Annotated in this window: 45 protein-coding genes and 1 pseudogene (1 of these 46 cut by a window edge); 17 read left to right on the top strand and 29 right to left on the bottom strand. The window is 54.3% G+C overall.

Annotated features, from left to right (window positions below):
- Window positions 1-125: pseudogene (gene yfaE, locus FDX01_RS23755) on the top strand (ferredoxin-like diferric-tyrosyl radical cofactor maintenance protein YfaE); the annotation flags it as partial.
- A 3-nt stretch (window positions 126-128) separates the two neighbouring features.
- Here yfaE and FDX01_RS11715 read toward each other — a convergent pair.
- Complete coding sequence (locus tag FDX01_RS11715; RefSeq protein WP_117343430.1) at window positions 129-1,319, bottom strand: MFS transporter; 1,191 nt, start codon at window positions 1,317-1,319, stop codon at window positions 129-131.
- Window positions 1,320-1,536: 217 nt separating this feature from the next.
- Between FDX01_RS11715 and FDX01_RS11710 the strand changes: the two genes are divergently transcribed.
- A complete protein-coding gene (locus tag FDX01_RS11710) occupies window positions 1,537-2,415 on the top strand; it encodes a LysR family transcriptional regulator (protein WP_096756404.1) in 879 nt (292 codons plus the stop codon).
- 60 nt (window positions 2,416-2,475) lie between these two features.
- Here FDX01_RS11710 and glpQ read toward each other — a convergent pair whose 3' ends face one another.
- Together glpQ and glpT are read right to left on the bottom strand one after the other, a co-directional pair.
- Window positions 2,476-3,543 (bottom strand): glycerophosphodiester phosphodiesterase, encoded by a 1,068-nt coding sequence (glpQ, locus tag FDX01_RS11705; RefSeq protein WP_137399813.1) that lies wholly within the window; start codon window positions 3,541-3,543, stop codon window positions 2,476-2,478.
- A gap of 3 nt (window positions 3,544-3,546) precedes the next feature.
- The gene (glpT, locus tag FDX01_RS11700; protein WP_137399812.1) at window positions 3,547-4,905 is read right to left on the bottom strand and encodes a glycerol-3-phosphate transporter; all 1,359 of its coding nucleotides are present in this window, start codon (window positions 4,903-4,905) and stop codon (window positions 3,547-3,549) included.
- A 274-nt stretch (window positions 4,906-5,179) separates the two neighbouring features.
- Here glpT and glpA point away from each other — a divergent pair, with 274 nt between their 5' ends.
- Genes glpA through glpC form a run of 3 tightly spaced genes read left to right on the top strand, consistent with a single transcriptional unit; the run spans window position 5,180 to window position 9,244 of the window.
- Window positions 5,180-6,808 (top strand): anaerobic glycerol-3-phosphate dehydrogenase subunit A, encoded by a 1,629-nt coding sequence (gene glpA / locus FDX01_RS11695; protein ID WP_137399811.1) that lies wholly within the window; start codon window positions 5,180-5,182, stop codon window positions 6,806-6,808.
- Window positions 6,798-8,057 (top strand): glycerol-3-phosphate dehydrogenase subunit GlpB, encoded by a 1,260-nt coding sequence (glpB, locus tag FDX01_RS11690; protein WP_137399810.1) that lies wholly within the window; start codon window positions 6,798-6,800, stop codon window positions 8,055-8,057. Before glpA ends, glpB begins: the two co-directional genes overlap by 11 nt.
- Window positions 8,054-9,244: an anaerobic glycerol-3-phosphate dehydrogenase subunit GlpC gene (glpC, locus tag FDX01_RS11685; protein WP_096756399.1), complete on the top strand. Its 1,191-nt coding sequence runs from the start codon at window positions 8,054-8,056 to the stop codon at window positions 9,242-9,244. The genes glpB and glpC overlap by 4 nt, the downstream gene beginning before the upstream one ends.
- Window positions 9,245-9,369: 125 nt before the next feature.
- Here the strand turns inward: glpC and FDX01_RS11680 are convergent, their stop codons facing one another.
- Window positions 9,370-10,566, bottom strand: coding sequence for a nicotinamide mononucleotide deamidase-related protein YfaY (locus FDX01_RS11680; protein WP_117343426.1), 1,197 nt, complete (start codon window positions 10,564-10,566; stop codon window positions 9,370-9,372).
- A 124-nt stretch (window positions 10,567-10,690) separates the two neighbouring features.
- Window positions 10,691-11,233 (bottom strand): YfaZ family protein, encoded by a 543-nt coding sequence (locus FDX01_RS11675; protein ID WP_115257927.1) that lies wholly within the window; start codon window positions 11,231-11,233, stop codon window positions 10,691-10,693.
- Between the two features lie 316 nt (window positions 11,234-11,549).
- On the opposite strand from FDX01_RS11675, the gene nudI reads away from it, so the two are divergent.
- The 8 genes from nudI (at window position 11,550) to arnF (ending at window position 19,634) form a co-directional block, all read left to right on the top strand.
- Entirely contained in the window at window positions 11,550-11,975 is a 426-nt protein-coding gene (gene nudI / locus FDX01_RS11670; protein ID WP_115257926.1) for a nucleoside triphosphatase NudI, read from the top strand.
- Window positions 11,976-12,263: 288 nt separating this feature from the next.
- Window positions 12,264-13,403 carry a UDP-4-amino-4-deoxy-L-arabinose aminotransferase gene (gene arnB / locus FDX01_RS11665; RefSeq protein ID WP_137399809.1) on the top strand — a complete coding sequence of 380 codons (1,140 nt, stop codon included), beginning with the start codon at window positions 12,264-12,266 and terminating at the stop codon, window positions 13,401-13,403.
- A gap of 2 nt (window positions 13,404-13,405) precedes the next feature.
- Window positions 13,406-14,389: an undecaprenyl-phosphate 4-deoxy-4-formamido-L-arabinose transferase gene (arnC, locus tag FDX01_RS11660; RefSeq protein ID WP_137399808.1), complete on the top strand. Its 984-nt coding sequence runs from the start codon at window positions 13,406-13,408 to the stop codon at window positions 14,387-14,389.
- Window positions 14,386-16,368 (top strand): bifunctional UDP-4-amino-4-deoxy-L-arabinose formyltransferase/UDP-glucuronic acid oxidase ArnA, encoded by a 1,983-nt coding sequence (arnA, locus tag FDX01_RS11655; protein WP_137399807.1) that lies wholly within the window; start codon window positions 14,386-14,388, stop codon window positions 16,366-16,368. The genes arnC and arnA overlap by 4 nt, the downstream gene beginning before the upstream one ends.
- Window positions 16,365-17,267, top strand: coding sequence for a 4-deoxy-4-formamido-L-arabinose-phosphoundecaprenol deformylase (arnD, locus tag FDX01_RS11650; protein WP_137399806.1), 903 nt, complete (start codon window positions 16,365-16,367; stop codon window positions 17,265-17,267). The genes arnA and arnD overlap by 4 nt, the downstream gene beginning before the upstream one ends.
- Window positions 17,264-18,919, top strand: coding sequence for a lipid IV(A) 4-amino-4-deoxy-L-arabinosyltransferase (gene arnT, locus FDX01_RS11645; RefSeq protein WP_137399805.1), 1,656 nt, complete (start codon window positions 17,264-17,266; stop codon window positions 18,917-18,919). Before arnD ends, arnT begins: the two co-directional genes overlap by 4 nt.
- Window positions 18,916-19,236, top strand: a complete 321-nt coding sequence (gene arnE, locus FDX01_RS11640; protein ID WP_137399804.1) for a 4-amino-4-deoxy-L-arabinose-phosphoundecaprenol flippase subunit ArnE — start codon at window positions 18,916-18,918, stop codon at window positions 19,234-19,236. The genes arnT and arnE overlap by 4 nt, the downstream gene beginning before the upstream one ends.
- The gene (arnF, locus tag FDX01_RS11635; RefSeq protein ID WP_135911689.1) at window positions 19,236-19,634 is read left to right on the top strand and encodes a 4-amino-4-deoxy-L-arabinose-phosphoundecaprenol flippase subunit ArnF; all 399 of its coding nucleotides are present in this window, start codon (window positions 19,236-19,238) and stop codon (window positions 19,632-19,634) included. Before arnE ends, arnF begins: the two co-directional genes overlap by 1 nt.
- On the opposite strand, the gene menE is transcribed toward arnF, so the two are convergent.
- The 8 genes from menE to FDX01_RS11595 form a co-directional block, all read right to left on the bottom strand.
- The gene (menE, locus tag FDX01_RS11630; RefSeq protein ID WP_137399803.1) at window positions 19,582-20,994 is read right to left on the bottom strand and encodes an o-succinylbenzoate--CoA ligase; all 1,413 of its coding nucleotides are present in this window, start codon (window positions 20,992-20,994) and stop codon (window positions 19,582-19,584) included. The two genes, arnF and menE, sit on opposite strands and share 53 nt — an antisense overlap.
- On the bottom strand, window positions 20,991-21,953 hold the full coding sequence (gene menC, locus FDX01_RS11625) for an o-succinylbenzoate synthase (RefSeq protein ID WP_137399802.1): 963 nt from the start codon (window positions 21,951-21,953) through the stop codon (window positions 20,991-20,993). Before menC ends, menE begins: the two co-directional genes overlap by 4 nt.
- Window positions 21,953-22,810 carry a 1,4-dihydroxy-2-naphthoyl-CoA synthase gene (gene menB, locus FDX01_RS11620; RefSeq protein ID WP_096756386.1) on the bottom strand — a complete coding sequence of 286 codons (858 nt, stop codon included), beginning with the start codon at window positions 22,808-22,810 and terminating at the stop codon, window positions 21,953-21,955. Before menB ends, menC begins: the two co-directional genes overlap by 1 nt.
- A gap of 14 nt (window positions 22,811-22,824) precedes the next feature.
- On the bottom strand, window positions 22,825-23,583 hold the full coding sequence (menH, locus tag FDX01_RS11615; protein WP_137399801.1) for a 2-succinyl-6-hydroxy-2,4-cyclohexadiene-1-carboxylate synthase: 759 nt from the start codon (window positions 23,581-23,583) through the stop codon (window positions 22,825-22,827).
- Entirely contained in the window at window positions 23,580-25,250 is a 1,671-nt protein-coding gene (gene menD, locus FDX01_RS11610; protein ID WP_137399800.1) for a 2-succinyl-5-enolpyruvyl-6-hydroxy-3-cyclohexene-1-carboxylic-acid synthase, read from the bottom strand. The genes menH and menD overlap by 4 nt, the downstream gene beginning before the upstream one ends.
- An 84-nt stretch (window positions 25,251-25,334) precedes the next feature.
- Entirely contained in the window at window positions 25,335-26,633 is a 1,299-nt protein-coding gene (menF, locus tag FDX01_RS11605; protein WP_117343413.1) for an isochorismate synthase MenF, read from the bottom strand.
- A 104-nt stretch (window positions 26,634-26,737) separates the two neighbouring features.
- Window positions 26,738-27,043: a stress response protein ElaB gene (elaB, locus tag FDX01_RS11600; protein WP_096756382.1), complete on the bottom strand. Its 306-nt coding sequence runs from the start codon at window positions 27,041-27,043 to the stop codon at window positions 26,738-26,740.
- Window positions 27,044-27,096: 53 nt separating this feature from the next.
- Window positions 27,097-27,558, bottom strand: coding sequence for a GNAT family N-acetyltransferase (locus FDX01_RS11595; RefSeq protein WP_137399799.1), 462 nt, complete (start codon window positions 27,556-27,558; stop codon window positions 27,097-27,099).
- A gap of 67 nt (window positions 27,559-27,625) precedes the next feature.
- Here FDX01_RS11595 and rbn point away from each other — a divergent pair, with 67 nt between their 5' ends.
- A complete protein-coding gene (rbn, locus tag FDX01_RS11590; RefSeq protein ID WP_137399798.1) occupies window positions 27,626-28,543 on the top strand; it encodes a ribonuclease BN in 918 nt (305 codons plus the stop codon).
- Between the two features lie 64 nt (window positions 28,544-28,607).
- Window positions 28,608-29,612, top strand: coding sequence for a chemotaxis protein (locus tag FDX01_RS11585; protein ID WP_137399797.1), 1,005 nt, complete (start codon window positions 28,608-28,610; stop codon window positions 29,610-29,612).
- Between the two features lie 57 nt (window positions 29,613-29,669).
- Here FDX01_RS11585 and nuoN read toward each other — a convergent pair whose 3' ends face one another.
- From nuoN to lrhA, 14 genes are all read right to left on the bottom strand, one after another.
- Window positions 29,670-31,127, bottom strand: a complete 1,458-nt coding sequence (gene nuoN / locus FDX01_RS11580) for an NADH-quinone oxidoreductase subunit NuoN (protein ID WP_115257911.1) — start codon at window positions 31,125-31,127, stop codon at window positions 29,670-29,672.
- A 6-nt stretch (window positions 31,128-31,133) separates the two neighbouring features.
- A complete protein-coding gene (gene nuoM, locus FDX01_RS11575; protein WP_117343410.1) occupies window positions 31,134-32,663 on the bottom strand; it encodes an NADH-quinone oxidoreductase subunit M in 1,530 nt (509 codons plus the stop codon).
- Between the two features lie 251 nt (window positions 32,664-32,914).
- Window positions 32,915-34,756 carry an NADH-quinone oxidoreductase subunit L gene (nuoL, locus tag FDX01_RS11570; protein ID WP_137399796.1) on the bottom strand — a complete coding sequence of 614 codons (1,842 nt, stop codon included), beginning with the start codon at window positions 34,754-34,756 and terminating at the stop codon, window positions 32,915-32,917.
- Complete coding sequence (gene nuoK, locus FDX01_RS11565) at window positions 34,753-35,055, bottom strand: NADH-quinone oxidoreductase subunit NuoK (protein WP_006683663.1); 303 nt, start codon at window positions 35,053-35,055, stop codon at window positions 34,753-34,755. Before nuoK ends, nuoL begins: the two co-directional genes overlap by 4 nt.
- Complete coding sequence (nuoJ, locus tag FDX01_RS11560) at window positions 35,052-35,606, bottom strand: NADH-quinone oxidoreductase subunit J (RefSeq protein WP_096756375.1); 555 nt, start codon at window positions 35,604-35,606, stop codon at window positions 35,052-35,054. Before nuoJ ends, nuoK begins: the two co-directional genes overlap by 4 nt.
- An 11-nt stretch (window positions 35,607-35,617) precedes the next feature.
- Complete coding sequence (nuoI, locus tag FDX01_RS11555; RefSeq protein ID WP_135321187.1) at window positions 35,618-36,160, bottom strand: NADH-quinone oxidoreductase subunit NuoI; 543 nt, start codon at window positions 36,158-36,160, stop codon at window positions 35,618-35,620.
- Between the two features lie 14 nt (window positions 36,161-36,174).
- Window positions 36,175-37,152 carry an NADH-quinone oxidoreductase subunit NuoH gene (gene nuoH, locus FDX01_RS11550; protein ID WP_003028063.1) on the bottom strand — a complete coding sequence of 326 codons (978 nt, stop codon included), beginning with the start codon at window positions 37,150-37,152 and terminating at the stop codon, window positions 36,175-36,177.
- Window positions 37,149-39,875 (bottom strand): NADH-quinone oxidoreductase subunit NuoG, encoded by a 2,727-nt coding sequence (nuoG, locus tag FDX01_RS11545; RefSeq protein WP_137399795.1) that lies wholly within the window; start codon window positions 39,873-39,875, stop codon window positions 37,149-37,151. The genes nuoH and nuoG overlap by 4 nt, the downstream gene beginning before the upstream one ends.
- Before the next feature lie 183 nt (window positions 39,876-40,058).
- Window positions 40,059-41,396 carry an NADH-quinone oxidoreductase subunit NuoF gene (gene nuoF, locus FDX01_RS11540; RefSeq protein WP_096756373.1) on the bottom strand — a complete coding sequence of 446 codons (1,338 nt, stop codon included), beginning with the start codon at window positions 41,394-41,396 and terminating at the stop codon, window positions 40,059-40,061.
- Window positions 41,393-41,893: an NADH-quinone oxidoreductase subunit NuoE gene (gene nuoE / locus FDX01_RS11535; RefSeq protein ID WP_003028069.1), complete on the bottom strand. Its 501-nt coding sequence runs from the start codon at window positions 41,891-41,893 to the stop codon at window positions 41,393-41,395. The genes nuoF and nuoE overlap by 4 nt, the downstream gene beginning before the upstream one ends.
- Before the next feature lie 2 nt (window positions 41,894-41,895).
- Window positions 41,896-43,698, bottom strand: coding sequence for an NADH-quinone oxidoreductase subunit C/D (gene nuoC / locus FDX01_RS11530; RefSeq protein WP_096756372.1), 1,803 nt, complete (start codon window positions 43,696-43,698; stop codon window positions 41,896-41,898).
- A gap of 89 nt (window positions 43,699-43,787) precedes the next feature.
- On the bottom strand, window positions 43,788-44,450 hold the full coding sequence (gene nuoB, locus FDX01_RS11525; protein WP_003028075.1) for an NADH-quinone oxidoreductase subunit NuoB: 663 nt from the start codon (window positions 44,448-44,450) through the stop codon (window positions 43,788-43,790).
- A gap of 15 nt (window positions 44,451-44,465) precedes the next feature.
- Window positions 44,466-44,909: an NADH-quinone oxidoreductase subunit NuoA gene (gene nuoA, locus FDX01_RS11520; RefSeq protein ID WP_003028077.1), complete on the bottom strand. Its 444-nt coding sequence runs from the start codon at window positions 44,907-44,909 to the stop codon at window positions 44,466-44,468.
- Between the two features lie 626 nt (window positions 44,910-45,535).
- Window positions 45,536-46,474 (bottom strand): transcriptional regulator LrhA, encoded by a 939-nt coding sequence (lrhA, locus tag FDX01_RS11515; protein WP_117343408.1) that lies wholly within the window; start codon window positions 46,472-46,474, stop codon window positions 45,536-45,538.
- A 924-nt stretch (window positions 46,475-47,398) separates the two neighbouring features.
- Between lrhA and alaA the strand changes: the two genes are divergently transcribed.
- Together alaA and yfbR are read left to right on the top strand one after the other, a co-directional pair.
- Window positions 47,399-48,616: an alanine transaminase AlaA gene (gene alaA, locus FDX01_RS11510; RefSeq protein ID WP_096756369.1), complete on the top strand. Its 1,218-nt coding sequence runs from the start codon at window positions 47,399-47,401 to the stop codon at window positions 48,614-48,616.
- A 207-nt stretch (window positions 48,617-48,823) separates the two neighbouring features.
- A complete protein-coding gene (gene yfbR / locus FDX01_RS11505; protein WP_137399794.1) occupies window positions 48,824-49,423 on the top strand; it encodes a 5'-deoxynucleotidase in 600 nt (199 codons plus the stop codon).
- Between the two features lie 88 nt (window positions 49,424-49,511).
- Here yfbR and FDX01_RS11500 read toward each other — a convergent pair whose 3' ends face one another.
- Window positions 49,512-51,344: an SLC13 family permease gene (locus FDX01_RS11500; RefSeq protein ID WP_135911680.1), complete on the bottom strand. Its 1,833-nt coding sequence runs from the start codon at window positions 51,342-51,344 to the stop codon at window positions 49,512-49,514.
- A gap of 77 nt (window positions 51,345-51,421) precedes the next feature.
- A protein-coding gene (locus FDX01_RS11495) for a sugar phosphatase (protein ID WP_117343406.1) crosses the window boundary here: on the bottom strand, window positions 51,422-51,449 show its 3' end. Its footprint extends 650 nt past the window's final position; only the last 28 of its 678 coding nucleotides appear in the window; its start codon lies off the right edge, out of view; it ends in the stop codon at window positions 51,422-51,424.

Raw genomic sequence — 51,449 nt, 5'->3', positions numbered from 1 at the left:
CCTGCCGTACCCGCCTGGTAGCGGGTCAGGTTGACTGGATTGCAGAGCCTTTGGCCTTTATTCAGCCGGGTGAGATACTGCCCTGCTGTTGCCGGGCAAAGGGTGATATTGAGATTGAGATGTAACGCCTAGTGAACTTCATGCGCGGAGACCAGCACCACGTCTCCGCGTTTTTTCATCTGCATGATGTACAGCGCTCCGGCAAGAACCACCAGCACGGCACCGACCAGATAAATCGCCCGATACCCCACGCCTTCTACCATCATCCCCATAATAAATGCCCCAATCGCCATTCCCGCATCCATTGCGTTGAAAAAAAGCGAATTGGCGATGCCAATTTTATGCGGCTCTACCGCGCTAATAATTTGCGTCTGGAACACCGGTGTCACCGAGCCGTAGCCAATGCCAATCAGCCCTCCGGCAATAATCATCATGATGCTGCCGTGGGTATATCCGAGCACCACAAGCCCTACGGTAAAGGCGACCAGGCACGGGTAAACCACGTATTTCGGTCCTTTTTTATCACAAATATTGCCGGTAAACGTTCGGCAGATCATCAGGCAGACAGCGTAGCAAAGCAGGAAGTTACTGGCGGCGGCCATCAGATCCAGCTCGCGTGCATACAGCGCCAGGAAGGCAGATACCCCGGCGTAGGAAAAGGTCATGAAGAAGGTCACCATGGCAAAAGGCAAGGCGGCACGGTCAAACATGGCGGCAAACCCCAGCTTAGGCTGCGAGCCATCGGCATGACGAATCACCGGCGGCACGGCAACAATCAATGACAGCACAATGCCCACCGCCGCTACCGCTGTACAAAGCCAGAACGCGGAAGTAAAGGCCTCCCAGCGCGCCATGTTCAGACCCACCCATGGCCCAACGACCATCGCCAGTCCCATAGCTAAAGAGAAAAAGCTGATGCCCTCCCCACGTCGGGAGGCCGGTATCAACCGCGCGGAAATCGTCCCTTTTACCGTAGTAATAACGCCAAACGTGACACCATGAAGCACCCGAATAAACAGCAGTGATTCAATTGAATGGCAGACAGGATACAGCGCAGTGACCACCAAAAAGGCCAGAGAAGAGAGCACCAGAATCGTTTTATTCGAATATTTTCCCACCCATTGTCCGGCAAACGGACGTACCACAATGGCGGCCCCCAAAAAGAAGGTGACTAATAAACCCGCCTTATCAGGGGTCGCATGGAGACGCTCCAGGATATAAATCGGCAACAGCGTCAGCAGGACATAAAAAACAAAAAAGATAATAAAGCTGATAATCGTGATGGCCCAAAAATCTTTCGTCCACAATTTTTCTTTCATACTCGGCAACCTGTCCCGACGGCGCACGCAGGCAACGCTCAGAGCGACTGAACAACGGACAGGTGCGTCAAAATGTGATTTATCCCCGTCATAGTTCACGTTGCTTGTGTGTCGGCTACGCAAATTATTTTGGGTATTTAAGGTAGAAAGTCAGTATAAACAGGCTTATTTTATTAGAGAAATTAATCATTTTAATAGTATTAATTAGAGATAACTAATGACACTAACCCAGATCCACGCCCTGCTGGCCGTGCTTGAGTACGGTGGTTTTACCGAAGCCAGCAAGCGGCTATACACCACCCAGTCCGCCGTCAGTCAGGCTATTTCGGCGCTGGAAGAAGAGTTAGGGGTTAATATTTTGATCCGCGAGCGGCGCAAAGATATTCAACTTACCCCGGTAGGTATCCGGCTGCTCCCGCATTTACGGACCATCATTGGACAAACGAATGCCGTAAAAGAGATCGCCGAACAGGAGAAACAAAACCCCGCCCGAACCTTGCACATCGGCTGTTTTCCCAGCGCCTGCGCCTGCATTTTGCCCGGTATCATCCGCTACTTTGAACAACATCACCCCAACATCAAAATCATTCCCTATGAAGAGAACAGCAGTGCCATTATTGATTCGCTGCAGAGTGGAGGCATTGATGCGGGTTTTGTGCATTTTCCGGTCAGTGGCATGTACTGCGTGCCGGTTTATCGGGACAAATTCACCGTTGTTGTCCCCGAGGCTCACCCGCTGGCGGCCAAAGCCACAATCTCAGTAGAAGAACTGGTGGGAGAACCGCTGATTATCAGTAAAGGGCGCTATGAATTAAGCATCATGACGTTATTTAAAGAACAAGGTATTGAGCCAATCATTAAGTACGAATTCAACCACCCGGATACGGCAATCAGTTTTATTCGTCAGGGGCTGGGGATCGCATTGTTACCGGAGCTCACATTAAAGGCGGTTGGCGGGCAAATACGTTCGGTGGCGCTGGAGCCAACGTTTTATCGGCAAATATCATTATTGGCAAAAGAGCCGCCGGTAGACGGCAGCCCTTTATATTTACTGCAGGCATGTATGGAAACACTGACCGCAGACGGTCTGATCTAACCGTCGGGAATGCGCCGGTGAAAAGGCCTGCAATATCATGCTATCGCAGGCCTGATACCGTTACTGCTTATGCAGGAACATCACCGCTTTGTCGGGGAAGTCGGTGAACAACCCGTCAACGCCCGCCTTGTTATACAGGATGTCATACAGCTGATTCACATCCGTCGCGTAGTCCGGCAGCTGATCGGCCCGCACAGTATAAGGATGCACCGTCATCTTGTTCTGATGCGCATCCTTCACCATCCCGGTCAACACGATGTTGCCTTTCTTCGACTTCTCATCGACCAGCATGTGATAGTCCGGGCCAATGCCATCCGCGTACTCAGCAACCTGCTTCATCGCGCCCGGTTTAAACATCCAGTCATAGTTGTAATTCACCCAACTGCCGTCCGGTTTTTTCTCCTGGGTTTCATTCCAGTCGGTATAGGCAATCAGCTGCACCAGGTTGAGGTCCATCCCCATTTTAGGTTCCAGCTCATTCTTGATGCGCTTAAGTTCCGCCACATCAAAACTTTGCAGATAGACCTTATCCTGTTTGTCGCTGTAGCCGTACTTTTTCAGCACTTCCAGCGTCTTCGCAGCAATGTCCTTCCCTTCCTGGTGATGGAACCACGGCGCTTTAATTTCCGGATAGATACCGATGTTCTTACCAGTGGAATGATTTAATCCCTGAACAAACTCGATCTCTTCTTCGAACGTATGCACACGGAAATCAGATTTACCCATCGGGAAGCGCCCTGGGTAGGTCTGCACCTGTTTGCCATTTTCGATATCGAAACCTTCGGTAAATTTCAGCGATTTGATCTCATCCAGCGTAAAGTCGATGGCGTAGTAGCGACCATCTTTACGGGCGCGATCCGGGAAACGCTCGGCGACATCGGTGACCCGGTCAAGATAGTGGTCATGCAGAACGACCAGATGGTCGTCCTTGGTCATCACCAGATCCTGCTCGAGATAGTCCGCGCCCTGCGCATAGGCCATCGCTTTTGCCGGCAGCGTATGCTCCGGTAAATAGCCGCTTGCCCCACGATGTGCAATCACAATCTTGTCAGCGGCGATGGCCGCGCTGCTGACCACCATACCGGTCAGCATCAACGCGACGCTAAGATTTTTCAATGTGGTTTTCATCTATTATCCCCCGTTACGCTTCAGTTCAATCTCTTTATGATGGCGCTTTTCACCAATCATGACGACCACCAACAGAATAACCGCCAGCACGCTGCCGCCAATCATCACCATAAAGCCACCGTCCCAGCCGAAGAAGTCAACGGTGTAACCGACAATGGCGCTCGCTGCCACAGAGCCGCCCAGGTAACCAAACAGCCCGGTAAAGCCAGCCGCCGTACCCGCCGCTTTTTTCGGTGCCAGTTCCAGCGCGTGCAGACCAATCAGCATGACCGGACCGTAGATCAGGAAGCCGATGATAATCATACATGCCATATCAACGTTCGGATTGCCCGCCGGGTTCATCCAGTAAACGATCGTTGCAATGGTCACCAGCGTCATGAAGAACACGCCGGTTGCGCCACGGTTGCCACGGAAGACTTTATCCGACATCCAGCCACACAGCAGGGTGCCCGGGATACCCGCATACTCATACAGGAAGTAGGCCCAGGAGGATTTATCCAACGCGAAATGCTTCACTTCTTTCAGGTAGGTCGGCGACCAGTCGAGGATGCCGTAACGCAGTAAATAGACAAACACGTTGGCGATCGCGATGTACCACAGCAGTTTGTTTGGCAGCACGTACTGCATGAAGATCTGCTTCGCAGTCAGCTCTTCTTCGGCTTTTTCGCTGTAATCATCCGGATAGTCGTTCTTATACTCTTCAATCGGCGGTAAGCCACAAGACTGCGGCGTATCGCGCATCAGGGCAAAAGCAATCAGGGCGACAACAATCGCACCGAATGCCGGCATGTACAATGCCGCTTTCCAGTCGTTAAACCAGGCCATACCCAGCAGGAACAGCAGCGGAGGCAGACCACCACCGACGTTATGCGCGCAGTTCCACACGGACACAATACCGCCACGCTCTTTCTGCGACCACCAGTGCACCATGGTACGACCGCACGGCGGCCACCCCATCCCCTGGAACCAGCCACACAGGAACAGCAGCACAAACATCACCGCGATACTGGACGTCGCCCACGGCACAAAGCCCATGAACAACATCACCGCCGCCGCCAGAATCAGACCGGCAGGCAGGAAAACGCGCGGATTCGAGCGGTCCGAAATGGACCCCATGATAAATTTCGAAAAACCATAGGCAATGGAAATACCGGATAACGCAAAACCCAGATCGCCACGGGAGAAACCCTGCTCAACCAGATACGGCATAGCCAGGGCAAAGTTCTTACGTACCAGATAGTACGCCGCATAACCAAAAAATATCCCCAAGAAAATCTGCCAGCGCAATCGACGATAGGTGGGATCGATTTCCGCTGCAGGTAAGCGCGCCGTATGTGACGCGGGTTTAAAAATGCTCAACATAGTATGTAGCCTCCGTGGCCGTCTTTTGTTCGAAGGAAACACTGTAAGTACGTCATCACGACGCAACCTCCCCCAGTGTGGCCGCGATGTTAAGGAAAGATTCAGCACAAAAATGTGAAACACAGCACAGATTGTTACAGATTTATGACAAATGTTCATAAAGGCGCACGAAATCACGTTTCATTTTCGAATAATGAGCGATTATGCGCGAAATCAAACAATCCATGTTTTTTATGTGGCTAAATGATAAAAAAACGAACTGTGAGGAAAAACAATGAAAACTCGCGACTCGCAAACAAGTGACGTGATTATCATTGGTGGGGGAGCAACAGGTGCCGGGATCGCACGCGACTGTGCTCTGCGCGGATTGCACGTCATCTTAGTAGAACGCCACGATATCGCTACCGGCGCAACGGGACGTAACCACGGCCTGCTGCACAGCGGTGCGCGCTATGCCGTCACTGACGCAGAATCTGCGCGTGAATGTATTAGCGAAAACCAAATTCTGAAACGTATCGCCCGCCACTGCGTAGAGCCTACGGACGGTCTGTTTATCACACTGCCGGAAGATGAACTCTCCTTCCAGGCCACCTTTATTCGTGCCTGCGAAGATGCGGGCATTCGTGCAGAAGCGATCGACCCTCAACAAGCGCGCATTATCGAGCCCGCAGTGAACCCGCAGTTGATTGGCGCAGTCAAAGTGCCAGACGGTACCGTGGATCCCTTCCGTTTAACCGCTGCCAACATGCTGGATGCCAGAGAGCATGGCGCGGTCATTCTGACAGCCCATGAAGTGACCGGGCTGATTCGTGAAGGTGCAACCGTCTGCGGCGTGAACGTTCGAAATCATCTCACCGGCGAGATGCAGTCCCTGCATGCGCCGGTGGTGGTGAACGCTGCCGGGATCTGGGGCCAGCGGATCGCGGAATATGCCGATCTGAGCATCCGCATGTTCCCGGCAAAAGGCTCGTTGTTGATCATGGATCATCGCATTAACCAGCATGTCATCAACCGCTGCCGTAAACCGTCGGATGCCGACATTCTGGTGCCTGGCGACACCATCTCGCTGATCGGCACCACCTCGCAACATATTGATTACGGTGATATCGACAGCAACCGCGTCACCGCTGAAGAGGTGGATATCCTGCTGCGTGAAGGGGAGAAGCTGGCGCCGATTATGGCGAAAACGCGCATTTTGCGCGCCTACTCCGGCGTGCGTCCGCTGGTGGCCAGCGACAATGATCCAAGTGGTCGTAACGTCAGCCGCGGCATTGTGTTGTTCGATCATGCTGAACGCGACGGTCTGGATGGCTTTATCACCATTACCGGCGGCAAACTGATGACCTACCGCCTGATGGCTGAATGGGCCACTGACGCCGTCTGCCGCAAGCTGGGTAACACTCGCCCTTGCACCACGGCGGACGTCGCGCTGCCAGGTTCGCAGGAATCGACCGAGCATACGCTTAAGCGCGTGATCTCGTTGCCCGCACCGCTACGCGGCTCGGCAGTCTACCGTCACGGCGATCGCACCCCGGTCTGGCTGAGCGAAGGTCGTCAGCATCGCAGCCTGGTCTGCGAGTGCGAGGCGGTCACCGCAGGCGAAGTCCAATACGCCGTGGAAAATTTAACCGTCAACAGCCTGCTGGACTTGCGCCGCCGTACTCGCGTCGGGATGGGGACATGCCAGGGCGAACTGTGCGCTTGCCGCGCCGCAGGGTTACTGCAACGTTTTAATGTTACCACCGCCGCGCAGTCCATCACCCAGCTCTCCGAGTTTCTCAACGAACGCTGGAAAGGCGTGCAGCCGATTGCCTGGGGAGACGCACTGCGCGAAAGCGAGTTCACGCGCTGGGTGTATCAGGGGTTATGCGGTCTGGAAAAGGAGCACCAGGATGAAATTTGATACCGTCATTATCGGCGGCGGTCTCGCCGGACTGCTGTGCGGTCTGCAACTGCAAAAAAGCGGGTTACGCTGCGCGATTGTTACCCGTGGCCAAAGCGCCCTGCATTTTTCCTCCGGCTCGCTGGATTTACTCAGCACGCTGCCGGATGGACAGCCGGTGAGCGATATCGAGGCAGGCCTGAACGCACTGCGCACTCAGGCCCCCTTGCACCCTTATAGCCTTATCGGTACGCAAAACGTCCTGTCACTGGCGCAGCAGGCGCAAACCCTGTTGAAAGAATCCGGTGCCCAGTTGCAGGGCGAGGTGCATCAGGTACATCAGCGCGTAACGCCGCTGGGGACCTTGCGCTCAACCTGGCTCAGTTCGCCGGAAGTACCGGTCTGGCCGCTGTCTGCTCAGCGTATCTGCGTGGTGGGCATCAGCGGGTTACTGGATTTTCAGGCACACCTCGCGGCAGCCTCACTGAGCCAGCGTAACCTCAGCGTCGACACCGCAGAAATCGAGCTACCGGAACTGGATGTTCTGCGCGACAACCCCACCGAGTTTCGCGCGGTTAACATCGCACGCCTGCTGGATAACGAAGATAAATGGCCACTGCTCTGTGACGCGTTGCTGCCAATAGCAAAAACCTGCGACATGATTATTATGCCAGCCTGCTTCGGTCTCACCGATTCCCGGCTCTGGCAGTGGCTCAACGAGCGTCTGCCCTGCTCGCTGATGTTGTTACCCACCTTACCGCCTTCTGTTCTCGGCATGCGCCTGCACAATCAATTACAGCGTCAGTTTGTACGCCAGGGCGGCGTATGGATGCCCGGTGACGAGGTGAAAAAAGTCACCTGTCAGGACGGTGTGGTAAGTGAAGTGTGGACCCGCAATCATGCTGATATTCCATTGCGTCCACGTTTTGCCGTGCTCGCCAGCGGCAGTTTCTTCAGCAGCGGACTGGTGGCAACACGCGAGGCTGTCCACGAGCCGATCCTCGGCCTGGATGTCCAGCAAACAGAGACCCGTGCGCAGTGGTATCAGCGCGACGTCTTCGACCCGCAGCCGTGGCAACAATTTGGTGTGAATACTGATAACACCCTGCGCCCAACGCTTGCGGGAAAAACGGTAGAGAACCTGTTTGCCATCGGGTCGGTGCTTGGCGGTTTTGACCCTATCGCCCAAGGTTGCGGAGGCGGCGTGAGCGCAGTAAGCGCCTTGCATGCCGCACATCATATTGCGAAACGAGCAGGAGGCCAGCAATGAGCGACACACGTTTTGAAAGTTGTATCAAATGCACTGTGTGCACCACTGCCTGCCCGGTCAGCCGCGTCAATCCGAGCTACCCAGGACCCAAACAGGCCGGGCCGGACGGGGAACGTCTGCGTCTAAAAGACGGTGCGTTATACGATGATGCGCTGAAATACTGTATCAACTGCAAACGCTGCGAAGTCGCCTGCCCGTCAGATGTTAAAATTGGCGATATCATCCAGCGCGCGCGCGCCAAATATGACACCACGCGTCCGTCGCTGCGCAACTTTGTCTTAAGCCATACCGATTTGATGGGCAGCGTTTCCACACCGTTCGCGCCGATCGTCAATACCGCCACCTCGCTGAAGCCCGTGCGTCAGCTGCTCGATTACGCGTTAAAAATCGATCATCGCCGGACGCTGCCAAAATACTCCTTTGGTACCTTCCGCCGCTGGTACCGCAGCGTTGCCGCACAGCAGGCGCAGTATCAGGATCAGGTCGCCTTTTTTCACGGCTGCTTTGTGAACTATAACCATCCGCAGCTTGGCAAAGACCTGATTAAAGTGCTGAATGCGATGGGGACCGGCGTACAGTTGCTGAGTAAAGAGAAGTGCTGCGGCGTGCCGCTGATCGCCAACGGTTTTACCGATAAGGCACGTAAGCAGGCGGTCAGCAACGTGGCGTCACTCAGAGAAGCCATTGACGGGAAAGGTATTCCGGTGCTTGCCACCTCATCAACCTGTACCTTTGCGCTTCGCGATGAATATCCCGAAGTGCTGGATGTCGACAACACGGGTCTGCGTGAACATATTGAGCTGGCCACCCGTTGGCTGTGGCGCAAACTGGACGGCGGGCAAACGCTGCCGCTAAAAACACTGCCACTGAAGGTGGTCTACCACACCCCCTGCCATATGGAGAAAATGGGCTGGACGCTCTACACGCTGGAGCTGCTGCGTCAAATTCCTGGTCTGGAACTGACGGTGCTGGATTCCCAGTGCTGCGGCATCGCCGGGACCTACGGCTTTAAAAAGGAAAACTACCCCACTTCGCAATCCATTGGCGCCCCGCTGTTCCGCCAGATCGAAGAAAGCGGAGCCGATATCGTCGTCACCGACTGCGAAACCTGCAAATGGCAGATTGAGATGTCCACCAGCAAGCGCTGTGAGCATCCAATAACCCTGCTGGCACAGGCGTTAGGCTAACTAACCAAGCCTACATCCCAATTGTAGGCCGATAAGCGAAATGCCATCTGGCAAAACATCTGCCGGATGGCAGCGTAAAACGCCTTATCCGGCCTACAAAATCTTCGCCATCAGGCAATAACAAACTATACGGTCAGTGATTCAACCACTTCAATCCAGCCATGCTCGGTGGCAATATCCTGATCGTTAAGCCAACGGCGCAGCATATTCAGAGCCATCATGGCGCACACTTCCTGACGCACCGGCAAGCTGTAGCGATTAGCGCTAAGTCGTACGCGTAATGCATGCGTGCCCTCAGACGTTGCCAGCGCAAAGTTAATATGTTCGTTTTCGAAACCCGATACCGCCAACGCCAAATCTGCGTAATGATTGCCGCGTCGCTCGGTTATCCAGTGCGCGGTTTGCGCCAGCGTTTCCTCCTGAGAGGGCACCACTTCACTGGCCAACAGCGGGGCGTTGGCGCGAGAAAGCTGGAGGGCGACCAGGCCCGCGGTAAACTGTTCGCTGAGTGTCAGGCTGTATTGCCGTTCCTGCAACGTGCGTGCAATTTGCGCGGGCAGCCCTTCCGTGCCTTCAAAAATCATATTCTGCCCGGCAACCCGCTTCACCTCCGGCCAGAGCGCCAGCATCGCTTCACGTTGGGAATCCGGCCCAGTAAGCTTCAACTCGATAATCGGCATTGATGAGCGATACCCCATCGTGACCCCGGCAGGCAAAGGCAGCGGATCCAAACTTTGCGCCAGCTCGCTTTCAGAACGGCCAAAGGTGGTTAGTCGCAGGCATAGCGGGGGTTGGGAGAGTGAGAATCGCTCCCGCAGACGCGGTAGGATCTCATGCTCGATCATCACTTTAAACTCTGACGGAACACCCGGCGTAAAGAACATCAAACAGCGGTTGAGCTTCACGGCGAATCCACAGGCGGTACCCACTGGGTTATTGATAAACTCGGCGCTGGCAGGTAATTCAGCTTGCTTACGGTTGCTCGGTGCCATAATACGACCGCGTTCGCGGAAGTAATGCTCCATCTGAGCAAGCCATGCCTCGTGCAGCACCAGCTCTTCACCTTTTGCCGTTGCCGCAGCCAGCGCGCTCAAATCATCGCTGGTTGGCCCTAAACCACCGTTCACAATCAATACATCGGCATGTTCGCTGCGTTCGCGCAAAATGGCGACCAGGTCGTCGAGATTGTCGCCCACCGTGTTGCGGCGTGTTAACGGTAATCCCTGATTGAAGAAAAAATCAGCCAGCCAGGCGGCATTGGTGTCGACGATCTGGCCGTGCAACACTTCATCCCCGGTGGATAGCATCTCCACGTTTAACATTGTGTTCTCCTGCTTATGCAATCAAAACACTATAACGCAATGGCGAGGGAACATGGAGGATGGAGGGAAAGAGAATGAGTAAGAGAAGGAAAAACAGGCGCAGCTGAACGCCGCGCCAGGGACATCAGAAGCTGGCGTTAACCCCAACATACGGGCCGTCAGCAATCGCATTGTCACGGTTGCCATCTTTACCCGCCAGGTTCAGGTAGCGATAACCGGCTTCGATACTCAGTGGGCGAATAATGGTCAGACGCGCGCCCGCATTGGCTTCTTCGTAGCTATCAATACCGCTGGAAAGCGAATCCGGAGAGTAGTAGTACTCGCCAAACAGACGGAAGCTGTCGCCAATCGGCCACTGCAAGCCACCACCAACCGCCGCCGCATAGCCTTCATCGCCGTCGTTTGGGTTGGTATAAACGCCTTTCCCGCCAACGGTGGCCAGCAGAGGACCAATCGGGATATTCAGACCAAGACCGACGCCGGCAACATCACCATCATCGTCGTTATGCATCCAGTTGCCGCTGGCTGCCAGCCCGGAGGACTCGGTACCGAAACCGAAGCCAAGGTTGGTGTAATCTTCACCAGCCTGGCCGCTGATGCTTACCGCGTTCGCCGACGCAGAAACAAACAGCATTCCAGCAAGGCCCAATAAAATACTTTTTTTCATTTTCTATCCTTTCCAGCAAGAAACTAAACATAGCCCCAAAACCGCTGGATTGTACTGCCTGATGGCGAGGAATCAATGAGCTAAAAAGGCGATGCAATAACATATTGTAACTAAATACTACTCAGAATGTTTAGCAAAGGTTAAGTTAACGGCCAACTTACGCCACAGCAAGGGCCTGAGGCGTGTTTTCTGTTATCGCATTCATTTAATCCCGCTTCTCCTTTAAATCGGCCTGGCCGCATTTTTTCTGCGTCTGGTAACAGGTAAGATGAGTGAAAGATGGACTCACTGAACAGACACACTAAGGAACAGACTTATGCGTCAAAGAACGATTGTTTGCCCATTAATTCAAAATGAAGGGTGTTATTTACTGTGCAAAATGGCCGACGATCGCGGCGTGTTCCCCGGTCAATGGGCACTTTCAGGTGGCGGCGTTGAGCCGGGTGAGCGTATCGAAGAGGCCTTGCGTCGCGAAGTGCGCGAAGAATTGGGCGAGCAGTTGGTGCTCACAGAGATAACTCCGTGGACCTTTAGTGATGATATCCGCACCAAAACCTATGCTGATGGTCGCCAGGAAGAGATCTACATGATTTATCTGATCTTCGATTGTGTTTCAGCCAATCGTGAGGTGAAGATTAACGAAGAGTTTCAGGACTTCGCCTGGGTTAAACCGCAGGACCTCGCCCATTACGACTTAAACGTCGCCACCCGAAAAACGTTAAAACTGAAAGGACTACTGTAGTTTTTGTCACGATGAAATTGGCTGTATGTGTACCGGCATTGCTTAATTTTTTAATAAAATGGAGTAATGTCGGTAGCTCGCGACGAAAAATAAAATATAAAAACATTTCACTTTCAAAGTGATAATCACAAAAATCAAAACACTCCACATTATTTCTCAACCTTAAACTCTTAAGGATAAATTAACCTTCAATCATTAATCTTTGCAGCCTGATGAAATAATTAACGACACCTCTATTTATCATCCTAATAAATATGCGATGGCGTTTAATGGCTTGAAGGAATAATGATGTCTGACTTTTTGCCTTTCTCTCGCCCGGCCTTCGGTACTGAAGAGCTTGCCGCCGTCAAAACCGTTCTGGACTCAGGATGGATAACCACCGGCCCTAAAAATCAGCAACTGGAAGAGGCATTCTGTCGGCTGACAGGAAACCAACATGCCGTTGCCGTCTGCTCAGCTACAGCAGGTATGCACATCACGCTGATGGCGCTGGACGTAGGCGCAGGTGATGAGGTGATCACCCCGTCGATGACGTGGGTTTCCACGATCAATATGATTGTCCTGTTGGGTGCGACGCCGGTGATGATCGATGTCGACCGCGATACGCTGATGGTCACTCCCGAACAAATTGAAGCCGCGATAACCCCACGAACCAAAGCGATTATTCCGGTGCATTACGCCGGTGCCCCAACTGACCTTGATGCAATTTATGCCATTGGCGAGCGTTATAGCATCCCGGTCATCGAAGACGCCGCACATGCGGTGGGAACCTTATACAAGGGCCGTCATGTTGGCGCCCGCGGTACGGCGATTTTCTCCTTTCACGCCATCAAAAATGTTACCTGCGCGGAAGGTGGTCTGATTGTTACCGACAACAGCGCGCTCGCGCAACGTCTGCGTAGTCTGAAATTCCACGGTCTGGGCGTGGATGCCTATGACCGGCAAACCTTTGGTCGTGCACCGCAGGCGGAAGTTATAACCCCGGGGTACAAGTACAATCTGACCGATATCAATGCTGCCATCGCCCTGGTGCAACTGGATAAACTGGGTCGAATAAATGCACGTCGCGCTGAAATTGCGCACCAGTATCAGCACGCGCTGGCCGATACACCTTTTCAGCCGTTGAGCTTGCCGCAGTGGTCGCACGTTCACACCTGGCATCTGTTTATTATTCGTGTTGACGAGGCACGCTGCGGCCTGAGCCGGGACGCCTTAATGGAAGCACTGAAGGCTGAAGGTATCGGTACCGGTCTGCATTTTCGCGCGGCGCACACGCAAAAGTATTATCGCGAACGCTTCCCCACCCTGTCGCTCCCCAACACAGAATGGAATAGCGCCCGCATCTGTTCACTGCCTTTATTTCCCGACATGACCGCCGACGATACCCAGCGCGTCATCACGGCACTTCGCCGGATAGCAGGACAATGACCATGTTTGAAGCCACACCGATTAAAAAAGTCTCGGTAGTCATTCCCGTTTTTAACGAACAGGAAAGCCTGCCGGAGTTAATCAGACGTACCTGTGCCGCCTGCGAAAAACTGGGGAAAGACTATGAAATCCTGCTGATCGATGACGGCAGCAGCGACAATTCCGCACAGTTGATGATGGATGCCTCACAGGCCCACAACAGCCATATTGTCTCTATTCTGCTGAATCGCAATTACGGGCAGCACTCGGCGATTATGGCCGGTTTCAGCCACGTCACCGGTGATTTGGTCATCACGCTGGATGCAGACTTGCAGAACCCACCAGAGGAGATCCCTCGTCTGGTCGCCACCGCAGACCAGGGCTTCGACGTGGTCGGAACGGTGCGCCAAAACAGGCAAGACAGCATCTTTCGTAAGACGGCCTCGAGGATGATCAACAATTTGATTCAACGTACCACCGGTAAAGCGATGGGGGATTATGGCTGCATGCTACGCGCCTATCGCCGTCATATCGTTGATGCCATGCTGCATTGCCAGGAGCGCAGCACCTTCATTCCCATTCTGGCCAACATCTTTGCCCGTCGCGCGACGGAAATCCCGGTGCACCATGCAGAGCGTGAATTTGGCGACTCTAAGTACAGCTTTATGCGTTTGATTAACCTGATGTATGACCTGGTGACCTGCCTGACCACCACGCCGCTGCGCATGCTGAGCCTGCTGGGCAGCGTGATTGCCGCCACGGGTTTCACCCTGTCCGTTCTGCTGGTCGTTCTTCGTCTGACGCTGGGTCCGCAGTGGGCAGCTGAAGGGGTCTTTATGCTGTTTGCCGTGCTGTTTACGTTTATCGGCGCACAGTTCATTGGTATGGGTTTACTCGGCGAATATATCGGTCGCATCTATAACGATGTCCGCGCCCGCCCCCGCTACTTTGTTCAACACGTTATTCGTCCACACACCACGCAGTCAACCGAGGAAAACCACGCATGAAAGCCGTCGTATTTGCTTATCACGATATGGGATGTCAAGGAATTCAAGCTTTGCTGGATGCGGGTTATGACATCGCTGCTATTTTCACGCACACCGATAACCCCGGTGAAAAAGCGTTTTTTGGCTCCGTCTCCCGGCTTGCGGCCAGCGCAGGGATCCCGGTCTATGCGCCGGACAACGTCAATCATCCGTTGTGGGTTGAGCGCATCAGCCAGCTGGCACCTGATGTTATCTTCTCCTTCTACTATCGCAATTTACTCAGCGATGACATTCTTAATCTCGCACCGGTAGGCGCATTTAACCTGCACGGCTCGCTATTGCCGAAATACCGTGGCCGCGCACCACTGAACTGGGTGCTGGTCAATGGCGAAACGGAAACGGGCGTCACGCTTCACCGTATGGTCAAACGCGCAGATGCCGGGGCGATTGTTGCCCAGCAGCGTGTGGCTATTTCACCCGATGACATGGCATTAACGTTGCATCATAAACTGTGCCAGACGGCGCGCCAAATGCTGGAACAAACGCTGCCTGCTATCAAAACGGCTGACTTTCAGCAGCGCCACCAGCAGGAAGCCGATGCAACCTATTTTGGTCGTCGCACGCCGGACGACAGCGTCCTTGACTGGAACAAACCGGCCGGGCAGTTACATAACAGGGTACGTGCGGTCTCCGATCCCTGGCCTGGCGCGTTTAGCTATGCAGGAACACAAAAATTTACCGTCTGGTCATCACGCCCGTGCGCAAACATCACCGGCGCACAGCCGGGTACCGTGCTCTCTGCGTCCCCGCTACAAATAGCCTGTGCCGATGGCGCACTTGAAATCATTACCGGGCAAGCGGGCGATGGCATTGCCATGCAAGGTTCACAGCTGGCGCAGGTTCTGGGTCTGGTGGTGGGGTCTCGCCTGAACGGCCAGCAGGTTTCCGCCAGCAAACGTCGTACCCGTGTTCTGATCCTCGGTGTTAACGGTTTTATCGGTAACCACCTGACCGAACGCCTGCTGCAAGAAGATAACTACGAGGTTTATGGGCTGGATATCGGCAGCGATGCGATTGGACGTTTTTTGTCACACCCCCGCTTCCATTTTGTCGAAGGCGATATCAGTATTCATTCTGAATGGATTGAATACCATGTGAAAAAATGCGACGTCGTGCTGCCGCTGGTGGCGATTGCCACGCCGATTGAATACACCCGCAACCCGCTGCGTGTCTTTGAACTCGATTTTGAAGAAAACCTGAAAATCATTCGCTACTGCGTGAAATACCGCAAGCGCATCATTTTCCCGTCAACGTCCGAAGTGTACGGCATGTGTAGCGATAAGGTCTTTGATGAAGACAGCTCAAACCTTACCGTCGGCCCGGTCAATAAGCCGCGTTGGATCTATTCCGTTTCTAAGCAGCTTCTGGATCGCGTTATTTGGGCGTACGGCGAAAAAGAAGGACTGCGCTTCACGCTGTTCCGTCCATTTAACTGGATGGGACCACGTCTCGACAGCCTGAACGCTGCCCGTATCGGTAGCTCACGCGCCATTACTCAGTTGATCCTCAATCTGGTGGAAGGTTCGCCGATTAAGCTGATTGAAGGTGGTAAGCAGAAGCGTTGCTTTACTGATATTCGCGACGGTATCGAGGCGCTGTTCCGCATCATAGAAAACGCCGGTGGATGCTGTGACGGCGAGATTATCAACATCGGTAACCCGGATAACGAAGCCAGCATTCAGGAACTGGCAGAAATGCTGCTGAGCTGCTTTGAAAAACATCCACTGCGTCAGCACTTTCCGCCGTTCGCCGGCTTCCGTGACGTTGAAAGCAGCAGCTACTATGGCAAAGGTTATCAGGACGTTGAACACCGTAAACCGAGTATTGTTAATGCCCGACGCTGCCTGAACTGGGAACCGACCATCGACATGCGGGAAACGGTAGAAGAGACGCTCGATTTCTTCTTACGCAGCGTGGATATCACGGAACACACATCATGACCAAAGTGGGCTTGCGCATTGATGTCGATACCTTCAGGGGGACGCGCGAAGGCGTGCCCCGCCTGCTGGAGACATTAAACCGACATAACGTTCGGGCAAGTTTTTTCTTTAGCGTTGGACCTGACAACATGGGACGCCATCTCTGGCGTCTGGTGAAACCGCAATTTTTGTGGAAGATGCTGCGCTCAAACGCAGTCTCTCTCTACGGGTGGGATATTTTACTGGCCGGCACCGCGTGGCCAGGAAAAGAAATAGGCCACGCGAATGCCGCCATTATTGCACAAGCCGCCCGGGTTCACGAAACCGGCCTGCATGCCTGGGATCACCATGCCTGGCAGGCGCGAAGTGGCACCTGGAATGACAAACAACTGATTGATGATATTTCTCAAGGTATTACCGTGCTTGAGGCCATCACCGGACAGCCTGTCACCTGCTCAGCCGCTGCCGGATGGCGTGCTGACGAACGCGTCGTCCACGCCAAAGAAGCCTTTAACCTACGCTACAACAGCGATTGTCGGGGCTCTTCACTATTTCGCCCGCTGCTTGCGACGGGGAAAGCCGGCACGCCGCAGATTCCCGTCACTTTACCGACCTGGGATGAAGTGATTGGCCGGGAAGTGCAGGCTGTCGACTTCAATGCCTGGATCCTCTCCCACATGCTGATGAACACAGCAACGCCGGTGTACACCATTCATGCGGAAGTTGAAGGGATCGCCTGCCATCACGATTTTGATGACTTGCTGACTCGAGCCGCTGATGCGGGCATTACGTTTTGCACACTTGGTGAGCTCCTGCCAGACGATATCACTACGCTACCAACAGGCCAGGTCGTTCGCGGCAAAATACCCGGCAGAGAGGGATGGCTCGGCTGTCAGTACCCGGTGAGTGTTTCACAATGAAATATCTACGTTATACCGTGGCGTTTATCGCCTTTATTGCGCTGTATTATGTTGTTCCCATCAATAGCCGCCTGCTGTGGCAGCCTGACGAAACGCGCTACGCGGAAATTAGCCGGGAAATGCTCAACTCGGGCGACTGGGTAGTCCCACACTTTCTCGGGTTACGCTATTTTGAAAAACCGATTGCCGGATACTGGTTAAACAGCATCGGGCAGTGGTTATTTGGTGCAAACAATTTTGGCGTCAGGGCGGGCGCTATTTTTGCCACCCTACTCACCGCGTTACTGGTGGCCTGGCTTGCCATGCGACTCTGGGAGGATAAACGCACCGCCGTACTCTCCTCAGTAATTTTCTTAACGTTTTTTTCCGTTTACAGCATCGGCACCTACGCAGTTCTCGATCCTATCATCGCCCTGTGGCTGATGGCGGGCATGTGCTGTTTTTGGCAAGGCATGCAGGCCACCACTAAAACCGGCAAAATCATCGCCTTTTTGCTGTTGGGGCTGGCCTGCGGCATGGGGGTGATGACCAAAGGTTTTCTCGCACTGGCGGTCCCGGTTCTCAGCGTGCTGCCGTGGGTATTAGTACAAAAACGATGGAAAGATCTCTTTCTCTACGGTCTGCTGGCGGTGGTCGGTTGCATTGCCATTGTGTTGCCATGGGGAATAGCGATTGCCCAGCGCGAGCCGGATTTCTGGCATTACTTTTTCTGGGTCGAACATATTCAGCGTTTCGCACTGGCGGATGCCCAGCATAAAGCTCCGTTCTGGTACTACCTGCCCGTCCTTATCGCAGGCTGTTTGCCCTGGCTTGGTCTTCTGCCTGGTGCACTGCAAACGGGGTGGCGTGAGCGGGATACTCCGCGTAGCGCACTCTATCTGCTCGGCTGGATTGTCATGCCGATTGTGTTTTTCAGCATCGCCAAAGGAAAACTCCCCACCTATATTCTTTCCTGCTTCGCGCCGCTGGCTCTCCTCATCGCGCGTTTCGGTGTGCAGGCGGCCAAGGAAGGATCCGTTGCCCTGCGCGTCAATGGCGGGATCAACATCCTGTTTGGGGTGATCGGCATTGTCGCCACCTTTGTGGTGTCTACACTGGGGCCGCTCAAGACCCCGGTCTGGACGCATATCGAAACCTATAAGGTTTTTTATTCGTGGGGCATCTTTCTTATCTGGACTTTTTTTGGCTGGTATACGCTGACCAATAGCCAAAAAACCTGGAAATATGCCGCATTCTGCCCATTGGGGCTGGTGCTGTTGTTTGGATACGCGATACCCGACAGGGTCATGGAAGCGAAACAACCGCAGTTTTTTGTTGAGATGACCAAAGAGGTGTTACAACCAAGTCGCTACGTGCTTGCGGACAACGTTGGCGTCGCCGCAGGTCTGGCCTGGAGCCTGAAACGCGATGACATCATCCTGTACGGGCAAATGGGCGAGCTAAAATATGGCCTGAATTATCCCGATGCCCAGGGCCGCTTTGTCAGTCAGACTGGCTTTCCCGACTGGTTAGCCCAACATCGCCAGGAGGGTATTATTACGCTGGTGCTGTCGATTTCGAAGGATCAGGATATAACTCAACTTGCCATTCCCCCTGCGGATTACGTTGATAATCAGGGGCGTCTGGTCTTGATTCTGTACCGGCCCCAATGATCTGGCTGGCGTTAGTCCTCGCCAGTCTGCTCAGCGTAGGCGGGCAACTGTGCCAGAAGCAGGCCATCCGCGCGCGCAAACGCCACATTGCGTGGTGGATGAGTCTGGCTCTGGTAAGTCTCGGTCTGGCGATGCTGTTATGGCTGGCAGTGTTGCAGAATATTCCGGTTGGCCTGGCCTATCCGATGCTGAGTCTTAACTTTGTCTGGGTCACGCTGGCAGCCTGGAAAATCTGGCGAGAGCCCGTCACAAAGCGCCATTGGCTGGGCGTGGGGCTGATTATCACCGGTATTTTTATTCTCGGGAGCGCGGTGTAATGGGGATATTCTGGGGGCTATGCAGCGTCATGATTACTTCGCTGGCTCAGTTGAGTCTCGGCTACGCGATGGACAATCTGCCGCCGATACTGCATCCGTTGCGATTTATGGAAGCGATATTTTCCGCAAGCGTCGGGACGTTAACGCTGTACGCGGGACTGGTGGGGTATTTACTGTCGGTTATCTGCTGGCACCAGGCCCTGCACCGACTGGCACTGAGCAAGGCCTACGCCCTGCTCAGCCTCAGCTACGTACTGGTGTGGCTCGCCTCAATGTTCTTACCTGGCTGGCAGGGTTCATTTTCATGGCAGGCGCTCATCGGCGTGCTGTGCATTATGGCAGGGCTTATGACGATTTTTCTCGGACCCAGTCCAGCAATGCGCGGCGAGAAACCTTAATACCGCCACTTTTCAGCTCTGGCGGTAATTCCAGCCAGCGTACCGGTTGTTGAAAACGGGCCAGTTTATCTTTCACCCATTCAGCAAGATTGGCGTCATCCGCACGGGTATCGTATTCAACGACCGCCACCGGACGATGGCCAAACTCATGGTCTTCCAGCGGAACAACAAAGGCTTGCAGCACGTGCGGATGGGCGGCGATCACGCGTTCCACCTCTTCCGGCTGAATACCTTCCCCGCCGCTAAAGAACAGGTTGTCCATGCGACCGACAATCGTGAGCTTACCGTCGTTTAACACCCCGCGATCGCGGGTAGCAAACCAGCCTTCGCCATTAACCAGCGGAATAAGCTGCCCGTTGCGCCAGTAACCTGACGCCATGCTGGCAGCGCGCAGCCAGACTTCATCATCCACGATCCTGACCTCTCTGCCCGGCAAGGCAGAGCCGACATCGCCCAGGCCATCGGCCTCTTTCGCGCAAACCGTGGAAGCAAACTCCGTCAGCCCGTAACCACACCAGCAGCGAATCCCCTGCTCACGCGCCTGCTCGGTCAGCTCAACCGGAATGGCCGCGCCCCCCAGCAGTACCGCTTTCAACGTGATCGGTGCGTTGTTTACCAGCAAACGCCAAAGCTGCGTCGGTACCAGCGAGGCATGAGTGCAGCCCGCCAGCATCTGTTCCAGCGGTTGCTTGTCACGCACGGTCATGCGAGCACCGGCCAATAACCAGCGCCACAAAATACCCTGACCGGAAACATGAAACAGCGGTAGCGAGAGCAGCCAGTCATCCTCTGTGCCAAACGGCATTAATGACAGCACCCCCTGCGCACTCGCCAAATGTGCCTGACAGGTATGCACCGCTGCCTTAGGCAACCCGGTTGAACCGGATGTGAGTGTCATTGAACTCAATCGCAGAGGCAGCCAGTCGGCTGCATGCTCGCCAGACAGTTGCTGGATCTGCAGCGGCATCAGCCCCGAAAAGGGGTCATTGCTTTGCAGATCCAGCGCAAAACGCAGCGTTAAATCAGGGATCAACGCATCCAGCAGAGGCTGCGGCAGCTGCGGGTTCACCGGTAACACCCGCGCCCCGCACTGTAACAATGCCAGCCAGGCAAGCGCAGACGAAGGGTGATTCCAGGCACGCAGCAGCACGCCGTCGCCCTCTTTCACCCCCTGAGCGGCAAACCCCGTGGCCAGCGCGTCGACACGCGTACAGAGCTCGCGCCAGTTCAGCACCTCATCATTGAGGCGTAACGCTGGCGCCTCTGCCCGAACCTGCCGCCAGTGACGCCACGGCCAGTCGGTAAACGCCGTCGCCAGGCCCGATATGCTTGTGACATCGGGCATGTCCTGCACGGTCATAGCAGTCGTTCCAGCGCATCCACGTTAATACATGGCAGCACACTGCCGGGCCAGCTGCGAACCTGCTGGCACTGCATCAGGCTCAGCGTGTCCAGACCCGGTATGGTCTGCGGCGTCAGCCAGGCGGCAATCCGCGCCAGTTGGGTTAACCCCAGGCTTGACTCAATAGACGAACTGATTACCGCAGTGAGTCCGAGCGCATGCGCGGCTGCAACCTGCTCGCGAACCTTATCCAGACTACCGGTGAGCGTAGGCTTGATGATCACCGCACTCACGCCTTCTTCCGCCATAAAGGTAAAGTCGGCTTCACGCAGGCTTTCATCCCAGGCAATGGCAATCCCGGTTTCCCGCGCAAAGGCGCGAGAATCTTCCCGGGTTTTGCACGGCTCTTCGAGGAAAGCAATGCGCCCGCGATAATCCGGATTGACGTATTTAGCAAACTGCTGCGCCTTCAGTGGCGTCCAGGCACGGTTAGCATCAAGACGTAAATGCAGATCGGGGATCGCCTCCAGCAGCAGGTTGGCCACCATGCCGTCACGTACAGCTTCATACAGGCCAACTTTGATCTTCGCGACTTTTTCGCCCGGCATGTCCGCCAGTTGCAGCACCAGATCGTCAGGGTCGCCGGTACACAATGGCGCGGCGCGATAATTCGCCGCCTCCGGCAATGTCCCGTCAAGCTCGGCGAGTGCGCAGCTAGCACCAAAAGCCACCGAAGGCAGCTGTGGTAAAGAGGTTTCCCCCTTCAGCCAGCCGTTTACCCAGGCCAACAGAGCCGTTTGCGCCTCTTCCCAGGTTTCCTGGCTGAAGCCCGGCAAGGGGGAGATCTCTCCCCACCCTTCACGCTCGCCGTCACGAAGACACACGTACAGCCCATCACGCGTTTTTAACCGCCTGTCACGCAAAATCACCCCCGCGTCCATGGGGATCTGCCAGCGGTATACCTGCGCGCTACGCATTACGGATTCCGTTTGAATTTGCTGAAGTCAGGCTGACGTTTCTGGTTGAACGCATTACGGCCTTCTTGACCTTCTTCCGTCATGTAGAACAGCATGGTGGCGTTACCGGCCAGCTCCTGCAGCCCCGCCTGACCATCGCAGTCGGCGTTCAGCGCCGCTTTCAGGCAGCGCAGCGCCATTGGGCTGTTTTGCAGCATTTCACGACACCAGCGCACGGTCTCTTTTTCCAGATCCGCCAGCGGAACCACGGTGTTGACCAGGCCCATATCCAGTGCCTGTTTCGCATCGTACTGACGACACAGGAACCAGATTTCACGCGCTTTTTTCTGACCGACGATACGGGCCATATAAGACGCACCCCAACCGCCGTCAAAGGAACCCACTTTCGGGCCTGTCTGACCAAAGATGGCGTTTTCAGCCGCGATAGTCAGGTCACACATCATGTGCAGCACATGGCCGCCACCGATGGAATAACCCGCAACCATCGCCACAACCGGCTTCGGACAGGTACGGATCTGACGCTGGAAGTCCAGCACGTTCAGGTGATGTACACCGGAGTCATCCTGGTATCCGCCGTAGTCGCCGCGTACTTTCTGATCGCCGCCCGCGCAGAACGCTTTGTCGCCTGCGCCGGTCAGGATAATCACGCCGATATTGTCATCATAGCGCGCATCAGACATCGCCTGAATCATCTCTTTGACGGTTACAGGACGGAAAGCATTGCGTACCTGCGGACGATTGATGGTGATTTTTGCAATACCGTCGGTGGATTTTTCATAGCGAATGTCGGTATAGCCTTCAGAGCAATCGAGCCATTCTACCGGTGCGTAAAGCATTGTTTCATCAGGATAGATCATAAAATGTCCTTTAGTCAGCGACGCAGAATCTGAGCCAGACAGTCTACTACGCCCGCGGGATTGTCCCGATGCGCGTTGTGTCCGGCGTGAGGAATCACATGGTTCGGTACAGACATTTCCGTCGCCAGAGCGCGGAATTTATCGTCACGTTCACCACATAAATAATAAAACGGAAATGTGCGCGTGGTGAGCGGCGCACGTAAATCGGGTTGACCCGCCAGCGAGGTAGCCTCCAGCATAGCGGCAAGCGTAACGCCATTGTTCTGGCTACGCAGCTCAACCAGCACCTGCCGTTGCGCAGGGCTTAGCGAGGCAAAAACCGGTTGTTGGTACCAGTCGTTAAAAACATCACGTAGCGGCTCGTGGCGAAAACGTGCGGCCCAGCGACCGTCGGACAGGCGACGCTGCGCGCGCTCGTCTTCACTTTGCAGCCCCGGATGCCCGCCTTCGACCACCAGGCCGCAAAGCCCTGACATCCCCTGGCAAGCCGCCATCATCGCCACTCGGCCGCCAAGAGAATATCCCACCAGCCAGTAGCTAAGTATGTTGTAACTAAATAAAGTATTACGCAGCAGTTCGCTGACGTCATCAAATCCGCTGACGTGAATATCCGCAGAACCGCCGTGTCCGGGCAAATCAATATACAGCCGTGAACAGTCCGTAAACTGCTCCCCGACCGGCTGCCATTCCCGGCAATCGCCGGAGAAGCCGTGCAGGAAAACCAGCCAGGGGGCATCCGCCTGGTCCTTGTTCGCCTGCGCGTGCAGGATCATAGATGACTCACCTGCGCCAGCAGCTGCTGCAGGGTTTGCGCCCCGTCAGTCTCATTGACCACCAGCTCAATCACCGTGGCGGCCGGAGTACGCCAGGCTCCTGCCAGTGCACGTTCCAGCTGTTCCCAGTTTTCCGGGCGGTGATATTTTAGGTTAAACATCGCTGCCGCATGATCAAAATGGACGTTCTGCGGCATCAGATAGAACCGTTCACGCTCACTTTGCGGTGTCGGCAGCAGGGAGAAAATCTGCCCGCCGTTATTGTTCACCACAATCAGGACAAACGGTGCGGAGACCTGGCGCAATAAGGCCAGCGCATTCAGATCATACAGCGCCGATAAGTCGCCGACGATGGCCAGCGTCGATTTCGCGCTGGCTCGCTGTACACCTGCCGCGGTTGACAGTAGACCGTCGATACCGCTGGCCCCGCGATTGCTGTACACCGGATACCCTGCCGGAAGCTGAGACAGTGCGTCAATCAGACGTACCACCAGACTATTGCCGACAAACAGCTGGCCCTGTTCAGGCAGATACTCGCGAATGCGGTGCGCCAGCTGCGCTTCACCAAACGCCTCGCGACGCGCTGCCACCGTCTGCCACGCCTGTTCCGCGAGGCGTGGAACATCGACGCACCAGGGCTGGCGTTTCTCTGCCGGATGCAGATCCAGCCAGTCGCTAACCTTCGCGACTAACCTGCGCCCACGATGATGAGCGGGATCCAGCCGTCCTTCGATATTGTCGACAATCCAGTATTCTTGCGGGTCACAGGTAGCCTGCCATTGCAACAGACGTTTTCCGGTCAGGCTGCTGCCCAACTGCACCACAATCTGTGCCTGCTGTAATTCGGTCACCGCTTTCGCATTGCCCAACCACAGGTCGGCACACGGCAACGGCTGTCCGGTTTGCGACAACACATCGCCAATCAGCGGCCAGCCTAACGTCTGCGCCCACAGCGCAACTTTCTTACCCTCTTCCGCCGTCATACGCCCGGCAATCACCACGCCGCGCTTTTGCCGCCAGAAGAACCAGTCGCGCTGTTTGTCACTTTCCAGCCGACGCGCTTCGCGCAGCCAGGGTTTATCATCCTGCCACCAGTCACCCAGCCGCTGCTGCCACTCAATGCCTGTGTCGTCCATCTCGCCATACAGCGGCTCCGCAAACGGACAGTTAATGTGTACTGCACCGCTGTGCAGTGAAGCCATGGCATTATCGAGGGTGGAAACCAGCCAACTGGCGGGAATATCCTGCGTCGGACGCGGTAAAGAGACCGTTTGCGATGGATGAGAAGCAAACATTCCCGGCTGACGAATCGCCTGATTCGCCCCGCAGTCGATAAGCTCAGGCGGTCTGTCCGCCGTGAGTAAAATCAGTTTTTCACCGGTAAGACCGGCTTCGATAAGCGCCGGATACAAATTCGCTACCGCCGTACCGGAGGTCACAATCACCGCAACTGGCTGCCGGCTGACCTTGGCCAGACCTAAGGCCAGATGCCCCAACCCGCGCTCGTCAAAGTGGGTATGGTGGATAAAGGCAGAATTCTCCGCTGCGGCCAGCGTCAATGGCGTCGAACGAGAGCCAGGCGCAATGCAAACATGCCTGACGCCGTGGCGAGTGAGTGCTTCCAGTATGACCGCCGCCCAGCGTCGGTTAAATGCGCTTACTGACATAAGATTGTCCGGTATCAATATTGCGACACAGTATAAAGAATCGAATAAATGGATTTTTGATATGAGTCGATAATGTGTGACTCATTAGGCTTCCATCTGTAATAAAGTACGTAAACCCGCCGCTTTATTGTCTATTTCCTGCCATTCTTGTTCGGGATCGGAGCCGCGTACAATCCCGGCCCCAGCGTACAGGCGCACCACATTGCCGCTAATTTTCGCCGAACGTAGCGACACGCAAAACTCACTTTGCTGCAGGGAGAGATATCCCGCAGAGCCGGCATACCATTCTCGTTCAAAAGGTTCATTATGCTGGATGAATGCGCGCGCCCGTTCACGCGGAATGCCCGCCACTGCCGCGGTCGGCTGGAGCTGCATCAGGCAAAGCGTATCGTCCGGTTGATTCAGCGCAGTCCAGATACAGCGGCGCAGATGCTGCACTTTGCGCAGTCTGAGCACCTGCGGTGGCAGCACGTCGAGGGTTTGCGTACAGTTTTGCAGTCGCTGACAGATATCTTCTACCACCAGCATATTCTCACGCTGGTTTTTATCGTCCTTCATCAGCCACTCGCCGAGCTGCCAGGCCCGGTGGTCGTCAGGATGATTAGCGACGGTTCCGGCCAGCGCTTCGGTACGCAGCGCCGTGTCACGCCGCCGATACAAACGTTCAGGAGACGATCCCAAAAAAGCGCACTCGGCGGAAAACGCCATAAAGAAATGGTAGCAGTTAAGGTTTAAGCGACGACTGGAGGCCATCACCGACGCGGCGTTCACCGGCTGTGAGAACTGTAAATCGGTTGCCCGCGCCAGCACCACTTTGTCGAGCGCTTCCCCGGCAATGGTTTGGGTGGCCAGTTCAATCAGGCGCGTCCAGCCCGCTTTATCCGGCCAGTGCTGCTCAGCGGTTAAATTCAGGCGCAGTGCGGGAAGCGGCTTCACGTTGGCAAGCGTTGAAAGGAAGGCGCGCGCGTGCACGGCATCGTCTTGCAGCGACACGTCGCTATACAGGTGTAACCGTAAGGTTGCCACGCCTGCGCAACGCCGCCATTCCAGGCGAGGTAGCAGTAAATTGCCACGCTGGGGTTCAAACGCATTCAGGCCCCAGATGCGCAGTTCAGGATGGTCTTCATGCTGGTGTAAAAACTGCTGAGCGACGGCCAGAGAGGAAAACGTTGCCACGGCACCCAGCACGGCGGCTTCTTCATCACCGTTACGCTGTTGCCAGTAAAACTGCGGCCAGACGGGTTGACTGGCCAGCCAGCCCAAAGCGTCGAAAGCATCATTCAGAGGGAAAGGGATGTCGTAAATACGAATGCCAGGTGCTGCCGGTATCTCTTGCGTCAAAAGGCGCATCAGATTTTCCAGCGCAGTAGTAATTGAATGCACGCAGACCTCTCCCTGTTAAAAACCTCTCATTATACGGGGTACTGACGAGAAAAAGCAGTACCCCCGTTTAGGGAGTACTGACAAATGCGATGAAGGTGTCGAATTTATCGCCGTGCTAACAATAAACCCATCACTAAACCGACCGTTGCACCCACGCCGATCCCGCGCCACGGTTTATCATGCACATAGTCATCTGCCCGGCAAACGGCCTTTTTCGCGCGATAATAATAGCTGTCCGAAGCGTGGCTGACGCGATTTCTCACCTCTTCTAACGCCTGTTCGGCTTTCGCTTTTAACTCCAGGTACTTCTGGTCGGCAGGATCGCCCGACGAGCGCAGCACTTCTTCCAGCGTTTCGCTGAGTAATTCCAGGTCATCATCAATACGTGATTCATAAGAATGAAAAGACATTATTTTCTCCCTTTCTATTTACGTACCCGCTAACTATAGACGACCTGAGCTGTTTACGCTTGGTATCCCTCACGCGCCATGCCGATGTGCGGAATACCATCTTCATCATAGATATCCGTCACCGGAACGAAACCAAAGCGCGCGTAGAAAGGTTGCAGATGCGCCTGTGCGCCCAGATACAACGCCTTGTGCGGCCAGTGCTGAGCACAGGATGCCAGCGTCTGCGTCATCAGCTGCTGCCCCAGTTTTTCCCCGCGTAACGCAGCGCTGACAATCACCCGGCCGATAACCACCGGCTCGAGATCGTCCTCGCTTTTCAGAATCCTCGCATACGCCACCAGCCGATCATTATGCCATCCCAGAAGGTGTCGGTTTTCACCCGTCAGGTCATCGCCGTCCACATCCTGATACGGACACTGTTGCTCAACAACAAACACCGCACAGCGCAGCTGAAGAATGGCATACAGTTGCTGGACGGTCAGTTCTGTATGGTGGAGATCTTGCCAGTGAATCATTGTCTGCCCCTTGGTTGTGATAACCTGAACACCCTGCCTTATTGATGGCGAAAAGTGTAATACTAAGATGGAATTAATTTTTTTAGGCACGTCTGCGGGTGTCCCCACGCGCTCCCGCAATGTAACGGCAATATTACTCAATCTGCAACACCCTACTCAGGCGGGATTGTGGCTTTTCGATTGCGGCGAAGGAACGCAGCACCAGATGCTGACCACGCCATTCAATCCGGGAAAACTCGATCGTATTTTTATCAGCCATTTGCATGGCGATCACCTTTTTGGCCTGCCGGGACTGCTGTGCAGCCGCTCGATGGCCGGAAACGTCCAGCCGTTGACGCTGTACGGGCCAAAAGGGTTACGTGAATTTACCGAGACTGCATTACGCCTGAGCGGCTCCTGGACCGATTATCCGCTCGAGATTGTGGAAATTACCGCCGGAGAAATTCTCGACGACGGTCTGCGTAAAGTAACGGCTTTCGCGCTGGCGCATCCGCTCGAATGCTACGGTTTTCGCGTTGAAGAACATGACAAACCCGGTGCGCTTGACGCCAGCGCGCTGAAGGCAGCGGGCGTTAAGCCAGGGCCGTGGTTCCAGGATCTCAAAGCCGGTAAAACCGTCGTGCTGGAAGATGGTCGTTCCCTTAACGGTGCTGATTTTCTCGCCCCGGCGATTCCGGGCAAATCCGTGGCGATATTTGGCGATACCGCGCCGTGCGCCTCCGCCCTCGAACTGGCAAAAGGGGTGGATGTGATGGTACATGAGACCACGCTGGACGCCTCGATGGAAGAAAAGGCCAACAGTCGGGGACACAGCTCCACCCGCCAGGCTGCGATGCTGGCACGGGAGGCTGGTGCGGGCCGATTGATTATGACTCACGTCAGCTCGCGTTATGATGAAAAAGGCTGCCAACGTTTGCTCGAAGAGTGCCGGGCGCTGTTTGCGGACACCGAACTGGCGCACGATTTCGCCGTTTTCACGGTTTAACGCTCTATTTTTCCGCCTCAGTGCCGATAACAGTGAAAAGGCTGGCGTTCACACTGAGGACAGGATGAATAATATTCAGAAAGACATTGATGACAGGACAAACCTAACCCTGTCTAACCGCTTTGAACTGCTGCTGTTTCGCCTCGGCACATCGCTGGATGAGCAGAAATCAGAGCTGTTTGGTATCAACGTATTTAAGCTGCGCGAAATTGTCCCCATGCCCGCATTTACGCGTCCGGCGGGCATGAAAGCCCCGTTGCTGGGCATGGTGAACATTCGCGATCAGGTGATCCCGGTGATCGACTTGCCCGCCGTTGCCGGATGCAAGCCTGAGACCGGACTGAACATCCTGCTGATCACCGAATACGCCCGTAGCGTACAGGCGTTTGCGGTAGAGTCAGTGGAAAACATTATGCGCCTGGACTGGCAGCAGGTGCATACCGCCGAGAAAGCCGTCAACGGTCGCTATATCACCAGCATCGCCTGTCTGGATAACAACAAAGAAACCAACAACCTGGCGCTGGTACTCGACGTCGAACAGATCCTGTATGACATTGTGCCATCAAACCACGATCTGCGCGCCACCCACCTGGAGACCAGTAAATTCAATATCACCCCAGGTGCTGTGGCGATTGTGGCAGAAGATTCTAAGGTCGCCCGTGCGATGCTGGAAAAAGGGCTTAACGCCATGAACATTCCGCACAAGATGCATGTTACCGGCAAAGACGCGTGGGAAAAAATTCAGCAGCTGTCCCTGGAAGCGCAGGCGGAAGGCAAGCCCATCAGCGAGAAAATTGCGCTAGTGCTTACCGACCTGGAAATGCCGGAGATGGACGGCTTTACGCTGACCCGCAAGATTAAGACCGATGAACGCCTGAAGAAGATCCCGGTCGTCATCCACTCGTCCCTTTCCGGCAGCGCCAATGAAGATCACGTGCGCAGAGTGAAGGCCGATGGCTACGTAGCGAAATTCGAGATCAACGAGCTGTCTTCCGTAATCCAGGAAGTGATGGAGCGCGCGGCGAAAGACATTAATGGGCCACTGGTGAGCCGCCAGATTTCAGCCTGACTGAACTCAGCACATAAAAAACCCGCCGCGGCGGGTTTTTTCGTTTTAGCGTATCGCTTACATCAGCGGCGTCGCTAACTGCACGATGCTGATCAGCGGTTGCGGGTAGATACCCAGCACCAGCACCAGCAGCGCAGAGATCAGCACCACGATACCGCCCGCGCTGTACTGCCAGTTAGACGGTGCATCACGGTTCAACTGCTGCGGTGCGCTCAGGTACAGGCTCACGGCAACGCGCAGGTAATAGTACAAACCAATCGCGGAACCGACCACCACGGCGGCAACCAGCCACCACAGGTTAGCCTGCACACCGACGGCCAGCACGTAGAACTTACCGATAAAGCCCAGCGTCATCGGGATACCCGCCAGAGACAGCATCATCACCGTCATCACAGCCGCGAGGATCGGACGATGCCAGAACAGACCGCGGTAGGAGAACAGTGAATCCGCATCCGGACCACGATACGGACTGGACATCAGGCTGACCACACCGAACGCGCCGAGGCTGCTGAACAGATAACCAGCCAGGTACACGCCTACTGCTTCCATCGACATCTCGCCACTTTGCAGGGCAATCAGCGCCACCAGCAGGTAGCCAAGGTGAGAGATAGACGAATAACCAAGCAGACGCTTGATGTTGGTCTGGCTCAGCGCCATCAGGTTACCGAAGATGATAGAGGCAAAGGCAATCACGCCCAGCACAATACGTACCGCTTCGCTGTCGCCAACCGGCGCGTACAGGAACAGACGCATCACCACGCCGAAGATAGCGATTTTGCTCGCCGTCGCCAGGAAGGTGGACACCGGAGCCGGTGCCCCCTGGTAGACGTCTGGCGTCCACAGGTGGAACGGCACCAGAGAGAGCTTAAAGCCCAGACCGACGATCATCATCCCGAAGCCTGCCAGCAGCAGCGGTTCGTTCAGCATACCGTCGCCGAGGCTCTTACCGAGTGCCACGAACGACAGGTTGCCGGACTGCGCGTACACCAGCGCCATACCGAACAGCAGGAATGAAGACGCTGCGGCAGACAGAATGGTGTATTTGATACTGGCTTCCAGCGAGCGTTTCTGACGAAACGCATAGCCCACCAGACCAAACAGCGGCAGAGAGATCAGTTCGATACCGAGGAACAACGCCGCCAGATGGTTAGCGTTAGCCAGCAGAATCCCGCCCAGCGCGGCAATCAGCACCAGCAGGTAGAACTCTTCCCGGTTGTCGTCATAGCCTTCCAGCCATGGGTAGGCAAAGGTACAAGTAGCAAGGCTCGCCAGCAGGACCATCCCGGTGTAGAGCATCGCGAAACCGTCAACCCGCATCAGCGGGGTGACGTCCATGGCGCCTGCCTGGCCAACAAACCAGAGCGAAACCAGCGCGGCGTTAAGCCCAATGACCGACAGCGTGGCATTGAGGAAGTGATTGCGTCGCCACGCAATGGAGAGCATCACAACCACCACCGTCAAGCCGACGATCAGCAGCGGTAGCAGCGCAATCAGGTGTTGTGGAGTTATTGTCATGGCGATTTACGGCCTTGTAGTAGTAACGGAATTAACAAACCACTGCTGGATGTTGCTCATCGCAGAATGCGAGGTATCCAGAATCGGCTGCGGATAGAAGCCAAGCAGTACCAGAAGCACGACCAGCAACAGGATGATAAACAGCTCACGCAGCGACATCCCTGGCAGTTCAACACTGGCAATCTGGCTTTTCGCTTTACCAAAGTAAGCGCGATGCAGCATCGCCAGCGAGTAAACAGAGGCAAACACCAGACCGAAGGTCGAGATCACGGTAATGACCGGAACCACCTGGTAGCTGCCGAACAGAATCATAAATTCGCCAACGAAGTTACCGGTTCCCGGCATACCCAGCGTACAGACCGCGAAGAACATCGACAGCGCAGGCAACCATTTCATTTTGCCCCACAGGCCGCCCATCATACGCATATCACGCGTGTGCAGACGTTCGTACAGCTGACCACACAGAATGAACAGGCCGGCCGCAGACAGACCGTGCGCAATCATCTGGATAACCGCACCCTGGTACGCCAGCTGGCTACCGGTGTAGATAGCAATCAACACGAAGCCCATGTGCGAGACGGAGGTGTAGGCAATCAGACGCTTGATATCGTACTGATTAAAGGCCATCCACGCGCCGTAGAAAATACCGATAACACCCAGCCACATAGCGATAGGTGCGAACTCCGCAGACGCGTTCGGGAACAGCGGCAGGGAGAAGCGCAGCAGACCGTAGGCCGCGGTTTTCAGCAAAATCCCCGCCAGGTCAACGGAACCTGCGGTCGGTGCCTGGGAGTGCGCATCCGGCAACCAGCCGTGCAGCGGAACCACCGGCATTTTCACCGCAAAGGCGATGAAGAAGCCCAGCATCAGCAGATATTCCACGCCGTGGGACATCGGTGTGTTCAGCAGTTCTTCATAGTTGAAGGTCCAGACACCGGTGGCTTTATAGTGCACAAATACCAGCGCCAGGATGGCAATCAACATCACCAGACCACTCGCCTGGGTATAAATGAAGAACTTGGTGGCCGCCGTGATACGCGTTTTACCGTCGGACGCTTTATGCCCCCACAGCGCGATCAGGAAGTACATCGGCACCAGCATCATTTCCCAGAAGAAGAAGAACAGGAACATGTCGATGGCCAGGAACACGCCGATCACGCCGCCGAGGATCCACATCAGGTTCAGGTGGAAGAAGCCCTGGTACTTTTCAATTTCATTCCAGGAACACAGTACCGCCAGAACACCGAGCAGACCGGTCAGCACCACCATCAGCAGCGACAGACCGTCGATAGCTAAATGAATAGAGATGCCAAAGCGCGGGATCCACGGCATGACGAACTCAGACTGCCACTGCGGAATACCAGCGGATTGCGTCAGTGAATAGCCGCCCTGCAACCACAGTTGCAGGCCAAGCGCTAGCGTCAGTCCCATGGTAATCAGCGCGATCCAGCGCGGTACCTTCACGCCAAAGCGTTCGGTCTGCCAGCACAGGAAACCACCGATAAAGGGGATTAATATCAACCAAGGTAATAACATAGCTAAGTATGTCCCTTATATTTATTCCTGCTCAGGCTATCTCACTCGTCAGCCCAAATCCCGGCAGTGCTCGCAATCCTCACGTACTTCAGTACGCTCCGGTTGCTCTGCGCTGGCGGTATTCGGTCTGACTTCGCCGATGACGCCTGTACTTCAGGAACAGATTTTCAACGAATTCTAAAAATTATTTTTGGGTTTGTAGGCCGGATAAGCACAGCGCCATCCGGCAGTCGTTCATCCGGCCAACAAACTCAACGCAGTACCATCAGCAGTGCCAGCACGACAACCGCACCGATGCTCATTGACGCGACATACCAGCGCAGATACCCGTTCTCACTGAGCAGCAGACCTTTGCCTGCAAAGCGGGAGAGGATCGCCGGAATGTTCATCATTGCGTTCATCGGGTCGCGTTTCAGCAGCCAGGCAACGCCAAGGAACGGCTTGACGAACACTTTGTCGTACAGCCAGTCAAAGCCCCAGGCGTTATACCACCAGGTGCCCAGCAGACGGCCCGGCGCACTGTTGGCAATCGAGGTCACAAGCGTACGTTTACCCAGCCACAGCCATGCTGCAATCAGGATCCCCGCAATCGCGACGATGCCAGAGGTAATTTCCAGCGTCATCACGCTACCATGCGGTAGCTCGGTGGTTGACGGAAGCACGCCATGCAACGGAGGTACAATCAGCGCGCCAACGAAGGTGGACAGGATCATCAGCACAATCAGCGGCAGATGGTGGGTAATCCCCTTCCCTGCGTGCGCGTGAATTTGTTCTTTACCGTGGAACACGATGAAAATCATACGGAAGGTGTACAGAGAGGTCATAAACGCACCGACCAGACCTGCCACCATCAGATTGATATGGCCGTTCGCCATCGCACCGGCCAGAATCTCATCCTTACTGAAGAAGCCTGCGGTAATCAGCGGCAGAGCCGACAACGCCGCGCCGCCAACCAGGAAGCTGAGATAAACCAGTGGGATTGACTTACGCAAGCCACCCATTTTGAAGATGTTCTGTTCGTGGTGGCAGGCCAGGATCACCGAACCAGATGCCAGGAACAACAGCGCTTTAAAGAAGGCGTGCGTCATCAGGTGGAAAATCGCCGCATCCCAGGCCTGAACGCCAAGCGCCAGGAACATGTAGCCAATCTGGCTCATGGTGGAATACGCGAGAACGCGTTTGATGTCGGTTTGTACCAGTGCGGCGAAGCCTGCCAGAACCAGCGTGATCGCCCCGATAATCCCCACCAGGTGCAGAATTTCCGGCGTCAGCAGGAACAGGTCGTGGGTACGCGCAATCAGGTAGACACCGGCAGTAACCATCGTTGCGGCGTGGATCAGCGCGGAGACAGGCGTCGGGCCAGCCATCGCATCAGCAAGCCACGTCTGCAACGGCAACTGCGCCGATTTACCGACCGCACCGCCCAGCAGCATCAGGGTTGCCCACATCAGCATGTCATTGCCCGCGGCAAAGTGCGCCGGTGCCAGTTCAACCATTTCGCGGAAGTTCAGCGTGCCCAGCTCGTTGTAGAGAATGAACAGCGCGAACGCCAGAAATACGTCGCCGACACGGGTTACCACGAAGGCTTTCATTGCCGCTGCGCCATTCTTCGGATCGGTATAGTAGAACCCGATCAGCAGGTAGGAGCACAGGCCCACGCCTTCCCAGCCGAGATACATCAGCAGCAGGTTATCCGCCAGCACCAGAATCACCATGCTGGCGATAAACAGGTTGGTATAGGCGAAGAAACGGGAGTACCCCTCTTCCCCGCGCATGTACCAGGAAGCGAACATGTGAATCAGGAAACCAACGCCGGTTACTACCGAGAGCATGGTCAGCGACAAGCCGTCCAGCACCAGATTAAAACCGATGTTAAAGTCGCCAACAGACATCCACGTCCACAGCGGAACGCTAAATGCCTGTTTACCGTTAGCGAAGAAATCGACGCCAACAAATGCAGTGACCAGCGCCGCCAGGCCAATCGACCCGACGCCCACGGTAGCGGACAGATTTTCTGACCAACGACCACGAGAGAACGCCAGTAATACAAAGCCAAGAAATGGCAGAATAATGGTTAAGGCAAGCATGTTCATCCACGCATCTCACTTACTGAATCGATGTTCAGGTTCTGGCGGCGGCGATGAAGTTGCAGCAACAGCGCAAGTCCAATGCTCGCTTCCGCAGCCGCAAGGCTGATGGCGAGAATGTACATCACCTGACCATCGGTCTGGCCCCAGTAGCTTCCGGCGACCACAAAGGCCAGCGCAGAGGCGTTAATCATGATTTCCAGCCCAATCAGCATAAACAGCAGATTGCGGCGGATAACCAGACCAGTTAAGCCCAGTACGAATAAGACAGCCGCGAGGATCAGTCCATGTTGTAAGGGGATCATGCGTGCTCCTCCGTTTTTCTTTTCGCGCGGTCATCCGTGCGGTTGCTCAGCACTTCGCCAGAACGCTCTTCGCGACCGACGTGGAAGGCCACAACCAGACCCGCCAGCAGCAGCATTGACGCCAGCTCAACCGCCAGAACATAAGGTCCGAACAGCGAGATGCCGACCGCTTTCGCGCTAATTGGCGTCCCGTCGATGCCCTGATCGTTAACGCCAAGAATCGCGTAGACGATCACCGCCAGCATGATGGCCGACAGAATCGCCGGACCAATCCACACCTGCGGCCTCAGCCACTGACGTTCCTGTTCGATTTCAGCACCGCCCAGGTTGAGCATCATGACCACGAACACGAACAGCACCATGATGGCGCCCGCGTACACGATAATTTCCAGCGCACCGGCAAAGTAAGCGCCCAGCGAGAAAAACACCCCAGAAATCGCCAGCAGCGAAATAATCAGGTACAGCAGTGCGTGTACTGGATTGGTGTGAGTGATGACCCGCAAGGTTGCGAGAATGGCTATCAGGCCACAGATATAAAAAGCGAACTCCATTGCCCCTCTCCTTACGGTAACAGGCTCTTGACGTCGATAGGCTTGGCTTCGTTCTCTGCTTCGCCCTTATCTTTGCCGTCGATTGCCATACCTGCCATCCGGTAGAAGTTATATTCCGGATATTTACCCGGACCGGAGATCAGCAGATCCTCTTTCTCGTAAACCAGATCCTGGCGCTTATACTCACCCAGTTCGAAATCTGGAGTAAGCTGAATAGCCGTTGTCGGACAGGCTTCTTCGCACAGACCGCAGAAAATGCAGCGTGAGAAGTTGATGCGGAAAAACTCCGGATACCAGCGACCATCTTTAGTCTCTGCTTTTTGCAGAGAGATACAGCCGACCGGACAGGCTACCGCACACAGGTTACAGGCAACGCAGCGCTCTTCGCCGTCCGGGTCGCGTGTCAGTACGATACGACCACGAAAACGGGGCGGTAGATAGACCGGCTCTTCCGGGTACATCTGCGTTTCGCGTTTGGCGAACGCATGCAGGCCGATCATCCAGATACTACGAAGCTGGGTGCCTGCGCCTACAAGTAATTCTTTTAAGGTCATGGTCTTTGTGTCCCTTATTGCGCCTGCCACAGAATGACAGCCGCCGTTACCAGCAAATTGACGAGCGTCAGCGGCAGACAAACTTTCCAGCCGAAGGACATTACCTGGTCATAACGAGGACGCGGTAACGACGCACGAATCAAAATGAACATCATCATAAAGAACGCGGTTTTCAGCGCGAACCAGACGAATGGCGGTAAGAACGGGCCATGCCAGCCACCGAAGAACAGGGTAACCATCAGCGCAGAAATGGTGACGATACCGATGTACTCCCCCACGAAGAACAGGCCGAATTTCATCCCGGAATATTCAATGTGGTAACCATCGGCCAGTTCCTGCTCGGCTTCCGGCTGGTCAAACGGGTGACGGTGACAGACCGCGACGCCCGCGATAGCAAAGGTGACAAAACCAAAGAATTGCGGAATAACGTTCCAGATATCAGCCTGGTTATTGACGATGTCGGTCATGTTAAATGAACCGGCCTGCGCCACCACGCCCATCAGGGAAAGTCCGAGGAACACTTCATAGCTCAGGGTCTGCGCAGACGCACGCATTGCGCCGAGCAGCGAGTATTTGTTGTTGCTCGACCAACCGGCAAACAGCACCGCGTACACCGCCAGACCGGCCATCATCAGGAAGAACAAGATCCCGATGTTAAGGTCAGCGACCACCCAGTTCGGGCTGACCGGCACAATGGCGAAGGCCAGCAGCAGCGAAGTGAAGGCGATCATCGGTGCCAGCGTAAAGATGACGCGATCCGAGAATTTCGGGATCCAGTCTTCTTTAAAGAACATCTTGATCATGTCCGCGACCAGCTGGAGCGAACCGCCCCAGCCTACACGGTTCGGTCCATAACGGTTCTGGAACAGACCCAGCAGACGACGTTCGCCAAAGCTCATGAATGCCCCGCAGGTGACCACCACCAGCAGGATCACCACCGCTTTGAGAATGCTCAGCAGGATCTCAATCAGATCGGGTGTAATCCAACTCATTGTTGTGCCTCCTGCAGATCCTCAAGACGCGCACCTGCCAGAACTGGCGCGATACCCGGCATACCCATCGGCAAACCAACCTGCCCCGCCGTCAACCCTTCTGCGATTTCAACCGGTAATGTGACCGTGTTGCCATCGTAGCTAAAGGAAACGCGCGTACCCGCATTGACGCCCAACTTCTCGGCATCAGCCGGGTTGAGTTTAATGTACGGCTGCGGCATGCGGGTCTGGATAACCGGCGCGCGCTGGGACATTTCGTCGCTACCAAACAGATGATAGTACGGCGCGATACGCCATTGACCATCCTGCGCCTGGAAGCTCGCCGGAACGGTAGTGAAGTAGTCCAGACCGCTTTCGGAGGCTTCAATCAGACGCACGCCCGGATCGCCATGGCGCAGTTTGCCGCCCACTTCATCCTGGAACTTGTTCCACGCTTGTGGTGAGTTCCAGCCTGGTGCCCAGGCAAACGGAATTTGTGAACGCGGCGCAGACGGCTGGTTGTTCCCTTCCATCGAGAAGGCAAACATAGTGTCTTTGTCCTGCGGTTGACGCGGTTCATGCACGCTAATGTTGGCACGCATGGCGGTACGACCACTGTAACGATGCGGCTCACGTGCCAGTTTCTGCCCACGAATACGGAAGCTCGCGTCCGGCGCGGCATCTTTAATGCCAGCCAACTGCGGCAACGCGGCTACGGCGGCGTCGATGACGTGATCGAGCTGCGTCCAGTCCACTTCACGGCTCTGCACGGTGCTGTGCAGCGAGTGCAGCCAGCGCCAGCTTTCCAGCATCACAATGTTGCTGTCGTAGTAGCTTGGGTCATATACCTGGAAGAAACGCTGTGCGCGGCCTTCGTTATTGATAACCGTACCGTCGCTTTCGGCAAAACTTGCTGCAGAAAGGACCAGATGGGCATTATCCATAATCGCGGTACGCTGATGGTCAACGACCAGTACCAGCGGTGCTTTCGCCAGCGCAGCGTTAACGCGAGTGGCAGACGCATGGCGATGCAGGTCATTTTCCAGTACCACCACGGCGTCAGCACGACCTGTTTCCAGTTCAGTCAGCGCATCATCAAGTGAACCGCCGCCAATCATGCCGAGGCCCATGCTGTTAACAGAGCGGGCAATCATGGTGATGCCGACGTCTGCGCCACGACCTTTCAGCGCCTTCGCCACGTTAGCAGCGGCCTGAATCACTTCAGCGCTACCGGCGTTGGTACCGGAGATAATCAGCGGTTTCTTCGCGCCAGCCAGGGCCTGAACGATGACGTCGATTTTGTTCTGCAGGTCACGGTCAATACCGTCAACGGCCGGAGCGGTGTTATCCAGCGCGTGGGCAATGGCGAAACCTAAACGCGCCTGATCTTCAACCGGCGCACGGTAGGTCCATGCTGCGATATCATCCAGACGGGTGTTATCCACGTTGGTCACGAACAGCGGATGCTTGGCACGTTGGCCGATGTTAAGGATCGCGGCAATCTGCCAGTCAGCCACTTTCTGCGCTGCTGCCATTTCGCGTGCTTTACCTTTCACCGCCTGACGTACAGCTAGCGCAACGCGTGCGCCGGTCTGGGTAACATCTTCGCCCAGCACCAGGACCGCATCGTAAGATTCAATCTCGCGCAGTGCCGGGGTATGAATACCGCCGTCACGCAGCACGCTCAGCGCCAGTTGCAGACGTTCCAGTTCGCCTTGAGCGATACCGGTATAGAAGTTTTCCGCACCCACCAGTTCACGCAACGCAAAGTTGCTTTCAACGCTGGCGCGCGGGGAGCCGATGCCGATCACTTTCTTCGACTGACGCAGAATGTCAGCCGCGCCCTGCATCGCCTGCTCGGCGTTGAGGGTGATCAGATCGTCGCCACGACGCTGAACCGGCTGACGCGGACGGTCTTTCAGGTTCACGTAACCATAGCCAAAACGACCACGGTCGCAGAGGAAGTAGTGGTTAACGGTACCGTTATAACGGTTTTCGATACGACGCAGTTCACCGTAACGCTCACCCGGGCTGGTGTTACAGCCAATGGAACACTGCTGGCAGATGCTTGGCGCAAACTGCATGTCCCATTTACGGTTATAACGCTCGGAGTGCGTTTTATCGGTGAACACGCCGGTCGGGCAGATTTCTACCAGGTTACCGGAGAATTCGCTCTCCAGCACGCCGTCTTCCGGGCGACCGAAGTAGACGTTGTCATGTGCGCCATAGACGCCCAGATCCGCGCCGTCAGCGTAATCTTTGTAGTAGCGAACGCAGCGATAGCAGGCGATGCAGCGGTTCATTTCATGAGAGATGAACGGCCCCAGGTCCTGGTTGCGGTGGGTGCGCTTGGTAAAGCGGTAGCGACGGAAGCTATGACCCGTCATCACGGTCATATCCTGAAGGTGACAGTTACCGCCCTCTTCGCAGACCGGACAGTCGTGTGGGTGGTTAGTCATCAACCATTCCACCACGCTTTCACGGAACTGTTTCGCTTCTTCGTCATCGATAGAAATAAAGGTGCCTTCGGTGGCCGGTGTCATACAAGACATCACCAGGCGACCACGCGTATCTTCCGCGTTTTGATATTGCTTCACCGCACACTGGCGGCAAGCACCGACGCTTCCCAGCGCCGGGTGCCAGCAAAAGTACGGAATATCAAGGCCGAGGGACAGACAAGCTTCTAGCAGGTTGTCCGCGCCGTTGACCTCATATTCTTTGCCGTCTACATGAATCGTAGCCATAGTCAGCATGCTTCCAGTTGGCTTAGTCAGTGACCAAGCGTTAATCGAATTTCTTTTCCGCTTTATCCTTCAAGCTGCCTCGGCGTTGGCTTCTCTCGTTCACCCCAGTCACTTACTTTAGTAAGCTCAGGGATTCTCTCGGTTGCCGCCTTGACGCATCTTGAATGCTTTCGCGTAAAACGTTTACCAGCGCTCTTTCAACAGGTTCGGCTGAATACCACCAATCGCATGGGTATTGCTGAAGGTCTGCTTGATGCCAGCTTCGAATTCTTCGCGGAAATATTTAATGGCGCTCTGCAGCGGTTCGACCGCCCCCGGTGCGTGTGCACAGAAGGTTTTACCCGGACCGAGGAAACGACACAGTTGCTCAAGTGTCTCGATATCCCCAGGCTGGCCTTCGCCACGCTCCAGCGCACGCAGAATTTTTACGCTCCACGGCAAACCATCACGGCACGGCGTACACCAGCCGCAGGACTCGCGGGCAAAGAACTCTTCGAGGTTACGCACCAGCGGCACCATGCCAATCTCGTGATCGACCGCCATCGCCAGCGCCGTACCCAGACGGCTACCCGCTTTACCGATGCTTTCGAACTCCATCGGCAGGTCAAGGTGCGCTTCGGTCAGGAAGTCAGTCCCCGCACCGCCCGGCTGCCAGGCTTTGAACTTCAGGCCATCACGCATGCCGCCCGCGTAATCTTCGAGGATTTCACGCGCGGTGGTCCCAAACGGCAGTTCCCACAGTCCCGGATTCTTCACGCGACCGGAGAAGCCCATCAGCTTGGTACCTGCGTCTTTGCTCTTCGAAATATTCTGGTACCACTCCACGCCGTTGGCGAGGATAGCCGGTACGTTACACAGAGTTTCGACGTTGTTCACGCAGGTCGGCTTACCCCATGCGCCAGAGCTTGCCGGGAACGGCGGCTTGGAGCGCGGGTTAGCACGACGACCTTCGAGGGAGTTGATCAGTGCGGTTTCTTCACCGCAGATGTAGCGCCCTGCCCCGGTGTGCACAAACAGTTCGAAGTCGAAACCGGTGCCCATGATATTTTTGCCAAGCAGACCCGCTTCGGTCGCTTCAGCAATGGCGCGACGCAGATTCACCGCAGCTTCAATGTATTCGCCGCGCAGGAAGATGTAACCGCGGTACGCTTTCAGCGCAAACGCGGAGATCAGCATGCCTTCCACCAGCAGGTGCGGCAGCTGTTCCATCAACAGACGGTCTTTATAGGTGCCCGGCTCCATTTCATCGGCGTTACACAGCAGGTAACGGATGTTCATGGATTCGTCTTTCGGCATCAGGCTCCACTTCAGACCCGTGGAAAAGCCTGCGCCGCCGCGCCCTTTCAGGCCAGCGTCTTTCACCTGATTAACGATTTCGTCCGGTGACAGCCCGGTCAGGGCCTTACGCGCACCTTCGTAACCGTTTTTGCTACGGTATTCATCCAGCCATATTGGCTGGTTGTCATCGCGCAGACGCCAGGTCAGCGGATGCGTTTCGGGAGTACGGATAATGTCTTTCATTTATACCGCTCCAGCAGTTCGGGAATGCCTTCCGGAGTCAGGTGAGCATGCGTATCTTCATCGATCATCATGTTCGGCCCCTTGTCGCAGTTCCCCAGGCAACAGGTCGGCAGCAACGTAAAGCGACCATCAAAGGTCGTCTGCCCCGGCTTGATGTTGAGTTTTTTCTCAAGTGCCGCCTGGATCCCTTGATAGCCGTTGATATGGCACACCACGCTGTCGCAGTAGCGGATCACGTGGCGACCGACCGGCTGGCGGAAGATCTGGCTGTAAAACGTGGCAACACCTTCAACGTCGCTTGCCGGGATACCCAGCACATCAGCGATCGCATAGATCGCCCCATCCGGCACCCAGCCACGCTGTTTCTGAACGATTTTCAGCGCTTCAATGGACGCCGCACGCGGGTCTTCGTAGTGGTGCTTCTCGTGCTCAATCGCTTCACGCTCAGCCGCACTCAGCTCAAAAGCCTCGGTTTGTGGTTGTTGATTCTCGTGCATAATTAGCGGTCCACATCTGACATAACAAAATCGATACTACCCAGATGGACGATAAGGTCGGACACCAGGCTGCCACGTACCGCTACCGGGATCTGCTGCAAATGCGCATAGCTCGGTGTACGGATACGAGTACGGTAACTCATGGTGCTGCCATCGCTGGTCAGGTAGTAACTGTTGATACCCTTGGTCGCTTCCACCATCTGGAAGGATTCCTGCGCCGGCATAACCGGGCCCCACGACACTTGCAGGAAGTGGGTGATCAGGGTTTCGATATGCTGTAGCGTGCGCTCTTTCGGCGGCGGCGTGGTCAGCGGGTGATCCGCTTTGAACGGGCCTTCCGGCATGTTGTTGAGGCACTGCTCAAGGATGCGCAGGCTCTGGCGCAGCTCTTCAACTTTCAGCATCACGCGGGTGTAGCAGTCGGAAACACCACCGCCCACCGGGATTTCGAAATCGAAGTTTTCATAGCCAGAGTACGGACGTGACTTACGCACGTCAAAATCAATACCAGTTGCACGCAGCGCAGCACCGGTACAACCCCAGTCCAGCGCTTCTTTCTTACCGTAAGCGGCAACACCCTGCGAACGGCCTTTCAGGATGGTGTTGCGCAGCGCAGCTTTCTCGTAGGAATCCAGACGCTTCGGCATCCAATCGAGGAAATCACGCAGCAGCTTGTCCCAACCGCGCGGCAGGTCGTGTGCAACGCCACCGATACGGAACCAGGCCGGGTGCATACGGAAACCGGTGATCGCTTCTACCACGTCATAGATTTTCTGACGGTCGGTAAAGGCGAAGAACACGGGGGTCATCGCGCCGACGTCCTGAATGAACGTGGAGATATACAGCAGGTGGCTGTTGATACGGAAAAGTTCAGAAAGCATAACGCGGATCACGTTGACGCGATCCGGTACGGTAATGCCCGCCAGCTTTTCTACCGCCAGCACGTACGGCATTTCGTTCACGCAGCCGCCGAGATATTCGATACGGTCGGTGTACGGAATGTAGCTGTGCCAGGACTGACGTTCACCCATCTTTTCGGCGCCACGATGGTGGTAGCCGATGTCAGGCACGCAGTCGACGATCTCTTCGCCGTCAAGCTGAAGAACAATACGGAATGCACCGTGAGAAGACGGGTGGTTCGGACCGAGGTTGAGGAACATAAAGTCCTCGTTTTCGGTACCACGCTGCATGCCCCAGTCTTCAGGTTTGAAGGTCAGTGACTCCATTTCCAGATCCTGCTTGGCTTTGGTCAGCTCAAACGGATCGAATTCGGTCGCACGCGCCGGGTAATCTTTACGCAGCGGATGGCCTTCCCAGGTATGCGGCATCAGAAGACGCGTCAGGTGCGGGTGGCCTTCGATATCAATACCAAACATTTCCCAGGTTTCACGCTCATACCAGTTGGCGTTCGGGAACAGTTTGGTGAACGTCGGCACGCGCAGATCGTTTTCAGACAATGCCACCTTGAGCATGATATCGCGATTGCGTTCAATGGAGATCAGGTGATAGAAAACGGAAAAATCCGCGGCAGGTAACCCTTCGCGGTGCGTACGCAGACGTTCGTCCATGCCGTGTAAGTCAAACAGCATGACGTAAGGTTTCGGCAATCTCTTTAAGAAATCACCCACTTCCAGGAGTTGTTCACGCTTGACCCAAACAACGGGTACCCCGGTGCGAGTCGCCTGAACGGTAAAGGCATCCGGCCCAAAACGGTTGCGCAGTTCGCCAATGACCGGGTCATCGAGATGATCCCGTGTTTGCCAGGCAGCGTCTTGCGCGGTTAAGTCGGTCATATTGTTCACCATTGCAAATGGTTCGTGGTGACTGTTAAGCCTGGCTTCGCGCTATTTGAATAGTGATATGCGAAGGTAATCCCCAGGCCGACAGGCGCAAATTAAATCTCGTCCGGTGTGCGAAGATTCGTTACAGCAATACGTTCGCCACGCTTACGCTCGCGCTCTGACTGCATATTTGCGCGATAAACGCCCTGATCGCCAACCACCCATGAGAGCGGACGACGTTCTTTGCCAATGGAGTCTTGCAGCAGCATCAGTGCCTGCATGTAGGCTTCCGGACGCGGCGGGCATCCCGGGATGTACACATCAACCGGAATAAACTTATCAACGCCCTGCACAACGGAGTAAATATCGTACATACCGCCGGAGTTGGCACATGCGCCCATGGAAATAACCCATTTTGGTTCCAGCATCTGATCGTAGAGGCGCTGAATAACCGGGGCCATTTTGGTAAAGCAGGTGCCGGCCACGACCATCAGGTCGGCCTGACGCGGAGAGGCACGCAGAACTTCTGCGCCAAAACGGGCCACGTCATGCACGGCGGTGAACGAGGTCACCATCTCAACGTAGCAGCAGGAAAGGCCAAAGTTGTATGGCCAAATTGAGTTTTTACGGCCCCAGTTAACCATGTCATGCAGTTTGCCCATGAACACGTTTTTGTTAACTTCTTGTTCCAGGGGGTCGGTTACGATCTCCTGTTTTTGCAGGGGGTAACGGTCGTTCTCACCGTTAGGATCTATGCGGGTGAGCGTATAATCCATCTTAATGCCTCGCGGTTAGCGTTGACGATTAGCGATACTGTTCGTTTCCGGGTTCATACGCTCGCGGCGTGAACGCGCGGGCGTCCAGTCCAGCGCGCCAATACGCACCAGATAAACCAGACCTGCCAGTAACACAAAAATAAAAATTGCAGCTTCCACAAAGCCAATCCAGCCGCTTTCACGGATAGATGTTGACCATGCAAAAAGATACAGCGCTTCAACGTCGAAGATAACGAAGAACATGGCTACCAGGTAAAACTTGGCAGACAGGCGCAAGCGGGCGGTGCCGACCGAGTCGATACCTGATTCAAACGGCACGTTTTTAGATCTCGCGCGCGCGCGACCCCCTAAAAACCAGCCGCCGACGAGCATCAGGCAGCACAGGCCAATAGCAACAATAAGAAAGATAGCGAATGCCCAGTGATGAGCGATGATTTCAGTGGATGTTGACATACTCATTGCTTACTCATCAAAAGTAGCGCCAAATTCTCTGCTCTTTACGGCAGATGAACGCCACATCGATTCATGGGGAGGAATAAAAAAAACCTTACAATCACTGTAGAAAACCATTTATACAGCCAATTGATGGGGTTTTTTACTCCTTTCTATAACCTTTTGTCAACTTTAACAAAAGTTTCCTCACATTATTTTACACCAATTCAGTATCATTAACATAAAGTGCTATTTAGACTCATTTCAGTCCTGTCATTAGCCAATTTTAATGTTGTTGAATCGTGTCCGTAGTGAAGTAAAAAAGATAATACACCTCTATTTTGACAGGAATTCGTGCAGATGCCTCCCCCTAAATGTGAGTATTTTCTTGATCTGTGACACGCTTTTGTTAATCCATCATAAAAAACAGCAACAATTTCTCTAGTTTTTTAACATGAAAATAATAGGCCCTTCTTTTGTTTATTTTTTGCTCAATTTAATCGAAAATCTTTTACCTACTGATTTTATTCACTTTTCATTTACAAACAGGCCATAGACTGCCTGTTTTGTATAAAAAAAGAGCCACTGGAAGTTATTTCATCTTTAGTGGCTCTTTTTTGCACTTACATTTTAAAACGATTATTTGTGACGCATTACTCAAAGTCACCTTCAACGATCAGCGAATCATCTCCCCCTTCAGGGGTAAACTGATTGTATTGCCATGGGTTTTGGTACGTTTGCATCGACTTAAAGATAACCTGAGCTAACTCGTTTTGCGTGCTGGTATCGCAGCACAGCAGGTATTCGGTTTCTGGCAACGGTGGCAAACCATCCACCGCACCTAACACGCGCAAGTCCGGACTCATCATTTCTACCGGACGGGCCGTGACGCCCAATCCTGCTTTTACTGCAGCGCGAACCGCAGGCAATGTTGACGCCACATAGGCCAAACGCCACGGGATCTGCGCAGCATTTAGCGTAGACAGCACGATATCGCGAAACGGGCTGGGATCGTCCAGCAGGACCAGCGGCACCGGTTCCCCTTTTTGCAGGATGTATTCAGCCGCACAATACCAGTGCGTCGGAGAGGTACGCAGATTCAGGCACTCGAAATCCCCAGGGCGGTTGGTGGTCACCACCAAATCCACTTCCTGTGACTTCAGCATATCCACCATAAAGGCGTTACGCTTGACCCTCACATCCAGCGCAAGCTTCGGATAAACCGAACTGATGCGGTTGAGCAAAAACGGCAGTATCGTATCGGCGGATTCATCAGAGGCGCCAATAGTTAACACGCCCTGAAGATTATTGAACATTAATGATGAGCAAGCCTCATCATTGAAGCGCAGAATTTTTCTGGCGTAACCCAACAGCTGGATACCGTGTTCCGTCAGCAGTTTGTTACGTCCATGGCGCGCGAACAACTCTTTCCCGACAAGTTGCTCGAGGCGTTGCATTTGCTGGCTCACCGCAGACTGAGTGCGACATACCGCAGCAGCCGCAGCCGCGAAAGTATTCAGATCGGCAACAGCAACAAACGTTCTCAGCAGATCGAGATCGAGGTTAATTATCGGACGATTTGCATTTATCATAAATTTTCACTTACTCGCGGGTCATTCCGGGTTAATGCTGTGCATTCAGAAACAAAAATTCCATTTGTAATGTGCCTGCCTCGTAGTTTCACTTAGTGTAACTAAGTGAAAATAAGGATGTATTAGATGTAACAACTGAAACAACCCTCTTACTTCGCTATATAATGCGCCGCATGGCTCATCAGAATATAGCAAAGAGAAAGCGCCATTTTTTAGCTACAGGCAGATTCTTACTAATGGAAAACATGTAAATTTTGTAAATATGAAAAAATAGTTTATGGACGTCAATTTACACATTAAAATCTAATTTTTCAGTATGTTATGGACAACATGTCAGCATTAGAATTATCAAAGAACATACGCAACACACCATTTCATGGGACTTATCTTAACCCAAAACCACTATATTTATAAGTGTTATCGTGAATAATCTGATGCGCAAAGGTGTTATGTCAGGCTAGCCGTTTTCGTATTATTAACGCATTCAATAAGCGCTGTTTAAATATTAAATAATAATTAATTAAAATTTCCACCATTCATTAATTATGCTTAACAATAGATTCACACTGTAGCGCTGACCGATCATGCCGATAACAGGCAGTGGAGATAAGTGTTCCGTATTTCCGAATTCTTCTTTTCACCCCAGAGAACGATTGCTTTCGTGCCCGATACATAACTATTTATTACCAGATAAACGACCACAACACTGGCATCACATCAAAACAGATAACTACGAAATATATATTAATAAGAATAAAACTCTAAATTATAATGATTTAACAGCCATTAACGGTTGATTATAACTGCATAGTTCATCAAAATCTTCTGCTAAAGACCCTTCAAAATGCACCGTTGGAAGAGTACATTGTTCTGTGCTGACTTCCACGGCAGGGAGTGGCATTCACAGCTAAAAGGTCAAGATTCATGTCCCCTATTGAAAAATCCAGCAAATTAGAAAATGTCTGTTATGACATTCGTGGCCCAGTTCTGAAAGAAGCAAAGCGTCTGGAAGAAGAAGGCAATAAGGTTCTGAAACTAAACATCGGCAACCCAGCGCCATTCGGGTTTGAAGCACCGGATGAAATTCTGGTTGATGTGATCCGTAATTTGCCTACCGCGCAAGGGTATTGTGACTCAAAAGGCCTTTATTCCGCCCGCAAAGCCATCATGCAGCATTATCAGGCACGTGGGATGCGCGATGTTACCGTGGAAGACATTTATATCGGCAACGGTGTTTCCGAATTGATCGTGCAGGCGATGCAGGCATTGCTGAACAGCGGGGACGAAATGCTGGTACCTGCGCCTGACTATCCGCTGTGGACGGCGGCGGTATCGCTTTCCAGCGGTAAGGCTGTGCACTACCTGTGTGATGAATCCTCTGACTGGTTCCCGGACCTCGACGATATTCGCGCCAAAATTACCCCTCGCACGCGTGGGATTGTTATTATCAACCCCAACAACCCTACCGGCGCAGTCTATTCTAAAGAGCTTCTGCTGGAGATTGTTGAAATTGCACGTCAGCATAATCTCATTATCTTTGCTGACGAGATTTACGACAAAATTCTTTATGATGACGCAGAGCACCATTCTATTGCCCCGCTGGCACCGGACCTGCTGACCATCACCTTCAACGGCCTGTCAAAAACGTACCGTGTTGCGGGTTTCCGTCAGGGCTGGATGGTACTGAACGGACCGAAGAAACACGCGAAAGGGTATATTGAAGGTCTGGAAATGCTAGCGTCTATGCGTTTATGCGCCAACGTTCCAGCACAGCATGCTATTCAAACCGCACTGGGCGGATACCAAAGCATTAGCGAATTCATCATGCCTGGCGGACGTCTGTATGAACAGCGCAACCGTGCCTGGGAATTACTCAACGACATTCCCGGCGTTTCTTGCGTGAAGCCGCGCGGCGCACTGTACATGTTCCCGAAAATTGACGCCAAACGCTTCAATATTCATGACGACCAGAAAATGGTTCTCGACTTCCTGTTACAGGAAAAAGTGCTGCTGGTGCAGGGCACAGCCTTCAACTGGCCGTGGCCGGATCACTTCCGTATCGTGACGCTGCCGCGTATTGACGATATCGAAATGTCGCTAAGCAAATTTGAGCGCTTCCTGTCTGGCTATCACCAGCTGTAAGTCGAAAATCAGCAACCGGAATACTCTAAATAATTCGAGTTGCAGGAAGGCGGCTACGCAATGAATCCCCAGAAGCTTACAAAAGTAAGTGACTGGGGTGAATGAAGAAAGCCAACGCGCATGCGACTTGTATTATGACGAGTATTTGCATCTGACAGCCTTCTCTGCGCAAAATGACTCTTAGGTTGCCATCATATAAGGGTCGTTATGAAGCAGAGCCATTTTTTTGCCCACCTCTCCCGTCTGAAACTCATTAACCGCTGGCCGCTGATGCGCAACGTGCGCACCGAAAACGTATCTGAACACAGTCTGCAAGTCGCGATGGTTGCGCATGCGCTGGCGGCAATCAAGAACCGCAAGTTCGGCGGTCAGGTTAACGCGGAACGCATTGCCCTGCTGGCGATGTACCACGATGCCTCCGAAGTGCTGACCGGTGACCTCCCGACCCCGGTGAAATACTTTAACTCGCAAATCGCCCAGGAATATAAAGCCATTGAGAAAATTGCCCAGCAGAAACTGGTCGACATGGTACCCGATGAACTGCGCGATATTTTTGCGCCGTTAATTGATGAACACGCCAGCAGCGAAGAAGAGCGCACAATTGTTAAACAGGCCGATGCGCTTTGCGCCTATCTGAAGTGCCTTGAGGAACTTTCAGCCGGAAATAATGAGTTTCTGCTTGCGAAAACGCGGCTGGAAAAAACGCTGGAATCGCGTCGCAGTGAAGAGATGGACTATTTTTTAGACGTATTTGTACCGAGTTTCCATCTCTCGCTGGATGAAATTAGCCAGGACTCACCATTGTAAATTTGCGGCGACGTTGCCTTTGTAGGCCGGATAAGAGGTTTACGTCGCCATCCGCCTACAAGACCCGCGAAACGACACCAGGGAAGCATTAGAACGGAAACAGCATCGGGATCATCACAATACAGACCACCATGACAATCAGTGTAAACGGCACGCCAATCTTCACGAAGTCGCTGAAGCTGTAGTTACCCGGTCCCAGTACCAGCGTGTTAACCGGTGACGATACCGGCGTCATAAAGGCTGCAGATGCCGCCATCGCAATGACCATCGCAAAAGGATACGGTGAAACGCCCATCGACTTCGCTGCCGCCAGTGCAATCGGCGCCATCAACACCGCCGTCGCGGTATTCGAAATAAATAACCCGATGGTGGCGCACAGTACGAACAGACAGCCCAGCATCATGTACGGCCCGTATCCCCCACCCACGTCCATCAGGCCTTTCACTACCAGATCGACGCCACCGGTTTTTTGCAGGGCCAGCGCAAAAGGCATCATTCCGACAATTAAAATAATGCTCGGCCAGTGAATGGCTTTATACGCACTTTCTGCGTCAATACAGCGGAATTTACCCATCAGCAGGCAGGCGATAATCGCAGCAACCGTATTGGGGATTTCATCGGTCAGCATCAGGGCAACCATCAGGACCAGGCAGAAAATCGCATGCGGTGCCTGGCTGTGCGCCGGAGACGCTTCACTGACCTCAACGGGCATATTCAACACCACAAAATCGCGTCCCTTTTTCCCCAACGCGGTGATCAGTTTCCAGTTACCCACGACCAGAATAATATCGCCCATCAGCAGCGGCTCATTGACGACCGCCCCGGCTAGCGCCGCGCCATCACGCTTTAATCCGACAACGTTAAGTCCATAGCGGGTACGAAATCCAATCTCCCGCACCGTTTTACCGATCAATTCCGATTCCGGGATCAGCGAAATTTCCGCCATACCCACATCCAACGCCTGCTCGGAGAAATATTCGCCGCGCAGCACCATCGGCTCCAACAACTGCTCGCTACAAAATTCGCGCAGGTCGACATCGGCTGAAGACATATCGATCAACAAAACATCACGGGCACGAAACTCAGAAACACCGTTTACGTCAACAATGACGCGGCGAAAACGACGCCAGCGCTCAACGCCAATGACGTTCGCCCCGTAGCGTTCACGCAGTTTTAAATCGTCCAGACGTTGACCAATCATCGGTGAGCCGGGGCGAATAGCCAGTCGGCGCGCGCGTCCCGTAAGGCGATATTCTTTGATCAAATCGCGAAAAGTCCGGCGCTTCCAGACATCGCCCTGCTGACCGGCATCATCACCCTTCAGCATAAAGCGCATCAGCAGCATATAAATAATGCCGAGCACCAGCACCACCAGACCCAGAGGCGTCACGCTAAAGAAGCTGAAACCGTTAAGCCCTTCGCGCAGGAGTTCACTGTTGACGACCAGGTTAGGCGGCGTTGCCACCAGCGTCATCATGCCGCTGATCAATCCGGCAAAGCTGAGCGGCATCATCAAGCGTGAAGGTGAGGTTTGCATGCGCATGGAGACGCTTAAGACAACCGGGATAAAGATAGCGACAACGCCGGTAGAACTCATGAACGCGCCGAGTCCGGCGACGGTTATCATCAGCAGCACCAGCATTTTAACCTCGCTGCTGCCAGCGACCTTCACCAGCCAGGCCCCCATCACGGTCGCCACCCCGGTGCGCACCAGGCCGTCGCCAATAATAAACAGAGCGGCTATCAAAATAACGTTAGGATCGCTGAAACCGGAGAAGGCCTCAGAAATGCTCAGCGTTCCACTCAAAACAAAAGCAATAATGACCAGCAAAGCGACCGCATCCATACGCACTCTGCCCGTCGCAAACAAGACCACGGCAACTGCCAGCAATGAGAGAACCCAGATCAATTCACCGTTCACAACATATCCTTGTTAAATGAGAGGGATGGACCGATTCTGCCATAAAAAAGCCCCAACAATCTGGGGCTAAATCATGTTCAGGTATTTCTTACAACGACCACATTT

Source organism: Citrobacter sp. wls613, from assembly GCF_005281195.1.
Classification (GTDB): Bacteria; Pseudomonadota; Gammaproteobacteria; order Enterobacterales; family Enterobacteriaceae; genus Citrobacter; species Citrobacter gillenii.
The sequence above is the reverse complement of the archived record's forward strand: the minus strand, read 5'-3'. Positions and strand labels throughout refer to the sequence as shown.

Excerpts from the sequence above, each read along its gene's own strand:
- menD (WP_137399800.1), bottom strand. The coding sequence starts at position 25,250 with ATGTCAGTAAGCGCATTTAACCGACGCTGGGCGGCGGTCATACTGGAA.
- menB (WP_096756386.1), bottom strand. The coding sequence starts at position 22,810 with ATGATCTATCCTGATGAAACAATGCTTTACGCACCGGTAGAATGGCTC.
- FDX01_RS11585 (WP_137399797.1), top strand. The coding sequence starts at position 28,608 with ATGAATAATATTCAGAAAGACATTGATGACAGGACAAACCTAACCCTG.
- arnT (WP_137399805.1), top strand. The coding sequence starts at position 17,264 with ATGAAATATCTACGTTATACCGTGGCGTTTATCGCCTTTATTGCGCTG.
- nuoJ (WP_096756375.1), bottom strand. The coding sequence starts at position 35,606 with ATGGAGTTCGCTTTTTATATCTGTGGCCTGATAGCCATTCTCGCAACC.
- menH (WP_137399801.1), bottom strand. The coding sequence starts at position 23,583 with ATGATCCTGCACGCGCAGGCGAACAAGGACCAGGCGGATGCCCCCTGG.
- nuoH (WP_003028063.1), bottom strand. The coding sequence starts at position 37,152 with ATGAGTTGGATTACACCCGATCTGATTGAGATCCTGCTGAGCATTCTC.
- nuoG (WP_137399795.1), bottom strand. The coding sequence starts at position 39,875 with ATGGCTACGATTCATGTAGACGGCAAAGAATATGAGGTCAACGGCGCG.
- nuoM (WP_117343410.1), bottom strand. The coding sequence starts at position 32,663 with ATGTTATTACCTTGGTTGATATTAATCCCCTTTATCGGTGGTTTCCTG.
- arnE (WP_137399804.1), top strand. The coding sequence starts at position 18,916 with ATGATCTGGCTGGCGTTAGTCCTCGCCAGTCTGCTCAGCGTAGGCGGG.
- arnF (WP_135911689.1), top strand. The coding sequence starts at position 19,236 with ATGGGGATATTCTGGGGGCTATGCAGCGTCATGATTACTTCGCTGGCT.
- nuoL (WP_137399796.1), bottom strand. The coding sequence starts at position 34,756 with ATGAACATGCTTGCCTTAACCATTATTCTGCCATTTCTTGGCTTTGTA.
- arnA (WP_137399807.1), top strand. The coding sequence starts at position 14,386 with ATGAAAGCCGTCGTATTTGCTTATCACGATATGGGATGTCAAGGAATT.
- nuoE (WP_003028069.1), bottom strand. The coding sequence starts at position 41,893 with ATGCACGAGAATCAACAACCACAAACCGAGGCTTTTGAGCTGAGTGCG.
- alaA (WP_096756369.1), top strand. The coding sequence starts at position 47,399 with ATGTCCCCTATTGAAAAATCCAGCAAATTAGAAAATGTCTGTTATGAC.
- FDX01_RS11675 (WP_115257927.1), bottom strand. The coding sequence starts at position 11,233 with ATGAAAAAAAGTATTTTATTGGGCCTTGCTGGAATGCTGTTTGTTTCT.
- glpA (WP_137399811.1), top strand. The coding sequence starts at position 5,180 with ATGAAAACTCGCGACTCGCAAACAAGTGACGTGATTATCATTGGTGGG.
- nuoC (WP_096756372.1), bottom strand. The coding sequence starts at position 43,698 with ATGGTGAACAATATGACCGACTTAACCGCGCAAGACGCTGCCTGGCAA.
- glpT (WP_137399812.1), bottom strand. The coding sequence starts at position 4,905 with ATGTTGAGCATTTTTAAACCCGCGTCACATACGGCGCGCTTACCTGCA.
- glpQ (WP_137399813.1), bottom strand. The coding sequence starts at position 3,543 with ATGAAAACCACATTGAAAAATCTTAGCGTCGCGTTGATGCTGACCGGT.
- nuoB (WP_003028075.1), bottom strand. The coding sequence starts at position 44,450 with ATGGATTATACGCTCACCCGCATAGATCCTAACGGTGAGAACGACCGT.
- nudI (WP_115257926.1), top strand. The coding sequence starts at position 11,550 with ATGCGTCAAAGAACGATTGTTTGCCCATTAATTCAAAATGAAGGGTGT.
- menC (WP_137399802.1), bottom strand. The coding sequence starts at position 21,953 with ATGCGTAGCGCGCAGGTATACCGCTGGCAGATCCCCATGGACGCGGGG.
- arnD (WP_137399806.1), top strand. The coding sequence starts at position 16,365 with ATGACCAAAGTGGGCTTGCGCATTGATGTCGATACCTTCAGGGGGACG.
- FDX01_RS11680 (WP_117343426.1), bottom strand. The coding sequence starts at position 10,566 with ATGTTAAACGTGGAGATGCTATCCACCGGGGATGAAGTGTTGCACGGC.
- menE (WP_137399803.1), bottom strand. The coding sequence starts at position 20,994 with ATGACCGTGCAGGACATGCCCGATGTCACAAGCATATCGGGCCTGGCG.
- nuoI (WP_135321187.1), bottom strand. The coding sequence starts at position 36,160 with ATGACCTTAAAAGAATTACTTGTAGGCGCAGGCACCCAGCTTCGTAGT.
- FDX01_RS11595 (WP_137399799.1), bottom strand. The coding sequence starts at position 27,558 with ATGATTCACTGGCAAGATCTCCACCATACAGAACTGACCGTCCAGCAA.
- FDX01_RS11710 (WP_096756404.1), top strand. The coding sequence starts at position 1,537 with ATGACACTAACCCAGATCCACGCCCTGCTGGCCGTGCTTGAGTACGGT.
- glpC (WP_096756399.1), top strand. The coding sequence starts at position 8,054 with ATGAGCGACACACGTTTTGAAAGTTGTATCAAATGCACTGTGTGCACC.
- elaB (WP_096756382.1), bottom strand. The coding sequence starts at position 27,043 with ATGTCTTTTCATTCTTATGAATCACGTATTGATGATGACCTGGAATTA.
- glpB (WP_137399810.1), top strand. The coding sequence starts at position 6,798 with ATGAAATTTGATACCGTCATTATCGGCGGCGGTCTCGCCGGACTGCTG.
- nuoN (WP_115257911.1), bottom strand. The coding sequence starts at position 31,127 with ATGACAATAACTCCACAACACCTGATTGCGCTGCTACCGCTGCTGATC.
- arnC (WP_137399808.1), top strand. The coding sequence starts at position 13,406 with ATGTTTGAAGCCACACCGATTAAAAAAGTCTCGGTAGTCATTCCCGTT.
- lrhA (WP_117343408.1), bottom strand. The coding sequence starts at position 46,474 with ATGATAAATGCAAATCGTCCGATAATTAACCTCGATCTCGATCTGCTG.
- nuoK (WP_006683663.1), bottom strand. The coding sequence starts at position 35,055 with ATGATCCCCTTACAACATGGACTGATCCTCGCGGCTGTCTTATTCGTA.
- nuoA (WP_003028077.1), bottom strand. The coding sequence starts at position 44,909 with ATGAGTATGTCAACATCCACTGAAATCATCGCTCATCACTGGGCATTC.
- arnB (WP_137399809.1), top strand. The coding sequence starts at position 12,264 with ATGTCTGACTTTTTGCCTTTCTCTCGCCCGGCCTTCGGTACTGAAGAG.
- rbn (WP_137399798.1), top strand. The coding sequence starts at position 27,626 with ATGGAATTAATTTTTTTAGGCACGTCTGCGGGTGTCCCCACGCGCTCC.
- FDX01_RS11715 (WP_117343430.1), bottom strand. The coding sequence starts at position 1,319 with ATGAAAGAAAAATTGTGGACGAAAGATTTTTGGGCCATCACGATTATC.
- yfbR (WP_137399794.1), top strand. The coding sequence starts at position 48,824 with ATGAAGCAGAGCCATTTTTTTGCCCACCTCTCCCGTCTGAAACTCATT.
- nuoF (WP_096756373.1), bottom strand. The coding sequence starts at position 41,396 with ATGAAAGACATTATCCGTACTCCCGAAACGCATCCGCTGACCTGGCGT.